This window comes from Lunatibacter salilacus (assembly GCF_009797935.1).
GTDB classification, from domain to species: Bacteria; Bacteroidota; Bacteroidia; order Cytophagales; family Cyclobacteriaceae; genus Lunatibacter; species Lunatibacter salilacus.
The window spans coordinates 57,672-115,342 of record NZ_VOLC01000014.1 but is presented as its reverse complement, the minus strand read 5'-3'; the positions used below and the strand labels follow the sequence as shown (position 1 = coordinate 115,342).

At 41.9% G+C, this 57,671-nt stretch carries 51 protein-coding genes and 1 riboswitch (2 of these 52 cut by a window edge); of the genes, 22 read left to right on the top strand and 29 right to left on the bottom strand.

Annotated features, from left to right (window positions below; translation table 11 throughout):
* The 5 genes from FQ608_RS18355 to metF form a co-directional block, all read left to right on the top strand.
* Positions 1–1,534: the final stretch of a PAS domain S-box protein gene (locus tag FQ608_RS18355; RefSeq protein WP_158859945.1), read on the top strand. It extends 1,832 nt beyond the left edge of the window; 1,534 of the gene's 3,366 nt are visible here — the last part of the coding sequence; its start codon lies off the left edge, out of view; it ends in the stop codon at positions 1,532–1,534.
* Between the two features lie 127 nt (positions 1,535–1,661).
* A complete protein-coding gene (locus FQ608_RS18350) occupies positions 1,662–2,969 on the top strand; it encodes a hypothetical protein (protein WP_199856407.1) in 1,308 nt (435 codons plus the stop codon).
* Between the two features lie 167 nt (positions 2,970–3,136).
* Positions 3,137–3,239: riboswitch (SAM riboswitch) on the top strand.
* A 67-nt stretch (positions 3,240–3,306) separates the two neighbouring features.
* Complete coding sequence (locus tag FQ608_RS18345) at positions 3,307–4,347, top strand: homocysteine S-methyltransferase family protein (RefSeq protein ID WP_158859944.1); 1,041 nt, start codon at positions 3,307–3,309, stop codon at positions 4,345–4,347.
* 2 nt (positions 4,348–4,349) lie between these two features.
* A complete protein-coding gene (gene metH / locus FQ608_RS18340) occupies positions 4,350–7,070 on the top strand; it encodes a methionine synthase (protein ID WP_158859943.1) in 2,721 nt (906 codons plus the stop codon).
* Between the two features lie 79 nt (positions 7,071–7,149).
* Positions 7,150–8,103 (top strand): methylenetetrahydrofolate reductase [NAD(P)H], encoded by a 954-nt coding sequence (gene metF, locus FQ608_RS18335; protein ID WP_158859942.1) that lies wholly within the window; start codon positions 7,150–7,152, stop codon positions 8,101–8,103.
* 96 nt (positions 8,104–8,199) lie between these two features.
* Here the strand turns inward: metF and dprA are convergent, their stop codons facing one another.
* From dprA to FQ608_RS18320, 3 genes are all read right to left on the bottom strand, one after another.
* Entirely contained in the window at positions 8,200–9,333 is a 1,134-nt protein-coding gene (gene dprA, locus FQ608_RS18330; protein WP_158859941.1) for a DNA-processing protein DprA, read from the bottom strand.
* Entirely contained in the window at positions 9,314–9,667 is a 354-nt protein-coding gene (locus FQ608_RS18325; protein ID WP_158859940.1) for a MerR family transcriptional regulator, read from the bottom strand. Before FQ608_RS18325 ends, dprA begins: the two co-directional genes overlap by 20 nt.
* 126 nt (positions 9,668–9,793) lie before the next feature.
* Complete coding sequence (locus FQ608_RS18320; protein WP_158859939.1) at positions 9,794–10,771, bottom strand: M23 family metallopeptidase; 978 nt, start codon at positions 10,769–10,771, stop codon at positions 9,794–9,796.
* A gap of 154 nt (positions 10,772–10,925) precedes the next feature.
* Between FQ608_RS18320 and alaS the strand changes: the two genes are divergently transcribed.
* From alaS to FQ608_RS18285, 7 genes are all read left to right on the top strand, one after another.
* Entirely contained in the window at positions 10,926–13,562 is a 2,637-nt protein-coding gene (gene alaS, locus FQ608_RS18315) for an alanine--tRNA ligase (protein ID WP_158859938.1), read from the top strand.
* Between the two features lie 72 nt (positions 13,563–13,634).
* Positions 13,635–15,119 (top strand): Asp-tRNA(Asn)/Glu-tRNA(Gln) amidotransferase subunit GatB, encoded by a 1,485-nt coding sequence (gene gatB, locus FQ608_RS18310; RefSeq protein WP_158859937.1) that lies wholly within the window; start codon positions 13,635–13,637, stop codon positions 15,117–15,119.
* 3 nt (positions 15,120–15,122) lie between these two features.
* Positions 15,123–16,241, top strand: a complete 1,119-nt coding sequence (locus tag FQ608_RS18305) for a TlpA disulfide reductase family protein (protein ID WP_158859936.1) — start codon at positions 15,123–15,125, stop codon at positions 16,239–16,241.
* 271 nt (positions 16,242–16,512) lie between these two features.
* Positions 16,513–16,983 carry a nucleoid-structuring protein H-NS gene (locus FQ608_RS18300; RefSeq protein ID WP_158859935.1) on the top strand — a complete coding sequence of 157 codons (471 nt, stop codon included), beginning with the start codon at positions 16,513–16,515 and terminating at the stop codon, positions 16,981–16,983.
* A gap of 30 nt (positions 16,984–17,013) precedes the next feature.
* Positions 17,014–17,589 carry a hypothetical protein gene (locus FQ608_RS18295; protein WP_158859934.1) on the top strand — a complete coding sequence of 192 codons (576 nt, stop codon included), beginning with the start codon at positions 17,014–17,016 and terminating at the stop codon, positions 17,587–17,589.
* Positions 17,586–18,425, top strand: a complete 840-nt coding sequence (locus FQ608_RS18290) for a hypothetical protein (RefSeq protein ID WP_158859933.1) — start codon at positions 17,586–17,588, stop codon at positions 18,423–18,425. Before FQ608_RS18295 ends, FQ608_RS18290 begins: the two co-directional genes overlap by 4 nt.
* Complete coding sequence (locus FQ608_RS18285) at positions 18,412–20,862, top strand: leucine-rich repeat domain-containing protein (protein ID WP_158859932.1); 2,451 nt, start codon at positions 18,412–18,414, stop codon at positions 20,860–20,862. Before FQ608_RS18290 ends, FQ608_RS18285 begins: the two co-directional genes overlap by 14 nt.
* A gap of 94 nt (positions 20,863–20,956) precedes the next feature.
* Here FQ608_RS18285 and FQ608_RS18280 read toward each other — a convergent pair whose 3' ends face one another.
* The 6 genes from FQ608_RS18280 to FQ608_RS18255 all read right to left on the bottom strand — a co-directional run bounded on the left by FQ608_RS18280 (position 20,957) and on the right by FQ608_RS18255 (position 24,756).
* Positions 20,957–21,445 carry a Dps family protein gene (locus FQ608_RS18280; RefSeq protein WP_158859931.1) on the bottom strand — a complete coding sequence of 163 codons (489 nt, stop codon included), beginning with the start codon at positions 21,443–21,445 and terminating at the stop codon, positions 20,957–20,959.
* A gap of 136 nt (positions 21,446–21,581) precedes the next feature.
* Positions 21,582–22,604, bottom strand: coding sequence for a hypothetical protein (locus FQ608_RS18275; protein ID WP_158859930.1), 1,023 nt, complete (start codon positions 22,602–22,604; stop codon positions 21,582–21,584).
* Between the two features lie 10 nt (positions 22,605–22,614).
* Positions 22,615–22,938 carry a DUF3817 domain-containing protein gene (locus FQ608_RS18270; RefSeq protein WP_158859929.1) on the bottom strand — a complete coding sequence of 108 codons (324 nt, stop codon included), beginning with the start codon at positions 22,936–22,938 and terminating at the stop codon, positions 22,615–22,617.
* Positions 22,939–22,940: 2 nt separating this feature from the next.
* Positions 22,941–23,492 carry a hypothetical protein gene (locus tag FQ608_RS18265; protein WP_158859928.1) on the bottom strand — a complete coding sequence of 184 codons (552 nt, stop codon included), beginning with the start codon at positions 23,490–23,492 and terminating at the stop codon, positions 22,941–22,943.
* Between the two features lie 30 nt (positions 23,493–23,522).
* On the bottom strand, positions 23,523–24,056 hold the full coding sequence (locus FQ608_RS18260; protein ID WP_234364268.1) for an acyl-CoA thioesterase: 534 nt from the start codon (positions 24,054–24,056) through the stop codon (positions 23,523–23,525).
* 31 nt (positions 24,057–24,087) lie between these two features.
* A complete protein-coding gene (locus FQ608_RS18255; RefSeq protein ID WP_158859927.1) occupies positions 24,088–24,756 on the bottom strand; it encodes a protein-L-isoaspartate(D-aspartate) O-methyltransferase in 669 nt (222 codons plus the stop codon).
* 124 nt (positions 24,757–24,880) lie between these two features.
* Here FQ608_RS18255 and FQ608_RS18250 point away from each other — a divergent pair, with 124 nt between their 5' ends.
* Positions 24,881–25,471, top strand: coding sequence for a riboflavin synthase (locus tag FQ608_RS18250; protein WP_158859926.1), 591 nt, complete (start codon positions 24,881–24,883; stop codon positions 25,469–25,471).
* Here FQ608_RS18250 and FQ608_RS18245 read toward each other — a convergent pair whose 3' ends face one another.
* From FQ608_RS18245 to tamL, 3 genes are read right to left on the bottom strand one after another with little or no spacing between them, the layout of a single operon-like run.
* Positions 25,472–26,059, bottom strand: coding sequence for a phosphatase PAP2 family protein (locus FQ608_RS18245; protein ID WP_158859925.1), 588 nt, complete (start codon positions 26,057–26,059; stop codon positions 25,472–25,474).
* The gene (gene hemF / locus FQ608_RS18240; protein WP_158859924.1) at positions 26,056–26,961 is read right to left on the bottom strand and encodes an oxygen-dependent coproporphyrinogen oxidase; all 906 of its coding nucleotides are present in this window, start codon (positions 26,959–26,961) and stop codon (positions 26,056–26,058) included. The genes FQ608_RS18245 and hemF overlap by 4 nt, the downstream gene beginning before the upstream one ends.
* Before the next feature lie 26 nt (positions 26,962–26,987).
* Positions 26,988–29,402, bottom strand: coding sequence for a translocation and assembly module lipoprotein TamL (gene tamL, locus FQ608_RS18235; RefSeq protein ID WP_158859923.1), 2,415 nt, complete (start codon positions 29,400–29,402; stop codon positions 26,988–26,990).
* A gap of 17 nt (positions 29,403–29,419) precedes the next feature.
* Here tamL and FQ608_RS18230 point away from each other — a divergent pair, with 17 nt between their 5' ends.
* Positions 29,420–30,169 (top strand): TrmH family RNA methyltransferase, encoded by a 750-nt coding sequence (locus FQ608_RS18230; protein ID WP_158859922.1) that lies wholly within the window; start codon positions 29,420–29,422, stop codon positions 30,167–30,169.
* Positions 30,170–30,238: 69 nt separating this feature from the next.
* Here the strand turns inward: FQ608_RS18230 and FQ608_RS18225 are convergent, their stop codons facing one another.
* The 9 genes from FQ608_RS18225 to FQ608_RS18185 all read right to left on the bottom strand — a co-directional run bounded on the left by FQ608_RS18225 (position 30,239) and on the right by FQ608_RS18185 (position 38,072).
* Positions 30,239–31,039: a queuosine precursor transporter gene (locus FQ608_RS18225; RefSeq protein ID WP_158859921.1), complete on the bottom strand. Its 801-nt coding sequence runs from the start codon at positions 31,037–31,039 to the stop codon at positions 30,239–30,241.
* Positions 31,039–31,956: a ribonuclease Z gene (locus tag FQ608_RS18220; RefSeq protein WP_158859920.1), complete on the bottom strand. Its 918-nt coding sequence runs from the start codon at positions 31,954–31,956 to the stop codon at positions 31,039–31,041. The genes FQ608_RS18225 and FQ608_RS18220 overlap by 1 nt, the downstream gene beginning before the upstream one ends.
* Position 31,957: 1 nt before the next feature.
* Positions 31,958–32,338, bottom strand: a complete 381-nt coding sequence (locus FQ608_RS18215; RefSeq protein ID WP_158859919.1) for an STAS domain-containing protein — start codon at positions 32,336–32,338, stop codon at positions 31,958–31,960.
* 47 nt (positions 32,339–32,385) lie between these two features.
* Positions 32,386–33,321 carry a phosphoribosylaminoimidazolesuccinocarboxamide synthase gene (locus FQ608_RS18210; RefSeq protein WP_158859918.1) on the bottom strand — a complete coding sequence of 312 codons (936 nt, stop codon included), beginning with the start codon at positions 33,319–33,321 and terminating at the stop codon, positions 32,386–32,388.
* Between the two features lie 42 nt (positions 33,322–33,363).
* Complete coding sequence (locus tag FQ608_RS18205; protein WP_158859917.1) at positions 33,364–34,515, bottom strand: toxin-antitoxin system YwqK family antitoxin; 1,152 nt, start codon at positions 34,513–34,515, stop codon at positions 33,364–33,366.
* A 75-nt stretch (positions 34,516–34,590) separates the two neighbouring features.
* The gene (locus tag FQ608_RS18200) at positions 34,591–35,772 is read right to left on the bottom strand and encodes an acetyl-CoA C-acyltransferase (protein ID WP_158859916.1); all 1,182 of its coding nucleotides are present in this window, start codon (positions 35,770–35,772) and stop codon (positions 34,591–34,593) included.
* A gap of 42 nt (positions 35,773–35,814) precedes the next feature.
* On the bottom strand, positions 35,815–36,426 hold the full coding sequence (locus tag FQ608_RS18195; RefSeq protein WP_234364267.1) for a hypothetical protein: 612 nt from the start codon (positions 36,424–36,426) through the stop codon (positions 35,815–35,817).
* Positions 36,416–37,081 (bottom strand): tetratricopeptide repeat protein, encoded by a 666-nt coding sequence (locus tag FQ608_RS18190; protein WP_158859914.1) that lies wholly within the window; start codon positions 37,079–37,081, stop codon positions 36,416–36,418. Before FQ608_RS18190 ends, FQ608_RS18195 begins: the two co-directional genes overlap by 11 nt.
* 25 nt (positions 37,082–37,106) lie before the next feature.
* Positions 37,107–38,072, bottom strand: a complete 966-nt coding sequence (locus FQ608_RS18185) for a vWA domain-containing protein (protein WP_158859913.1) — start codon at positions 38,070–38,072, stop codon at positions 37,107–37,109.
* 244 nt (positions 38,073–38,316) lie between these two features.
* Between FQ608_RS18185 and FQ608_RS18180 the strand changes: the two genes are divergently transcribed.
* The gene (locus tag FQ608_RS18180) at positions 38,317–40,728 is read left to right on the top strand and encodes a TonB-dependent receptor (RefSeq protein ID WP_158859912.1); all 2,412 of its coding nucleotides are present in this window, start codon (positions 38,317–38,319) and stop codon (positions 40,726–40,728) included.
* A gap of 1 nt (position 40,729) precedes the next feature.
* Entirely contained in the window at positions 40,730–41,569 is an 840-nt protein-coding gene (locus tag FQ608_RS18175; protein WP_158859911.1) for a DUF4249 family protein, read from the top strand.
* Positions 41,570–41,693: 124 nt separating this feature from the next.
* On the opposite strand, the gene FQ608_RS18170 is transcribed toward FQ608_RS18175, so the two are convergent.
* From FQ608_RS18170 to FQ608_RS18155, 4 genes are all read right to left on the bottom strand, one after another.
* Positions 41,694–44,870, bottom strand: coding sequence for an efflux RND transporter permease subunit (locus FQ608_RS18170; RefSeq protein WP_158859910.1), 3,177 nt, complete (start codon positions 44,868–44,870; stop codon positions 41,694–41,696).
* A gap of 2 nt (positions 44,871–44,872) precedes the next feature.
* Positions 44,873–45,967: an efflux RND transporter periplasmic adaptor subunit gene (locus FQ608_RS18165; RefSeq protein ID WP_158859909.1), complete on the bottom strand. Its 1,095-nt coding sequence runs from the start codon at positions 45,965–45,967 to the stop codon at positions 44,873–44,875.
* A gap of 2 nt (positions 45,968–45,969) precedes the next feature.
* Positions 45,970–47,310: a TolC family protein gene (locus FQ608_RS18160; RefSeq protein WP_158859908.1), complete on the bottom strand. Its 1,341-nt coding sequence runs from the start codon at positions 47,308–47,310 to the stop codon at positions 45,970–45,972.
* A 120-nt stretch (positions 47,311–47,430) separates the two neighbouring features.
* A complete protein-coding gene (locus FQ608_RS18155) occupies positions 47,431–48,264 on the bottom strand; it encodes an SDR family NAD(P)-dependent oxidoreductase (RefSeq protein ID WP_158859907.1) in 834 nt (277 codons plus the stop codon).
* Positions 48,265–48,493: 229 nt separating this feature from the next.
* Between FQ608_RS18155 and FQ608_RS18150 the strand changes: the two genes are divergently transcribed.
* The 6 genes from FQ608_RS18150 to FQ608_RS18125 all read left to right on the top strand — a co-directional run bounded on the left by FQ608_RS18150 (position 48,494) and on the right by FQ608_RS18125 (position 54,070).
* Complete coding sequence (locus tag FQ608_RS18150; protein ID WP_234364266.1) at positions 48,494–49,318, top strand: 1-acyl-sn-glycerol-3-phosphate acyltransferase; 825 nt, start codon at positions 48,494–48,496, stop codon at positions 49,316–49,318.
* A gap of 2 nt (positions 49,319–49,320) precedes the next feature.
* Positions 49,321–50,274 (top strand): GNAT family N-acetyltransferase, encoded by a 954-nt coding sequence (locus FQ608_RS18145; RefSeq protein WP_158859906.1) that lies wholly within the window; start codon positions 49,321–49,323, stop codon positions 50,272–50,274.
* A gap of 42 nt (positions 50,275–50,316) precedes the next feature.
* The gene (locus FQ608_RS18140; protein WP_158859905.1) at positions 50,317–51,354 is read left to right on the top strand and encodes an aldo/keto reductase; all 1,038 of its coding nucleotides are present in this window, start codon (positions 50,317–50,319) and stop codon (positions 51,352–51,354) included.
* 23 nt (positions 51,355–51,377) lie between these two features.
* Entirely contained in the window at positions 51,378–52,694 is a 1,317-nt protein-coding gene (gene fucP / locus FQ608_RS18135) for an L-fucose:H+ symporter permease (protein WP_158859904.1), read from the top strand.
* A 411-nt stretch (positions 52,695–53,105) separates the two neighbouring features.
* Positions 53,106–53,321: a hypothetical protein gene (locus FQ608_RS18130; protein ID WP_158859903.1), complete on the top strand. Its 216-nt coding sequence runs from the start codon at positions 53,106–53,108 to the stop codon at positions 53,319–53,321.
* A gap of 149 nt (positions 53,322–53,470) precedes the next feature.
* Positions 53,471–54,070, top strand: coding sequence for a hypothetical protein (locus tag FQ608_RS18125; protein ID WP_158859902.1), 600 nt, complete (start codon positions 53,471–53,473; stop codon positions 54,068–54,070).
* Between the two features lie 190 nt (positions 54,071–54,260).
* On the opposite strand, the gene FQ608_RS18120 is transcribed toward FQ608_RS18125, so the two are convergent.
* The 4 genes from FQ608_RS18120 to FQ608_RS18105 form a co-directional block, all read right to left on the bottom strand.
* The gene (locus FQ608_RS18120; protein ID WP_158859901.1) at positions 54,261–55,730 is read right to left on the bottom strand and encodes a Gfo/Idh/MocA family protein; all 1,470 of its coding nucleotides are present in this window, start codon (positions 55,728–55,730) and stop codon (positions 54,261–54,263) included.
* Positions 55,731–55,843: 113 nt separating this feature from the next.
* On the bottom strand, positions 55,844–56,164 hold the full coding sequence (locus FQ608_RS18115; RefSeq protein WP_158859900.1) for an antibiotic biosynthesis monooxygenase family protein: 321 nt from the start codon (positions 56,162–56,164) through the stop codon (positions 55,844–55,846).
* A gap of 413 nt (positions 56,165–56,577) precedes the next feature.
* Positions 56,578–57,120, bottom strand: coding sequence for an ATP-dependent protease subunit HslV (hslV, locus tag FQ608_RS18110; protein ID WP_158859899.1), 543 nt, complete (start codon positions 57,118–57,120; stop codon positions 56,578–56,580).
* Between the two features lie 94 nt (positions 57,121–57,214).
* A protein-coding gene (locus FQ608_RS18105) for a pyruvate dehydrogenase complex dihydrolipoamide acetyltransferase (RefSeq protein ID WP_158859898.1) crosses the window boundary here: on the bottom strand, positions 57,215–57,671 show its end. It continues 1,214 nt past the right edge of the window; only the last 457 of its 1,671 coding nucleotides appear in the window; its start codon lies beyond the right edge, outside the window; its stop codon occupies positions 57,215–57,217.

The following is a 57,671-nucleotide window of genomic DNA, read 5'->3' as shown; positions in this document are numbered from 1 at the left end:
TGAGAAAAGTGAGCTGAAATACAGGAATTTAGTGGAGGAATCTACGGAACTTATCTTTTCGATTAACTCCTCAATGGAATTGAGTTATGTCTCGCCGAATATCAAACAGTTTTTGGATTACGAAACATACGAATTTACCAGTGGGGCTTTTGTTGATTTTCTGCATCCGGATGATCGAAAATCCTTGGAGAGGTTTAAGGAAGACCCGATTATGTATTTTGAGCACAATCCCTCATTTGAATGTAGATTAAAGCATAGAGACGGCACTTTTAGAATCTTTAGTTCCAGCGGTAAACTGATAAAAGACGACCAGGGTAAGGTCCGTTACTATTTGGGAATTGCCCGGGATATTACCAAGTTAAAAGAAACTCAGAAGGAGTTGTTTCTGGCAAAAAATCGGGCCGAGGCAGCATTGACGGCCAAATCCCAGTTTCTGTCTGTCATGAGTCATGAGATAAGGACACCAATGAATGCGGTGATTGGTCTGTCCCATTTGCTGCTTGAAGACAACCCCAGGGAGGATCAACTCGAAAATCTGCGAACCTTACAGTTTTCCGCAGAAAACCTGCTAGGATTGATCAACGATATACTTGATTTTAACAAGATTGATTCGGGTAAAATTGAATTGGAAACCGTTGTATTTGAACCTGCGCATTTGTTAAACAGGATAGTTCATTCATATACCTACCAAATACGGGAAAAAGCGTTAGAAATTGTTTTGGATATTGCACCTAATCTTCCTCAGTATATTGTTGGGGACCCAGTGAGAATCTCCCAGATTTTGAACAACCTGATTTCCAATGCGGTAAAGTTTACAAAGGACGGGATGGTGAAGATTTCAATGAGGCCAACCAAACAGACAGACGCCACTGTGTCAATTCATTTTGAGGTGGAAGATACGGGTATTGGAATCCCCGAAAACAAACTTGACTCTATCTTTGAGGCATTTACCCAAGCAAGCTCTGATACTACCCGGAAATATGGGGGAACAGGTCTGGGTCTCGCTATAGTAAAAAAGCTTATTCAACTTTTTGGGTCAGACATTTATGTAAAATCAACACCATCCCAAGGGACAATTTTCTGGTTTGAACTCAGTTTTGATATTTCCAAACAGGCAAAATCCAGCAATCAATTGACTTCGGGGCCATTGAAGGACCTAAATAAAACCAGCCTTTTGGTTGCTGAAGACAATATTGTCAATCAGGTATTGCTTCGAAAATATCTAATTAGATGGGGGGTGGGGAATCTCGAATTTGCCAATAACGGAGAAAAGGCAGTAGCAATGTATATGGAGGGTGATTTTGACATCCTTTTACTTGACTTGCAGATGCCCGTCATGGACGGATTTGAGGTGTCCAATAGAATCCGGCAAATGGAGAAGGAAAACTCCTCCAAAAGAATCCCGATAATTGCATTGACAGCATCGTCTTATTCTGAAGTAAAGGAGGACATACAGGAGGCGGGCATGGATGATTATGTGTCAAAGCCATTTGTTCCGGCTAACCTTTATGCCAAAATCACAAAATACCTATAAGCCATCTCAGCATGAATGATGGAATTTTAAACCAAGGGCTAAAATACCCTACAAAGAGGGCAATATTTTGCTGAATAGTCTGGTTATTCCATCCAATAGCTTTAATTTCGGCTTCAATTTTCAAAAAATGCGTATACCCATCCTGCTGTTGATTTTCATTTTATGGGGCCAGAGTTTGATGGCTCAGACTGACCCTTCCCGCAGGTCTACTTTTTACCTTACCTATGGAAGTTCCGGAGCCAATCTCAGAGAATTTAACGAAATGCTCTCCGATAAAGGGCTATCTCCCCTTCGAAATGGATACACCACATTGGGAATAGGGTATCAAAGTAGGATTAACGACTTTATTTTTGGGGTGGAACTGTATCAAAATAACGGACCCAAGTCAGTATTTAGGGATTATGAATTGGATTATAGAACCTCACGGCTTTATTTTAATGTTGGCTATGCGTTGACGGAAGAGGGGCGAGTGCAGTTCATTCATTACATGTCTTTGGGTGTGGGTTATCTTAATTTTCAGATGTTAAAGGAAGGTCAGCCCGAACGCTTGGGAGATTTTTTAGCTTCGCCGGCTCAAGGTTTTATTTTGCGGAAAAATGACATTCAAAAGGGAAGCAACTATTTTGGAGGTTTTCTTACTGAGATTGGATTCCAGTTGGGATATGACATCAGGATCCCATCCATGGAAGAATCTATAGAACTTATCGGGAAATTTGGCTATTCTTTTAGTCCTTTTGAAAACGCATGGAATAAAAATGGGGTAGCTTTTGACAATACGCAAGCAGGAGCATTTTTACGTATGGGAGCAGGTATATCGCTGCCAGACAGGAATATTTTCTATGATGATGCTACTTTAGGCCTTCATTTTTTTTATGGCAAAAATTTTGTTTCCGTAGGGAGTTTCAATGAATCCTTGGATGCAAATGATTACAATAGGCTACCAGATATTCCGGGTAACATAGGGTTTAAGATTATCGGCGAGAATGGCAGAAAGATGTATGGAGCGGAAATTTTCAATTTAGCCAGTAAGGGTACCGCCAACGAATCCTATGACCAATCGCTGAACAGCATACGCTTTTATGGAAATCTGGGGTATCAACTTTTTAAAAGAAATAACCTAGAAATGGGAGTCTTAGGAGGACTAGGATTTGGGAGTGTACGTTATACCTTGGAAAACCTGAACAAACCTGAATTCCCGCTTCTTTTTGAGGAACCCGATTATGACGGCTACATTTTTGCCAGAGGGCTCATGGTAAAGCCGGAGTTGATGATTGCCTATGCGCTTCCTATAGCCAAAGTCAATGCTTTTAATGTTGTCTATTCCATACATGCAGGCTATGAAATGCCTCTTGGCAGGTATAGGTTTGGCGACACCAGTATGCAGTCCTTTATGAAAGGACCATACCTGCAATTTGGCCTAGGGGTAAGGCCCTAGTGTAATTTGTTGAAGTAGTTTTATTTAATAAACCTTTTTTGCCAACAAACGGATGATGACTTAATAAGTGATGACATCCCTAATGTATCAACAGAAAATTGCTCCGAATTTTGAAAGTTTTGAATCAATCGGGAATTTTTCCGATAAAAAGATGTTAATTTTGGAATTGCTTATCAAGAAAGACGGAGGGAAGGGCCCTATGATGTCTTAGCAACCTAAATTTAAAAAGGTGCTAATTCCCTATCCGGGTTTTCCGGATGAAGATGAGCCGTGAGATAGTATTCAAAATTCTATTTTTCTTTCGGTTCTTTCTTGATTCGCTTTAGATCCTGAAAACATGAACAGAACTGACTTACTATTACATCAATCCCAAAGAAAAATACTCATACTGGACGGTGCCATGGGGACTATGATTCAGCGGTATGGATTGGGTGAAGATGATTTTAGGACTCCTGATTTGGCAAATTTCAAAAAATCATTGAAGGGGAACAACGACTTATTGTCCCTATCAAGGCCTGATATCATTCGGGAGATTCATGCCGAATACTTCAAAGCAGGAGCTGATATTGTAGAAACAAACACATTCAGTAGCACCTCTATTGCGCAAGAAGATTACGGCCTTCAGCACTTGGCCTACATGCTCAATCTCCAGTCGGCCAGACTGGCGAAAGAAGTTGCTCTTGAATTCACAAAGTTGACTCCAGATCAGCCGCGCTTTGTTGCCGGTGCCTTGGGACCTACAAACAGAACTGCCTCCATTTCTCCAGATGTAAATGATCCGGGGTACAGGGCGATTACCTTTGATCAGCTTGCTGATGCATACAAGGACCAGATCAGGGGATTGCTGGACGGAGGGGTGGATATGCTGCTGGTGGAGACTGTATTTGACACCTTAAACGCCAAAGCGGCTCTTTATGCCATCCAGGAAGTTTATGAAGAGTTGGGTATTCCTCTTTCTCCACAAGAGGGTGGCATCCCCATTATGGTCTCCGGTACCATTACCGATGCCTCCGGGAGAACACTATCCGGACAGACAACCGAAGCTTTCCTAATTTCTATTTCCCATGTACCTCTCTTCAGCGTTGGCCTGAACTGTGCGTTGGGAGCAAAGGAATTACGACCTTATCTGAAGGTGATGGCTGAAGAGGCCCCTTTTCTTGTCAGTGTCTATCCAAATGCGGGTTTGCCCAATGAATTTGGAGCCTATGATCAGGGTCCTGATGAGATGAACAGCCAAGTGGAGGAATTCCTTAAAGAAGGCTGGGTAAATATCCTTGGCGGATGCTGCGGGACTACACCGGACCATATACAGATTATCGCCAAGACAGCAGCAAACTATTCCCCGCGAAAATTGAATCTTGAACCGGCAGAAAACTAACTATGCAACTGAAATCCAAATACAGCAACGTAATGAAACTTTCCGGTCTGGAACCACTGGTTTTCACACCGGAAATAAATTTCGTCAATATTGGAGAAAGAACCAATGTGACCGGGTCAAAGAGATTTGCCAAACTGATCTTGAATGGAGATTATGACCAGGCACTGGAGGTTGCCTTGGATCAGGTAAGGGGGGGAGCTCAAATCCTGGATGTTTGTATGGACGAAGGGATGTTGGATGGAGAAGCAGCAATGGTCAAATTTTTGAACCTAATCGCTTCGGAACCCGAAATTAGCCGGATTCCAATCATGATAGATAGCTCCAAGTTCCATATCATCGTCGCCGGACTCAAATGTGTCCAAGGAAAGGGAATTGTCAATTCGATCAGCTTGAAGAATGGTGAGGAAGAATTCATCCGGCAGGCGAAGACCGTCAAACGTTTTGGCGCGGCAGTGGTGGTAATGGCATTTGATGAGAAAGGACAGGCGGACACGTATGAACGCAGGGTGCAGATTTGTAGGAGAAGCTATGACATATTGACCAAAACCGTCCATTTCAACCCGCAAGACATTATTTTTGATCCTAATATTTTCCCTGTAGCAACCGGCATGGAAGAACACCGAACTAACGCCATCGATTTTTTCAGGGCAACTCAGTGGATCAAGCAAAATCTACCGGGAGCAAAAATCAGCGGGGGAGTGAGCAACGTAAGCTTTTCGTTTAGAGGCAACAACCCAGTGAGGGAAGCCATGCATGCGGTATTTTTATATCATGCGATCAAACACGGCATGGATATGGGGATAGTGAATCCAACCATGTTGGAAATCTATGACGATATTCCCAAAGATCTGCTGGAGCGAGTGGAGGATGTTATGTGGAACCGCCGGGAAGACGCTACGGAAAGGTTGTTGGATTTTGCCGAGACAGTTAAATCAAGTGGCAAAAAAGCCAAAGTGGACGATGAATGGCGAAGTGCCAGCATAGAAAAAAGAATTGAACATGCCCTGGTAAAGGGAATCATTGACTATGTTTTGGAAGATACTGAAGAAGCCCGGGTCCATTTTGGTGATCCGCTCAAGGTAATCGAAGGTCCTTTGATGGATGGAATGAACGTAGTAGGTGATCTGTTCGGAGAAGGCAAGATGTTTTTGCCCCAGGTTGTCAAAAGTGCCAGGGTTATGAAAAAAGCAGTGGCTTACTTGGAGCCGTTCATGCCCAAAGCAGGCGACTTGAATTTCGATAGCAATACGTCAAAAATTAAAAAAATCCTACTTGCTACAGTTAAGGGGGATGTGCATGATATTGGCAAAAACATCGTCGGGGTCGTGCTAGCTTGTAACAGCTATCATATTATTGACCTGGGAGTGATGGTTGAGGCGGAGCGCATTATCGATGAAGCAATTGCCCAGAAGGTAGATATTATAGGGCTTAGCGGGCTCATTACTCCATCCTTGGATGAAATGGTAGACGTAGCGGCCGAGATGGAAAGAAGGGGGCTACAGATACCGCTTCTCATAGGGGGTGCCACCACATCACGGATTCATACAGCGGTAAAAATTGACCCGGTTTATAGCGGCATAGTCGTCCATGTAACCGATGCCTCCAAATCAGTGCCGATCGCTGGAGAGGCCATTAATGAGGCGATTAAAGAGGACTATAAGCTCAAAATCAAGGCAACCTATCAAGAACTGCGAGTGGCCCATGAAGCAAAACAACAAATCAAGCAAATGGCAACCTTTGAGGAAGCTGCTAAAAACCCTACGGTAATAGATTGGGAAAACTATAGGCCCCATATACCGAAAAAGTTGGGCATCACAACGTTGGAAAATTTGGATTTGAAGGTGCTGAGGGAATATATTGATTGGACCCCTTTCTTCAGTACTTGGATGCTTTCGGGCAAATACCCCAAAATTCTCGAACATCCGCTGATAGGAGAGGAGGCTAAAAAGCTTTTCACCGAGGCCAATGCCATGTTGGATCAACTAATAGCGGAAAGGTGGCTTTCTGCAAAAGCTGTCGTAGGATTGTTCCCCGTTCAGCGTATTGGAGAGGATTTGGTGATTGATGCTGCGTATACGGGCGGTAATGACCAAGCATTTCATTTTCTGCGGCAGCAGGGCAAAAAAGGGAGGGGTGTTCCAAACCGAAGTCTGGTAGATTATATACATCCGACCGATAAAGACTATTTTGGTTGCTTTGCAGTGACTGCCGGTCTAGGAATAGAAGCGAAATTGGATGAATACAAAAAAGATGATGACGATTACCACGATATCATGCTGAAAGCACTCGCCGATAGGTTGGCAGAGGCTGGAGCGGAGTATCTTCATGCGTTGGTAAGGAAGGAACTCTGGGCTTACTCACCTGACGAAAATCTGGCGAATGAAGACCTTATCCAAGAAAATTATGCAGGTATCCGACCGGCACCGGGCTATCCGGCTTGTCCGGAACACTCCGAAAAAAGGATGCTTTTTGACTTACTTGAGGTTGAGCAAAGGATTGGGATTACCCTAACAGATAGCTTTGCCATGTATCCAACATCCTCAGTCAGTGGATTTTATTTCGCTCATCCGGATAGTAAATATTTTGGACTGGGAAAAATCGGAGAGGACCAGGTAGTTGACTATGCAAATAGAAAAGGAGTTAGCAAAGAGCAGGCAGAGCGATGGCTTTCTCCCAACTTGGCATATACGCCAAAATTGATTCTTATGGATAAAGTCCAGTGAAAATTGAAGACGACTAATTTCTATCCAATATTGATATTAAACACAAATCCACCCACAGGTGTAATTCTTTTCGCAGAACATGAAAATTACAGAACACATCCAACAAGCCAATAAAACACTCTTCTCGTTCGAAATACTACCCCCTCTCAAAGGACAAAGTCTTCAGGACATGCTCGCTGGAATTGAACCTTTGATGGAGTTTAATCCACCATTTGTAGATGTCACCTACCACCGGGAAGAATACATCTATAAGCAGCATCCCGGAGGACTTGTTCAGAAGGTGAGCACAAAGAAAAGACCCGGCACTATTGGTATTTGTGCGGCATTAATTAACAAATTTCATGTAGAACCAGTCCCGCATCTACTATGCGGAGGATTTTCAGAAGAAGAAACAGAAAATGCGCTGATTGATCTGGAGTTTATTGGAGTTCAGAATGTCTTGGCACTACGGGGAGATGCCGATAAATCTGAAGGTAAATTTATAGCTGAGAAGGATGGACATTGCTATGCGTGGCAACTGGTAAAACAGATCACAGATATGAATAAGGGTATTTACCTGCACGATGAAACTGAAACAGGATTTCACACGAATTTCTGTGTCGGGGTAGCGGGATATCCGGAAAAACACTTCGAGGCCCCAAGTTTGACCTATGACCTGAAATATCTTCAGGCAAAAATAGATGCGGGTGCCAGCTATGTGGTTACGCAGATGTTTTTTGATAACCAGAAATATTTCGATTATGTAAAGCGGGTACGGGAGGCTGGAATTGATATCCCGATTATCCCCGGACTGAAACCGATAACAACTCTTTCGCAAATAGTGAATCTTCCCAGAACATTCTTTTTGGATCTTCCTGATGCGTTAATGGTGGAGTTAGACAAATGCAAATCCAATGCTGACGTAAAAGAAGTGGGTATAACTTGGGCAATCCAACAAAGTAAGGAACTTGTAAAAGCGGCTGTACCTTCTTTACATTATTATACCATGAGTAAAGCTGAAGCTACTTATAAAATTGCCAAAGAAGTATTCTAATTTCGTAGGTGTTAACGCTTATTGGGATAGGAATTTTGATGCCCAAATAATTGGAATAGATGAAAAAAGAAGGTGTCACCCCGGTACCTCCTTCTTTCATTTTTTCGAGGAACCGATCAGTTGGAATTTCTTACCTGGAAGTGCCTTAAGAAAACCTTGAAACTCCAAATTCAGCAGCTTTGAGGCCAGTGTAGAAAGTGGGATATTGGTTTTCCAGCTAAGCTGATCGATCTCTAATTCCCGTTCCTGAACCAACATTTGCAGAATACTTTTTTCTACCTCATCAAATTGATCCCAGTCCATATGAACGGCCTTTTTGGTAATTTCGGAACCTTCCTTTTCCCAGGATAAGGCTTCCTCTATTTCTTTGGATCCCATATATATCCCCGCTTTCATTGTACGAATGAGGTTGTTACAGCCCTCGCTATATAAAGACTGAAGATTGCCTGGTACAGCAAATACTTCCTTGTTGTAGCTATAGGCTATTTCGGCAGTAATAAGGGCACCTCCTTTTTTAGCTGCTTCCACTACAATCAGGGCATCCGATAATCCTGCGATTATTCTGTTCCGTTGCGGGAAATTGTTGGGGTTGAGGGCACTGCCTATCCGGTACTCAGATACTAGCCCCCCGGATTTCATCATGGTTTGGGCAATCTGAAAATGATGAGCAGGATAGACTTTGTTAATGGGGGTACCTAATATCCCCAACGTAGGAAGGTTACTTTGCAAGGCGGCACGGTGGGCCTCTATATCTATCCCGTATGCCAGACCGCTGATAATGGTTGGCTTGTATTCGGCAAGATCTTCGACGATTTTTGCGGTAACAGCTTTCCCATATGCGGTCGCATTGCGCGTGCCTACGATGCCTATGGTCCTTGCAGGGTTCAAATCGGCTTCACCTCTGGTGAATAAAAGTACAGGAGAATCGCTAAAAGATTTTAGACGTTGGGGGAATTCCTTATCCAGGTAGGATATTACCTTGACTCCATTGCGGTGGGCTTCTTCGAGTATTTGAGATGCTTCCTTTAGATAAGTATCCTTGGAATGTAATACTTCGGATAATTTAGCCCCCACGCCCGGGATTTTTTGAATTTTTCCTTTGGATAGGGCAAAAAATTGTTTTGCTGAACCACTATAGCTAATAATGTTTTTATATATTCCGGGGCCAATTTTTGGAATTAGGCTAAGGGCTACCGTATAGAGTAAGGAGTCATGGGTTGTTTTTTCCATTGAGATTATTCCTGATTTCTATCAAAAAACTTTTTATCCCCAGCAGTCTATCTACCATAGCCGCCTTATTGGCGACCTGATGGAGGTCTTTTTTTATGATTTCTTGTGCACCTTGCAAGGTGTACCCTTTCTCTTTCACCAAGTGGAAGATAAGTCTAATCTTTTCTATGTCATCGGTAGTAAACCTGCGATTCCCTTTTTTGTCCTTTTTTGGTTTGATGATGTCAAATTCACCCTCCCAATATCTTATTAGGGAAGTGGCTACTTTGAACATATCGGCGACTTCTCCGATGGAGTAGTATTTCTTCTCTATTTCTTTTTCTCGGTAGGGCAAGTTGATATTGTTTTATTTCAAAAATAACGAATAAAAAGCAAAAAACCTTTCAACTTCTTTGGGATAAAACCAAATAAAGCTGAAAGGTTTTTTCCAAGGTACAACCCCTGGGGACTAAATAAACTGTTAGGAAAGAGATTGATTCTCTCTAGAAGCCAATTCAAGAATTTTATCGAATTCAGATGGCTCTAGATCTTTGAAGAAATAATTGACCGGATTGACATACTTCCCGTCTTTAATGACTTCATAATGAACGTGGGGAGCAGTGGAAGATCCGGTATTACCTACTGTACCGATTTGATCGCCCCGTTTGATCTTTTGCCCTACCTTTACATTAAAATCATTCATATGGGCATACCTGGTGGAAAATCCGAATCCGTGATCGACAACAATATGCTTGCCATAGCCTCCAAATTCTGTCCTTACCAAAGAGACTACCCCGTCGCCAGTACTGTAGATAGGCGTGCCTTTAGGTGCTGAGAAATCTACACCCGTATGCATTTTTCTTACTTTTAGAATAGGGTGTATCCGAATACCATAACCAGAGGCAAGGCGGTTTAGCTCTTCATTATGTATGGGCTGAATAGCAGGAATGGACGCCCAGTATTCTTCTTTATTCAACGCCGTCTCGGACAATTCATCATAGGATCTCGTTTGGATAAACATTTGCTTTTTGAGACTTTCAAGTTTTTCCATCACCGTCAAAATCAGTTTCTCTTGGTTCAGCCCCTTCTCTTTAATTTCTTTGAATCTATCAGATCCGCCATATCCAGCTTTTCTCACGGAAGATGGAATAGGCTCTGATTCAAATATTACTCTGTATAAATTGTCGTCTCTCTCCTGAAGGTCTGCCATCATGGTATTGAGTCGGGTTACTTCCTGATTCATCAGGTCGTAATACAACTTAAGTTCCTGATTCTCCCTTTTTAAGAGCAATTCTTTTGGGGAGTCAAAATAGTGGCTGAAAACAAGCAGAATACCTACTGCAAAGATGGATGACAGTGATAAAAACCCCAGCAAATTCAGTGTAATGTCCCACTTGCTTCGAACATATCGTTCATATTTACAGGTCTTGGGATCGTAATAATATTTTATTCTACTCATCTAACAAATTGAACGGTAAAACTTCTAATTTTGTATTCCTTTTCGAAAAACAAGGGATTAAGCATGGTTAGCCCGCAAAAAGCGAGATATAGAATGCAAATGTAACTAAAATTGTATTCGAACTTCGAAATATAATCAATAAAGCATACAAAACATGAACGCAAAGCAAATAAGAAGCACATTTATAGATTTTTTTAAATCCAAAGGACATCAATTTGTGCCATCTGCTCCCATAGTGGTCAAAAATGACCCTACGCTCATGTTTACCAATGCCGGGATGAATCAGTTTAAAGATTTTTTCCTGGGAAATGACACTCCCCAATACTCCCGGGTAGCTAACAGCCAAAAGTGTCTTAGAGTTTCTGGAAAGCATAATGATTTGGAAGAAGTCGGGGTAGACACCTATCACCATACCATGTTTGAAATGCTGGGTAACTGGTCATTTGGAGATTATTTCAAGGAGGAAGCGATTGCATGGGCGTGGGAGTTGCTTACTGAAGTTTATGATTTACCTGTGGATCGCATGTATGTTACCGTCTTTGGAGGAGACCAGGCAGATGGGCTGGACAAGGATTTGGAGGCACTTGAGTTATGGGGTAAATGGATTGCCAAAGAGCGTATTTTATTTGGATCCAAAAAGGATAATTTTTGGGAAATGGGTGAATCCGGCCCCTGCGGCCCCTGCTCTGAAATACATGTGGATCTAAGAACTGATGCTGAGCGGCAACTAGTCGACGGCAAAGATCTCGTCAATCAAGATCATCCACAAGTTATTGAGATTTGGAATTTAGTTTTCATCCAATATAACCGGACGATGGACGGTGCACTGAAGGAATTGCCGGCCAAGCATGTGGACACGGGCATGGGCTTGGAGCGCCTGGTGAGGGTGATTCAATGGAAGCAATCCAATTATGACACGGATCTATTCCAACCTTTTATCCATCAACTTGAGGCTTTGTCCGGTATTTCTTATGGATCGGATGAAAAGACCGACATAGCATTTAGAGTTATTGTAGACCATATTCGGGCTATATCATTCACCATAGCGGATGGGCAGTTGCCATCAAACAACAAGGCGGGCTATGTGATTCGAAGGATTCTCCGGAGAGCCGTCCGATATGGCTATACGTTTTTGAATTTTAAGGAGCCATTCTTGCATCTTTTGCTACCGACGCTGTCGGACCTTTTCGGGGAAGTATTTCCAGAGGTTACCTTGCAGCAAGGATTTATTTCTAGGGTAATACAAGAGGAGGAAATTTCATTTTTGAGAACCTTGGATAAGGGACTGAAAATTTTGGATCAAATAAAATCTGAATCGTCCATCGTCTCTTCCAAGACAATTCCCGGGAACCAGGTTTTTGAATTGTATGATACCTACGGTTTCCCGCTTGATCTTACATCTCTTATAGCCAGAGAGCATGGTTTGTCTGTTGACGAAACCGGTTTTAATACAGCCATGGAAGTCCAAAAGACAAGATCACGCGCTGCGGCAGAACAGGAGACGGGGGATTGGATCACAGTGACAAGTGAGGAAAGTGTGGAGTTTGTGGGATATGACCAATTGCATTCACTTTGTCGGGTGCTTAAATACAGGGTGATATCCGAAAAGAAAGGGAAAAAGTACCAGTTAGTACTTAACAGAACTCCGTTTTATGCTGAAAGTGGCGGCCAGGTAGGGGATCAAGGAACCTTACTGGGAGAAAGCGAAACTATCCAAGTTTTAGATACGAAGAAGGAAAACGATTTGATAGTCCATGAGGTTGACAAGCTTCCGGTGGATACAAGTCAGTCATTTAACGCTCAGGTAAATGAAGAGCGAAGATTACGTGTCATGAACAATCATACGGCTACTCATTTGCTTCAGTCGGCTTTGAGACAGGTGTTGGGAAATCATATTCAACAAAAGGGGTCTTTAGTTAATGAGGAATTGTTACGGTTTGATTTCTCCCATTATGCCAAGCTTACTGATGGGGAATTGACTGCTGTTGAAGCCATTGTCAACGAGCGTATCCGGGCAAATATTCACCTTGATGAAAAAAGGAATCTGCCCAATGCGGAAGCGAAGGCTTTGGGGGCAACGGCATTATTTGGTGAGAAGTACGGTGAATTCGTTCGGGTGATTACGTTTGGGAGAGATTTTTCAGTGGAGCTTTGTGGAGGAACCCATGTTCAGGCTACCGGTAATATCGGTTTTTTCAAAATTATTTCTGAGGGGTCAATTTCGGCGGGCGTAAGGAGAATTGAAGCTATGACTTCTGTTCAGGCCGAAGCTTATGTCAGAGAGCAACTACAAACCCTAAAGGATATCCAAGAACTGCTTAAAGCTCCCCGTGATCTAAAAAAATCTGTGGCAGGTTTATTGCAGGAAAAAAATGAGTTAAGAAAGGAAGTAGAGGGTTTGCATCTGAAACAGGCCGCACAGATAAAAGATCAACTGCTAGGCAAAATACATCGTGCCGGGAATTTAGATCTTTTGGTCGCATCGGTCACCCTACCCTCTGCAGATGCACTTAAAAAACTGTCCTTCGAATTAAAAAATGAAAGTGATAGGTTTGTCGGAATTTTGATAGCTAATATTGGAGGAAAGCCTCAAATCGCTGTTGTAATTGATGAGCGGGTAGTGGCGGAAAATCAATATGATGCTGGGAAAATTGTAAGGGAGCTGGCTAAAAACATTCAGGGAGGCGGAGGAGGACAGCCGTTTTTTGCCACGGCAGGAGGAAAGGATTTGGAAGGAATACCTCTTGCAGTTAAACACGCCAAAGAAATTCTCTCCTATCCGTCCATATAATTTACCTTCCATAACATTTGCTTTTGGAATAAAACTCTGCCATTTTTGGTGTAAAACGCAAGTGTTTTGAATATGATTGAAGAAACAAAAGTGAAAACGTTAGACATAAAAGTAAAGAATAAGTACGAGTTAGTCATTGGGTTAGAAGTACACGCCCAGCTTTTGACTAACAGTAAAATGTATACAGCTGATTCTACGACCTTTGGGAATTTACCCAATACGAACATATCTGTTATAACTTTGGGTCACCCAGGTACCTTGCCCAAAGTAAATAAACGTGCGGTAGAGTTTGCCATTAAGATGGGCCTAGCGTGTGATTCTGAGATAACTCGAAAAAATATCTTTGCCCGAAAAAATTATTTTTATCCTGATCTCCCAAAAGGATACCAGCTTACCCAAGATAAAAACCCGATTTGCGTTGGCGGGCAAGTTCCCATCGTTCTTTCGTCGGGAGAAAAAAAATCCATTGCACTTACCCGAATACACATGGAGGAAGATGCGGGTAAATCCATTCACCTCGCAGGAGAGGTTGACACTTTGGTGGATTTTAACCGAGCCGGAGTTCCTCTGATTGAGATCGTGTCGGAGCCTGACATGCGATCTTCCGAGGAAGCTTACCAGTTTTTGACTGAAATAAAAAAACTGGTCAAGTATCTGGATGTATGTGATGGAAATATGGAAGAAGGATCACTTCGTTGCGATGCCAATGTGTCCATTCGACTTCGCGGCGAAGACGAACTCGGGAAAAAAGTGGAAGTGAAGAATATGAATTCTTTCCGAAATGTAGCCAGAGCGATTGAGCATGAGTTTGAAAGACAGGTGCTGCTTTCTGAAAGCAACACGGAAATTATATCTGAAACACGTACGTTTGATGCGACGTCCGGGACTACGGCAAGTATGAGGACCAAAGAGGATCTGAATGACTATCGTTATTTTCCAGAGCCTGATCTCAGTCCGGTTATAGTGTCGGAAGAATGGTTGAAGACAATCCAAGATAATCTGCCGCCCCTTCCAAGGGAGTTATTTGAGAAATTTGTATTAGAATATGGTTTACCTGAATATGATGCAGGTGTATTGTCAGACAACAAAGAAATCGCTCTTTTTTTTGAAGCACTTTGCCACTTGACTACAAATTATAAAGCAGCCTCGAACTGGGTGATGGGACCTGTGAAGTCCTATTTGAACGAACTGACGTTGCATATTGACGATTTCCCCATCAGCATCACTTCTCTCGCATCCTTGATCCAACTGATAGACGCGGGGAAGGTAAGTTATTCGGCAGCAGCGCAGAAAATATATCCGGCCATGTTGTTAGATCCCAAAAAAGATGCTCTGGAGATCGCTACGGAATTGAATTTAATCCAAGAGAGTAGCGAGGATTCGCTTAAACCAATTGTGGAAAGTGTTCTGAAGGAAAACTCCCAAAAAGTGTTGGAGTATAAATCCGGTAAAAAGGGCCTCATGGGGATGTTTATGGGCCAGGTAATGAAAAAATCCAACGGTAAGGCAGACCCCAAGGTAGCCACTAAAATATTAACTGAAATACTTGATAATTAATCCATGTTGCAATTAAAAGGAATCCTATCTCTCTTACTTATTTCAACATTAATAACCCTATTAAGTTGTAGTCCCAAAGAAAGAGAATTTACTGGCAAGGTCAATCTCGCAGGCAAATTGACAAATTACCCAGATGGGCATGTAATTTTATCGGCGTATAACAATGAAGGCACAACCACGCTAGACACTATTCAGCTTAAAAACAACGGTAAGTTTGAGTATGAACTGGTGCTGGACGGACCTAATTTCTATGAACTGAATTTGTTCGACACAAAAGTTATTCGGTTGGCACTATTTCGTGAAGATGCCTACATAGAGCATGATTTCGAATCGGAAACTACAGTCATTGAAGGTTCGATAGATTCTCAACTGCTTCAAAAGATCGATGATATCACGCTGGTTTACCAGGAAGAGATTAATACCTTGAATGACGAATATTATGAGGTAATGGCAGACAGGGATCAGGTTGCAATCCGGGCCATTCAGGATAAAGCGATGCAATTGGAAGCCAACCACTCTACACGCGTCAAGGAGACCATTGGCGAAATGGAAGGCAGCTTTGCTGCATTGGCCGGATTGGGAATGCTAAATCCAAGAAACGATTTCCATTTTTTAGACAGTGTTGTTCAAGTGCTATACGAAAGGTATCCCGACATGAAAATGATAAGTTCTTGGAAACAGGAACTTGACGAGTTGAGGGCACTTTCTATAGGGCAACCTGCTCCGGAAATTTCTCTTCCCAATCCAAATGGTCAGACAGTGAATCTATCAGACTTTCGTGGAAAATATGTCCTTGTTGATTTTTGGGCTGGATGGTGCAAGCCATGCCGCGATGAAAACCCCAACGTGGTACGCCTTTACGAAAAATATAAAGATAAGGGATTTGAGGTATTTGGAGTTTCTTTAGACCGAACCCGGGAGATGTGGTTAAAGGCAATAGAGGAAGATAAACTGGAGTGGACGCAAGTGTCTGATTTGAAATATTTCAATTCGGAAGCCGCCTCCATTTACCAAATAAATGCTATTCCTGCAACCTATATGATAGGTCCGGATGGAAATATATTGGCCAAGGATCTTCGGGGGATTTCATTGGAAAATAAGTTAGCTGAATTGTTCGATTAAAACATTATTTTACCATTTGAAAAATCTTTTAAAAAAATACAAAGAATAGCATATCTTCGCACCATGGTAAGAAATGTTTATATCATTAAATAAAGTAAATATAATTATCGGAAAATTTATCAATAAGCAAAATTTAAAAAAGCAATCAACCGTTTAAACAATCAATTTCAATCCTCTTCGGCAAATAATTAATTCCACCCTAGGTTTAACCTTAAAGAACACATATCTTTTGCCGAAAAAAATCAATTCACACATTATTTCTTAATCAAACATGAAAAAAAGAAGTTTTAATTTCCCAATGAATCGGTTATTAACCGTTATGCTAATTGGTCTATTAGCGTTTGGAGCCTGTAAAAGTAAAAAGAAGGTGGTAGAAGCTGCCCCTGCTCCTGTACCTGTAGAAGAACCTGCTCCAGCACCGAAACCAGCAACTCCCCAACCAAGTGCGGAGGAAGTTGCTGTAGGTAAATTGGAGGGTTATTTTAATTCCATTGCAACTGCTTCGAATTTACAAGGAGCCAATAATACTATCAGGGAAGCTTTAGGTATGTTCTCCAACCAGAATACACCGGTATTAATCGTCATTCATGAGGAATCCGGAATTAAGGATTACGATGAACCTACCACCATCGATAAGTACCTCAATTACCTGAAGGATACAAAAAAGAATCTGAATTTCATCAGTGATATCAGAATGGATGGAAGCGGTAAAGTGACAGAATTAGAATTACGCAGAAGATAATTTTAAAAAAACATTAAGATATTGAAAATCATGAAAAAATATATTCTATCCCTTTTGATTTTATTTTCAGCTACTTCTATGGTAGCCTTGGCTCAGGACAATATAAGTCCGGCAAGAAAGCAGGCAATTGATTCCTTGGCCTTGGAAAAAGTTAAGGATTTAAGCAAGTACATAAGCATCATCGGAAGTAAGGAAACACAATTTTCTGAAGCAACACGAGTTATGGATAGAGCTGAGGAGCTATTCGCTCCAGATGCAGAAATGGGCGTGTCATCCATCAACAATTCTGAAATCGCCTATTATAAAATAAGAAGGTATTTTGAGCGTCTAATGGCTTTGAATTACGACCGGGTAAACATCAGCTGGTATGATATCCACTATATAAGCGATCTTGAAAGACAGCCTGATGGCAGGTATGTAGGCGTTATCACGGTTTACCAGAGATTCGAAGGAACCTCACAAGAAGCAGGATTGAACTACAGAGACACCACCAAGAAAGATATCACAATTTACGTAGAGAAAAAACAAACTCAAATTGCCGGTAGGACGATCGAATTCTGGGACGTTATGCTAGGTGATGTCAGAGTGACTGAAACATCCGCATGAGAATAAAAATCATTATCATTTTATTATTTATTACATCCATTCATAGTGTGTCGGGGCAGGTTTTATCCAGCTCCGGCAGACTCATGGATGACGGAAGATTTGCAGCATCAACCAAGCAAGTCAATCAATTTTTCAGAAGATTTAATGCAGAGGAAAGCAAGGAGGGAGATGTCAGATATTATTCTGACAATGAAAATTATCGAAATAGGGAGCTGCGAAAATCATTTATCAATATCCTTTTTGATAACGAAACCTCTGATATTCCCGTAGAACTTAAAAGAGAGTTTCTAAATACAGTAATTTCCGAAAGTTATCCCCAGTTCCTCAACTTTCATGGCGGGGAATGGTTTGCTGAAGCTAACACCGTATTCTCGTATGGAGGTAAATCGCAGGAAGTAACTTTATTTTTGAAACTTCAACCAGAGGGCCTAGGGTATGAATGGGTAATCGAAAATGTTAATTTTGAACCATTTCGAATTGCTTTCGACAAGCCTGAAGGCGATCAAAAGAAGTTTCTTCATCCCTTGAGTCATGAGTTGGGTTTCATGAATTTACGGAAGGCTATTCAGGATGATCCTAAACCAGAATCTTATACCCCAAAGGATTTTGATCCGGACTATCTGACACTTTTCATTTTCGAAATTAAGAAAGGGAATTTGAAATTTGAAACAGTGAAAGAAGTAAAGTATCATTTCTTTCAAATCGACAAATGGTACTTCGAATTGTCACAATTTAACAGACCAGGCTTCAATACAGGTTGGCTGATTTCCAATTTGGTTAAACTTGGAGACGGAGATCGAGACGTCATTATGAATTTTATATATGGTCGTAAGTAGAATACTAGGTTTATTATCGCTGTTTTCCCTGATGATTTTTACTCAAGGAATGGGACAGGATATCGGTGAGTATAACAAACAAGAGATAAAGGACCTCACTCAGCAAGTGGAGGACCAAATTAGATTTTTGGAATATTTCCTGAACACAGTTGGAAGTCAGGAGACATCCGCAAGAGACAAGGACGTTATTATTAGAGAAAGTTACAAGAAGATATTCAGGGATAACCTGGTGCAGGTTGAGGATGATCTTTTACTGGATAGAAAAGTAATTACTAATAAGAACATAACAGCTTATCTAAAAGACGTGGAATTTTTCTTCAAGGACGCTAAATTCCAGTTTAAAGTCAAGGAAATCAAACCAAAGCTGACAGAGAATAAAGATTTGTATTTTGAAATTTCTCTGGATAGGACACTTACCGCTGTAGGAATAAATGGCGAAGCCATAAGCAATACCAAGCAGCGTTTTATTGAGGTAAATCTGGATAGGAATTCTAAAGAACTCAAAATTGCCAGCATGTATACCACCAAGCTGAGCAGAGATGAGGAGTTATTGGAATGGTGGGCATCACTTTCATACGAATGGTCGAATATATTTAGGGAATTATATGAAATAGAGGATGACAGTGTCACTGTAGATGATTTGTATCGTATCAGTAGTATGGATACGTTAGACCTGTCCGGGAACCAACTAATAATTGATCTCAATCCGATCCAAGCACTAACGGACCTGAAATATGTGGATATCAGCAATACCAACATCGAGGAATTGAATCCAATCAGTAATGTGACTTTCCTGAGTTACTTGGATATTTCAAATACACCCACAAAAGACGTTCAGTTTATTAAGTATTCAGAAAGGCTTGTTCACCTTAATCTCTCCAATACTGGGGTACATGATATAGATGACCTCCTTAATCTCAAAAATCTCAAACACCTACAGCTTGCCAAGACTCCTCTTAGAGGTTTTGGTGTTTTAAATAGTTTCAAGGAACTAGAAACGTTGGATCTGGAAGAAAGTGGATTTAATAATATCGAAAATATTCGTGAACTCACTAATCTCAAACTTTTAAACCTAAAAAGTAATTTTCTGATAAATTTCGGATTTTTATCTGAGTTGGTAGGTCTTGAGGAGATTAACCTGGAAGGGACCAATATATTGGATTTAGCCCCCCTTGCTGAACTCAAAAAATTGTGGCGCATAAACATAAACAGCACCGAAGTAAGTCAGCTTACACCCTTGAATGGATCTTCTAATCTGCGTAGAATATATGCAGACAGAACCAGTATTACCGAGGAGATGGCGGATAGTTTTTCCAGGACTAACCGAAGAATTTTGCTTATCCATAATGTGGAAAATCTGCAGACTTGGTGGGAAACCCTCCCGGAAGGTTGGAATGCTGTGCTATCCGAAATTTATCCCAAGGTAGACTTCAAGAAACCATCCGTAGAGGAGCTTTCAGAATTAGTAGGAATAGATTCCCTAAATCTTTCTGGAAGTGAAGTGATTACACTGAGACCTGCTCTTAAGTTCAAAAAGGCCATATATCTCGCCATAGAAAACACCGCAGTTCAGGATTTATCTCCATTGGCTGAAATGAAAACGTTGTTGACCATAAAAGCTAGTAATACGCAAGTAAGTAATCTTGAAGCGCTAGCAGATTTAACAGGACTGGAATATTTATATTTAAATAGCTCTAAAATAAGCTCAATCGATCCCATTAAATCTCTAGTAAAGTTAAAGCACCTGGATGTCGATGAAACAGATGTTGCTGCTTGGGACATTATGGAGTTGACAAGAATACTGCCCCAAACTACAGTCATTTTCCGAACTCAAGAGCTTGACTCTTGGTGGAATGGTCTGGATGATGTTTGGCAAGGTTTGCTACATTCTCAATTTGAATTGTCCGAAGAACCTTCCACAGACGAACTTCATAGGATGACCTCGGATAAAAAAGTTACCGTGGAAAATGTTAACATCCTAAACCTAGAGCCGCTGTTGATTTTTTTTAACATTCAGCAGTTGTTGGTAGATAATGTACCCTTACAGGATATTTCGGCTATTTCCAGAATGGAAAGCCTAAGTCTACTAAAATTATCCCAAGCGCCGATACGAGATCTTACGCCTTTGTCCAATCTTACTTACCTTGAATCTTTGGACCTTTCCAATACTGGTGTGGAAGAGCTTCGGCCTTTGGCTGAATTGAATAGACTTAAAACTCTAAATTTATCGGGTACTAACGTGGTTCGGTTAAGAGGTTTGGAAACCTTGTTTGATTTGAGGGAACTGGATATTGCCAGTACCAATGTCAGAAATATAAAACAAATCATGCATTTGGTAAATTTGGAAAAGTTAATTTGTTTCAATACCAGAATAGGTAAGAGATCCATTGATAATTTTAAGAAGGCAAATCCATCCTGCGATGTTAGATATTATTGATAGGTGGCCTCCGGGTCTTTCCATATCCTGTTAGAAATAATAAAGTCCTTCAATGTGAGAATTGAAGGACTTTATTTATGAAAGGTTTTAGGAATTATTTCAAAAATGAGGTTAACATCCAATGATGTAACTCAAGGTTTTTTATAAAGGAAATCAACATATCTTCAGTCGCCTGATCTCCCAATCCAGCTACCTTCTCCGCACATTCGTTCATGTTGTCCACCAAGATCTGAAAATCCTTCAGAATTTCTTCTACCATTTCTCTTGATTTGAGATCAGTGCTTACTTCCTTGATGCTTGAATGCTCCAAGTAATCTTTCATCAAACTTAAAGGTTTCATACCGAAAACCCGGATTCTCTCCGCAATCAAATCAATGTTGCCAAAAGCCTCCGTGTAAAGCTCTTCAAACTTGTTGTGAAGTTCAAAGAAGTCTCCACCTGTTACATTCCAATGAAAATTTCTTAATTTTTGGTAATGAACATGGTAATTTGCCAAAAGTTGATTAAGTGAGGAAACAATTTTCTCTGACTCGTCTTTATTGTATCCCAATTTTTTATATACTCTTTTTTCAGAAACGCTCATATTATAAGGATATAGGTTAAAATTATAAATAAAATAATTGTTCTTAAACTATCATTACAACCAAAATTTCATCAGATTGGTTTCTATAATGTAGCGTAATTACGTTCGATAAAATCGCAGAAATGATGCCAAATTCTTACTTATGCAAAACTAAATATAGGCTTAGCCGGAGTATCTGACCCATATTTTTGCAGCGATAAAATTCGCTGGATTTGTAGTGTTTGGCCAAGTCGTTTTTCAGGGATTCTATGTTTTCAGGTGTGGAGATGGTGTCAGATTCCATACTGACTAAAATATCCTCAATTTCCTTGGGCGAGGATTTGAGTCTTGTGGCTATAAGTGCTCTTTCCTCCCGCTGATACTGAGCCATGGATTCCGGTGTGATGTGTCTAATACCCAACTGGATTAGTACATTATTTTGCTTGAAATATTGGGGAAGATAAATCGACTTCTTTCCTTCATAGGATTGCTGATCAAAGTCTATTGCCCTGATCCGATAGTGTGTTTCCTCAAAATCAGGAGTAACATCTATCACGAAATTCGAAGAATGCATATCTCCCAATAAGCGGACAAAACAGCGTTCATTGAACTTCACAAATTCTTTTGATAGGCGAATAGGGTTTAGTAAGCCGTCATGAATGTGTTGTTTCATAAATTGCTCAGCGGGAATTCCTGCAATATGTTCCTCAATAAGGGAATCTTTATATACTAGGTAGCTTATTCTATTGGGTGACAATAAGTGCTCGAGTTCCAGTCCGTATACCCGGGACGCATCGGCATTTTTGATATAGAAATAATCAAAATTATCATTAATTCGATTTACAATTCTTACGCGAAACGGCTGGGTATTTCCATAAATACACAGGTCAATTCGGTCGACATACAAATGTTGCATGACCGACATATCGCCGTCAGCTTTTAGCAAGGCGTAGATTTTTTTTACCTTCTGGTGGATATCGTTGCGGTCTGACTCATCATAAAAAACCGTTTCCCAGAGCGTATCATTACCTTTGGAGTCATATAGTGCAATAGAACCGCTATATCGCAGGAGGTCCTTATAGTGGATAGGGATATCTACCTCCCGCCCATATTTTATCAGGTAGTTCCTTAGATTTGAACTAATCGGATATACGATTTTCTTTTTGCTAATGACAGCCATATTAGGTTCATTATCCTACTTCCTGTATCAATTTCATTTCTTTTTTTAGCTTTCTGTCAAAAAGGAACGGTCCAAATGGTAATATTGCTGCTCCCAAGGCAAATACAGCCTTCACAAAAGGCCACCGCAGTTTTCTTGATGTAGGGAAGAGGATAAAAATATAGGCAATAAATAATGCCCCATGAATCCACCCTACATAGGTAACCATGACAGGCAGCTCAAAAATCCACTTTAAGGGCATGGCTATAAACACCAATACTAGCATGGAAATGCCCTCTGTAATACTTACGATTCGGAATCGATTGAGGATTTGTAATTTTTCTTCTTTGGTCATGGTTAGGATTTTATATCAAATAGGAGCTGTAAGGCGGTCCATAATCTTTTTTTAAGGGACCTATTCGCTTCGATTTCTATCAAGTCATCAGAAAACAGACAAGTATAATCATCTTGGATGATGACATAATCTTCCTTTTTCTTTTTCATGATTGAATGGTTCAATTTTCCAAAGATAAGGATGTTCTGCGGGTTTAATTGGATTATACTGTCCGGATGTCCATTTAAAAGATCCGTTTCCGAGACTAAAGCGATATCTTTTAAGGAATGGTTGACAGCCTTTAGTATATTCATTAAAAATGTCTGAGATGCTTCGGATAGTTCGCCACCCTGATAGAGAATTAACAGGCCTTTCTGAAAGCTTCCTTCGTAGGATGCTATCTCCAATTCCTGAATTTCACTCTCTTCTCTGTCATGATCGGCAGGATCCTCTCCTGCTGCCAAGCTTTGGGAGATAGCTTTATCCGCGACATCGGTAGGTGCCTGCTTAGAAACTTCTTCCGGAATAAGGACGATGGGTTCGGTAAGGAACAAACTGATTTCTTGTAGGTTCATTTCGTCTGAAATAGAGGTGAGTTTTATCTGTTATTTTTTTGGTGATGGTTCCAGACTAAAAAGAGATTTAAGTTCCGTAGCTTCATCGGGCTTCATACGACTGGCAAGAACTAGGCGAAGTTGACGTCTGCGAAGTGCTCCTTCAAACAACTCCAGTTCTTCCGGAGAATCGGCGGAAAGTGCCGGGACTGGGACCGGCTTTCCCGCCTTGTCAACCGCTACAAATGTGAAAAATGCCCTATGGGTGAGGAGCCGTTTGCCGGCAGGAATATCCTCCGCATAGACTTCAATGAAAACTTCCATAGACGTGTTAAACGCCCGTGTAACCTGAGCATTTAACGTGACGACATTTCCCAAAGGTATTGGATTTTTGAAGGAAATGTTATCCACCGATGCAGTTACTACGATGCTATTGGAATGCCGCTGTGCGGAGATAGCGGCTACGACATCCATCCAATGCATGAGTTTCCCCCCCATCAAGTTGTGTAGCGTGTTGGTATCGTTAGGGAGGACCATCTCAGTCATCGTTGCCCTGGATTGGTGTACGTATTTTTTGACTTCCATTGAATTGAATTTTTTTAATGGTCTATACGTCTTAAAGGTCTGCCTTGTTCCATCCTTCCTCACCCAGTAAGGGTACAAATGAAAAGTTATCAAAAGATTCCTGTAGGATGTTTTTCGGAGATTTTTTCGTGAGGCGCATCATTTTCTGGGTTGTTCGATCTCCAACAGGAATGACTAATTTCCCGTTTACGGCCAGTTGGTGTAGCAGGGCTTTTGGTACGACAGGTGCTCCGGCGGTTACGATGATTTTGTCAAATGGGGCTTTATCCGGAAGTCCAAGACTCCCGTCTCCACAATAATGTTTAATTCGTATTCCGAGTTTGGACAAGAACTTTTTGGTTGTTTCGTAAAGTTTCTGGTTGTATTCTATGCTGTGTACCTGCGCACCCATCAAATACAAAATGCCGGCCTGATAGCCAGACCCTGTCCCAATCTCTAATACTTTTTCGCCGGGAGATATATCTAACAGTGAGGTCTGAAAGGCCACCGTATATGGTTGGGAGATGGTTTGACCTTCTCCGATGGGGAAAGCCTTATCTTCATAGGCATGACTAGCCAAGGCACTGTCGAAAAAAAAATGCCTCGGTAAGGTATTCATTGCGTCCAGCACAGCTGGATCCGTAATACCTTTTCTTTTGAGTAAGTCTATCAGTGACTTTCGTTGTCCTTTATGGATATAGGAGTCTTCCAGTTTCAACATCAATCTTTAAAATATACCAGCTTGAATCTACTTTTTCACTAAGTTAGGGCTAATTTTGGGCTAAATACCAATTAAATCAACAATATTAGCCAGTCTTGAGTTGCTAGTAGATACCAAGAAAATTATGTTTACAGGAATCATTGAATCACTGGGAATTATCAAATCCATTCAGCCCGAAGGAACTAACATCCATTTTGATATTAGTTCGCCCCTATCACACGAGCTCCGGATAGACCAGTCTGTTAGTCATAACGGAGTTTGTTTGACTGTTGTGGAAGCGTCATCCGATCAGTACAGAGTAACGGCCATAGAAGAGACACTTCAAAAAACCAGCCTTAAAGACTGGAAGATCGGAGATAAAGTGAACTTAGAACGATGCATGCCCGCCAATGGAAGATTTGATGGACATATCGTGCAGGGGCATGTGGACCAAACAGGGGAATTAGTTCAAATAGAAGAGAAGGATGGAAGTTGGCTTTTAGATTTTACGTATGACGACCGACTTGGAAATGTGACTGTTGAGAAAGGCTCCATCACAGTAAACGGCACCAGCCTTACCTGTTTTAACTCCAGAAAAGGTGGCTTTACTGTTGCTATTATCCCCTATACCTACACGCATACCGTATTTCACCAATTGAAAGTAGGTGATATAGTCAACTTGGAATTTGACATAGTGGGCAAATACATCCAACGGATGATTAAAGGATATGCATAGTTAAAGGGAGGCGTTTGTGGTTTTCTTTTTTTCAACCACCATTCTGAGCCATTCGACCAAGGAGAAAGTGATCAGTCCCGAGGCAATTCCAACCAATGCGCCAACTAGGATATCCGAGGGGTAGTGAACCCCCAGGTAAATCCGGGTGTATGAAATCAATCCTGCCCATAGGAATAGCCATCCCATTGCCTGGATTTTCCCCCTAAAAATCAAAAACATGTAAGTAGCCACCGAAAAGGTGGTGGATGCGTGTGAGGAAGCAAATCCAAATTTACCCCCACATCCGGCATAGGTATTAATCATTCCTTCCCATCGGGGGTCATGGCAGGGTCGAAGTCTTTCAAAAAAGGGTTTCATAAAGCCGGAAGTGAACTTGTCGGCCAGCAAGATGAGAAGTACGATAAATCCGACATACCAAAAACCCGTCATGCCATAGGATTTAAAAATCAAATAAATCAAAAAGGCATATAGGGGAATCCAAATATAGGTGCCCGTCAGCGTTTTCATCACCGGATCCAACCAGTCCAGACGTTGGGCATTTAAAAAATGAAACAAAGCTTCATCCCACTGTTTTATTTCTGTCATCATGCTTCAAAGGTTAACCAGTTCAGGTCTTTTTTTAAATGATTCTGGGTAAAGGCTTCTTTGGATTTTTCCGCAGGCACATGGTTGTATTCCCATTGGGCTTGTGGAGGCATACTCATCAAAATACTTTCAGTGCGGCCATTGGTGTCAAGACCGAATTTGGTGCCTGCATCCCATACTAGATTGAATTCTACATACCTGCCCCTCCGGATTGCCTGCCAGACTTTCTCTTGCGTACCGTAAGGTAGGGCAGCATTTTTGTTCATCAAATAGGTGTATATCTTTGGAAATAGATACCCTACTTCTTTTACAAATTCAAATAATTTATCGAAAGGCATGTCGCTGTCGGCTTTCAATCGGTCAAAGAAGATACCTCCAATCCCCCTAGTTTCCTGCCTATGTCGAATAAAGAAATAATCATCAGCCCACTGCTTAAATTTGGTATAGTAGGAGGGGTGGAACCGGTCACAAAGATCTTTTAAAGCTTGATGAAAATATTTAGCGTCTTGGGGATCGATATAATGGGGGGTCAAATCTATACCGCCTCCAAACCAATACTCTCCGTTGCTCATCTCGAAGTATCGAATGTTCATATGGATAATCGGCATCATGGGGCTGTCTGGATGGATAACAATCGATACTCCGGTAGCAAAGAAATCTGCTTTATCCAGTTGGAGTTTTTGAAGGATTTTGTCCGGAGTAGGGCCATGAACGGCCGAAAATGCCACCCCTCCCTTTGCGATAATATTGCCGTCCATAAGGATATTGGTCATTCCACCGCCACCTTCTTCCCGCTTCCAACTATCTTTTACAAATTTCCCCTTACCGTCTGCCTGCTCCAATGCGTCACAAATATGCCTTTGAATAGCCTGAAAATCTTCCGCAATTTTATCTTTACCTATCATAATTACTTTCGAATGTCCCTATAGAATTAAAAGGGGTATCCTATACCTATATTAAATACCTGTTGTCCCTTCTCACCTAGGGGTCTATTGAGGGTCAAATTATCTAGGATAAACCGTTCCCCTTCAGGCCGTGCAGGATCGTATGCTTTGATTCCCATGTCGAGTCTCAATACCAAAAACTCAAAGTCCATCCGTAATCCCAGCCCTGTACCGACTGCAATTTCCTTGTAAAACCGATCTACTCTAAACTCCGTTCCGGCACGGCTTGGATCCACCTCAAAATTCCACGTATTTCCGGCATCAACAAATATTGCCCCATCGAAATACCCAAAGAGCTTTCTTCTGTATTCAAACATTGCCTCAAGGAGGATCTCACCAGGCTGTTCAAAACGATAGTCAAACGTCTGATCTTCTCTTAAATCGGGAGTAAATGAGCCCGGTCCTAGCCGCCGGGGTTGCCAAGCACGGATACTGGTACTACCGCCTGCAAAGAAATATTTTTCATAAGGGAGTACACCTCCACTGATACCATAAGGTTTTGCCAGACCAATATTAATGCGGTAGGCAAAAGTACTTTGGTTATTTATTGGTAAATACCGTCGAAAATCAGATTGAAACTTAAGAAATTGAAAATATTTTAAACTTCGATCTTCTGTAAAGGAAGGATTGAGAAAATTGAGCGTCGTACCGCCACTTTCTACAAAAATCCGCCAAAGTGAAGCCTGATTTTTCTGATACAGACCGTATTGGTTGAAGTTAATGATGACCTGACCCGAAACGCTGCTCACAAAGGATGGTAAAAATGAATTAATCAAATTGTTTCCCTGATTTTGTAGGTCTTCAAGTCTAGCTTGAAATAACGTATCCAATGATGATCGTATTAAGTTGGCATCCAAAAGGCTAAATGAAAATTGTTGCCTCATATTTCTGGTTGCCCAGTTATATGCTAAAATGGTATTCAAGGCATCTCTTACATATTCCGGACGATTGACATAACTATACCCCAACAGCGTTCTTGTCCTTGGATTGTATCTACCGAACTTTTCCAGCGTGCCAAAATTGAAGGGGATTAAAAACTGGGGGAAAATAACTGAACCAGATGCGCTTAACTCCCTACTTCGGTATACCCCGCCTTCTGCTGTAGCAGCTGCTACTCCTTCTAGGCCAGCCCGAAAGTTGAACTCGAAAATCTCCAATCCGCGAAATAAGTTTCTGTTTCTCAGGGAGTGACTGAAGAAAGGTCCCGGAAGCTGTTCGGTCACACTAGCCCCTAACTGGTTGGTGATTTGAAATTTTTGATTGGGACGGGTAAATATTCTGGTAGTCAGTGCTGTCCCGAGGGTATCAAAAGAGATATTAACTATTCTGAAAATATCCAAATTGGCCAGCTGCCGCTGGGTTTCAATAACATCATTACGATTATAGAGGTCGTCTTTATACAAAAAAATCCTGGAATTGATTATTCTTTCAGCATATCTGTCACGATACATTTGATATTGAATACCCTTGAATTCCCTACTTATATTTTCATCTTGGATCGCATCTGTGGGACTTGAGATGGTGACTAAAATGGAATCAATGGTATAAATGGGATGGAAGGTGCCTTTTGCGGGAAGGCGGATGGACTGCTCCAATGTGACGGTTTTCGCAATCGAATCCTTGTAGACGTTGAATTCTACATAGGATTTTGAAAAGGTATAATAACCGTTGTCTTTAAGGATATCTTCGACCCGTTGTCTTTCCCTAGAAAGATCGTTTTGCGCATAGCGGTTTCCTTTTGTGATCAAGGACCTTTGATTTTTGGATGACAATAACTCAGAGATGGCACTGTCCGCCGTTTGGATATAAATACTGTCTATCAAATAGGGGCTATTCTCTTCAATGGTATAAGTAATCCTTGCCTTTTTCCTCTTTTTTTGAACGGATGCCTCTGTAGTGGCATCGAAAAAACCATTGTTTTTCAAGTAGAATTCAATTTGACGGACAGATTCGCTGGTTTTAATACTGTCATATATCATGCGTGGATTTCCTGTACGCATAAACCAGTTTCCATAGGTGATTTTTTTATCCAAGGTGGCCAGATTTGATACGACCTTATTATACCGACGGGCTAATTTTCGGTTAGGGCTCTGTTCAATGCTCGACTGCAATTCCTTTCTCTCTTGATCCCATTCTTCTTTTTTGGCAGTTAGTTTTTCTTTATCATAGGTAAGCTCGCCAAATTGATAAAGAAATACGCCAGGTGAAAAATTAAAAATAGGGATGCGGGTATTTGGTTTTTGTTGGATGAGGTTTTTAACGGCATCTGAATCACTGGTTTTTAAGCCGTCCACTTCCACATCATAGACGATGTATTGGTCATCGGGAAGGTTTCGGGTAAGTGAGCATCCCGATATTAAAAGGATAGAAAGTATAAAATTTATATATTTGAATTTATTCACTTCAACATTTCCGGCTAATGCTAAGCAAAAATACGCTTAAGTTTATAAAATCCTTGCACCAAAAAAAATTCCGTAAGCAGGAGCAGTCTTTTTTTGTAGAAGGATCTAAAAATGTAACGGAATTACTTCAATCAGATTTTGAAATAACCCATTTACTTTTTACGCCTAAATTTGGCGCTGCCCATATGGATTTGATTATGAAGTACTCAGGTGATCTGATAGAGGTAAGTGAGCAAGTCCTGGAAAGCCTGGGCGCATTCAAATCTAATTCAAGCGCTCTGGCTGTGGCCAAGGTAAAGCAGGAAATCCCTTTTTCGGTTCTACCAGGCGAATTAATTCTAGCATTGGATGATGTCCGGGACCCGGGAAATTTGGGAACTATAATTCGAATAGCAGACTGGTACGGAATATCAAAAATGGTTCTATCTCCACAGACTGCGGACGTATACAATCCCAAAGTATTACAGGCAAGCATGGGTTCATTTACCAGGGTCCATTTTTTCTACCAAGAGCTTTCAGACTTCCTGGCCAACTCACCCAATATACCAGTATATGGGGCATTTTTGGACGGTGAAAACATTCATCATGCCCAGCTCACTTCCGATGGCATTATTGTCATGGGAAATGAATCGCAGGGAATTTCCGCAGAGGTGTCAAAGCATATAGGACACAAGATAACCATTCCTGCTTTCGGGAAAGCGGAATCGCTGAATGTTGCTGTTGCCACTGCCATTATTTGTGACAATTTCAGGAGAACCCAGCCTTGATTTTGTCGCGTATACATATCCGAAGGAATGTTTTTAGAAACAATATTTGATTTAAGAGCTAACCCGCTATTATAAAAAAGAAGTGTCCTTAGCTGCCTCTTTGGTAAGCTGAAGGGTAAGTTCTTCACCCAAATATCGGTTTATCAATCCGTGCCCGACGTAAAGCAGGGGTGTCAAAAGGATTGCGACTGAGAATTTATAGATATAATTGACGATGCCTACCGAAATTATCTGCTCTATGGACCAGTTTCCGAATATATAAAAGGCGATGCCTAATACTACGAATGAATCTACAAATTGGGAAACAAGCGTTGATCCGGTAGCCCGTAGCCAAATCATTTTGGCTCCTGTAATTTTTCGCAGCTTTTGGAACACATAGACATCTAATAGTTGTCCGATCAAAAAGGCCACCAAAGAGCCTATAATAATTCCCAAGCCTTGTCGAAATATGGTATTAAATGCGAAATCTATATTAAATGGGTTTCCATCATTATCTGAAGAATTCACCTGCAACCAAAATTCGGCAGGTGGCAGTTTCGTAACCAGAAGGATGACAATAAACACATACCCAATAAACCCGGCAGTAATAAAACTTATTTTTCTTACCCCTTTTTTGCCATAGTATTCATTGATGATATCTGTAGTGATGAATACAACAGGCCAAATTACAGCTCCAGCGGTAAGGTTAAAATCCAACACATAATCGCCGAAAAATACCCAGTTGACAGGAGAAACTCCAACTGTCAATTCACCTGAAAAAATTTTCACACCGATGATTTCGGCTAGAATAGCATTTGTAAGAAAAATTCCCGATAAAATAATAAAAAGATTAGTCTTCTTTGATTGGTAAACTTTTGCGGCTGTGTCCATTATTGAATGGTATAGGTTTCTCCTTCCTCACTTAATTTAGTGTTTTCGAATACATCCCTAGCCTCCAACAGTAAGGGTTGCAGATCAATGTATCGGCCAGAATAGTGGCCGAGAAGTAATTCCTTTATCCCAGCCTCGCGGGCGATACTGCCTGCTTGCCGTGCCGTACTGTGCATGGTCGAAATTGCCCGATGTGCTTCCGTTTCCATGAAGGTGGCTTCATGGTACAGTAAGTCTGCTCCGGAAATATAGGGGATTAGGTCCAAATCAAAAATAGTGTCCGAGCAGAATGCATACTTTCTCGGAGCAATGGGTGAATGACAAAACTCCTCTTGGGAATAACGTACATTTCCAGAGTCATCGTAAACGTCTTTTCCTTGCAGGAGTTGGTGTATGGAAGTAATATTCAGCTTTGCCTCCACAATTTTTTCTTTGATCAGTTTTCGAGTACGCATCTTTTCTTCAAATGAAAAACCCGTACAAGCTATCCGATGTTTAAGAGGAAAGCTAAAGATCCGTACATTTTCCAGTTCCAGCAGTAAATTTTTCCCATCCTGTGAGGTTTCTTTGAAATAGAGGGGGAATTTTAAAAAAGTATGGGAGCACTTTAATTGAATTGTTATAATTTCATCAAGACCCTTTGGACCATAAATGTGCAATGGACGGGATCGGTTGTTGAGGTGAAAAGTGGAAATAAGCCCCATTAATCCAAGATAATGGTCTCCGTGTAAATGTGAGATAAAGATGTGGTCTATTCTCGAAGACTTCACTTTATACCTTCTAAGCTGGTGCTGGGTTCCTTCTCCACAATCAACCAAAAAAGAAATCCTCCCAAAAGCGACGTATTGGGAGGTTTGATTTCTTCCGTGGGCTGGGATTGCGGAATTAACGCCTAAAATAGTAATTTGAAAATCCAATTTACTCCAAGTCTTCTTCCTCTTCCCCGTTATCGATTTCGTGGATAAAAATAGCCTCAGCTGCTTCTTCCAGACCATCAACAATCTTCAACACTTTATCCAGCATGGAGATTTTTATCAATTTCATGACATGTTCCTGCAAAGAGGAGATCACGAAGATTCCGCCTTCCTCCCCAAACTTACGATTTCCAACCAAAAGGGCACTTAACCCGCTGGAATCGGAGTATTTTACCTGGCTCATATCCAAAATGAGATTTGTATACCCTTCCGCATGCACAGTCAACAGTTCGGACTTGAGCTGCGGGGAAATTCCCGTATCCAATTTTTCCTCCAGTAAAGTGAAGATTACGTACTGTTCTTTTTTATCTACTGTATATTTCATATCTACTTAATAATTTAATTAACGAGCGCCTACAAATGTACGAAAATTTACATACTGCCTTCAATGGATTTTTTAATCCTTTCCTCCATCGACTGCGTGGACTGCCTCTCAAAGGATTTTCCGGTAATCTGTTCGTACAGTTCGATGTATCTCTCCGAAATCCCGGCAATAATTTCCGCCGACATTTCTGGAATTTGTTGGCCTTCCTTTCCCTGAAAGCCATTTTCAATTAGCCATTGCCTGACAAATTCCTTGGAAAGCTGTTTTTGAGATTCATTGTTCCGCTGTCGGTCTTCATACCCTTTTGCATAAAAATATCGGGAAGAGTCGGGGGTGTGAATTTCATCAATAAGCAATATCTTCCCACCATAGGTGCCGAATTCATATTTGGTGTCGACTAGTATAAGTCCTTTTTGACGAGCCATCTCGGTTCCAGCCTGGAATAATGCCCGGGTATATTTTTCAAGCTGCTCGTATTCATTTTCCCCGACGATTCCTTGGGCTAAGATTTCTTCTCTGGAAATATCCTCATCGTGTCCCTCATCCGCTTTGGTGGTAGGTGTGATGATAGGCTCGGGTAATCTGTCGTTTTCTTTTAATCCCTCAGGGAGTGTAACGCCACAAAGGATTCTTTTCCCCTCTCGATAGGTTCTCCAGGCATGCCCTGCCAGATATCCCCGGATGACCATTTCGACTTTGAAAGGTTCACATTTCCATCCTATAGTGACATTGGGATCGGGAGAATCGATGACCCAGTTGGGGACAACTTCTTTGGTGGCATTCAAAAAATGAAATGCAATTTGATTTAAAACTTGTCCTTTGTAGGGGATAGGGTGTGGTAGAACGACATCGAATGCGGAAATCCTATCCGTAGCTACTACGGCCAGTTTTTTGTCAAAAATATAAACATCCCTTACCTTGCCTTTGTAAAAACCTATCTGATCCGGAAATTGAAAATTTGTTTCGGGTAGTCCTGAATTCATAGCTATCATATTGAAAGGTGCAAAAGTAAACACAATGAAAGTTTATTCCGTCTTAGGTTCAGTTTTATTATGGATTTTTTCCCGCATTATCCTTCCACGTAGATAGGTTCTCTCCGTGTGGATTTCTCCTAACTCGGAATAGCCGATATAGGTGCCGTCAAGTTCGCCATACTTATAAGGAATTTTCTCCTTCAACTTACCGGAAGAATAGTACGTTTTTATTTCCCCGTGAAGCAGACCTCCCTGATAGGAAGATTGTTGGAGTAGGTTTCCCGCATCATCAAAAATCTCTGAAAAGCTCGATTGTCCTTTGTTATTGTAAACAATCCTCCTTTTCAATTTTCCGTTTTCATGATACGTCTTGGTATCTCCAATAGGCTTCCCATTTTTGAAGAGAGACTCTTCTTCCATGCTACCATCTTCCCAATAGGTGGTGAATTTTCCGTCAGGAGACCCTTTTTTATATTGTCCCTTTTTCTCCACACTTCCATCTTCAAAATAGGTAATGGAAGGACCATGTTTTACGCCACGGGAATATGACATCTGGGATAAAACTTCACCGCTAGGGTAATAGGAGAACTCAAAACCCTCCAAAACTCCTTTAGCATAGGTGGATTTTTGAATCAAATTCCCGTCAGAATCATATCTTAAGCGTTCACCACTATATGCGCCGTTTTCATAGGTAGCGGTTTCTGCCAAAATTCCAGAAGGGAAAAAGTCTTTAAATGTGCCGTGGGGGACGTTGTTCTCAAAATGCGTTATATTTCGTACTACCCCATCAGAATAGTATGCGGTTACCTCACCCCTTAGCTGATCGTTTTTATAGGTGGCCCTTTGAGCTAACTCACCGGAAAGGTGCCATGAAAAAGCTTCTCCCTCCCTTTGGTTATTTTGGTAATTGAGAAGTCGCAATGTATCTTTTGTGCCGGGGTTGTAGTGCACAAATTTACCTTCCTTCTTGCCATTTACCAGATTACCCAATTGGATCAATTCTCCGTACTCATCAAAAAACTCATAGATGCCGTGAGGCACGCCATTTTCAACGAAGTAAGCCTCCTTAACCTTTAGTTCCTCTTCATCATAATACGTATATGCCCGCTCTTGGCCAAGAAGAGGGAAGAGTAGTCCCATAAATAAAAAGAGAAAGGACAGAAACCAACGGTTGCAGCAACTAATTGTAGTTAGAAAACTCATGAATGAAATCTAGTTATGCAAATCATCCCTCATTTACGATAATATGGAGGATAAAGTTATTATGTGGGAAAGGTTTCAAGACAGCCGCTCAATGACGAGGGCAGACGCTCCGCCTCCCCCGTTGCAGATTCCCGCAACTCCAATGGTGCCGTTTTTTGCCTGAAGAACCGAGTACAGAGTTCCAGTAATTCGAGCGCCGGAGCAGCCTAGGGGATGCCCTAAAGCTACAGCTCCTCCAAAGACATTCAATCGCTCCATATCCAGTCCCAGTAGGCGTTGGTTAGCAATAGCGACTGCGGCAAAGGCTTCGTTGATTTCATAAAAGTCTACAGATTCCGGCCCTACGCCTGCCAGAGCAAGAGCCTTGGGTATGGCCAATGCTGGTGCTGTGGTAAACCACATGGGATCTTGTGCAGCATCAGCAAACCCCAAGATTTGGGCGATAGGGGTGATGCCCATGGATTTGGCTTTGGATTTACTCATAAGCACCAAGGCGGCCGCTCCGTCATTCATCGTCGAGGCATTGGCGGCGGTCACGGTACCTTCCTTTGCAAATACAGGTTTAAGCCGACCCATTTTATCGAAATCTACATTGGTATATTCTTCATCTTCTGAAACGGTGGTTATATCCCCTTTTCTTCCAATTATTTCTACAGGTATCACTTCATGTTCAAAAAACCCCGATTCCCAAGCATTTGCCGCTCGTTTGTAGGAATTCACCGCGTAGGCGTCTTGTTCTTCTCGGCTGATCTTCATGGATTTGGCGGTATTATCCGCACAGTTCCCCATAGGGAAATGATTGTAGACCTCCGTCAGGCCATCGTAAGCCAGCCCATCCACTAGGGTCGCATTGCCAAACTTGTATCCAAATCTGGCTTTGGGTACATAGAAAGGGACATTACTCATGCTTTCCATACCACCTGCCACTATGATATCCTGCTGTCCGGTCATAATGGCCTGTGCTGCCAACATGATGGCCTTCATTCCGGAAGCACATACTTTATTTATTGTCGTACATGGTACTTCGTATCCCAATCCTGCACCAATTGCCGCTTGTCTCGCTGGAGCTTGTCCCAAATTTGCCGACAACACGTTCCCCATGTATACCTCTTGAATTTGATTTGGGGAAAGGTTGGATTTGTCAATAGCAGCACTGATCGCCTTGGCTCCTAATTCGGTAGCTGACAGGGAAGATAGCTTACCACCAAAACTTCCAAGAGGGGTTCGGGCAATCGATACAATGCAAACGTCGTTCATGTCTGATTAGGTTGGGATTAAAACCATTTCAACAAAAATTTATTACCAATCAGGTAGTCCTCTTTGGGGCCGTTGAGTGGCTTTTTTCCGGTTTTGTTGGATATATTGCAGTTCGTTGCTATTCATAGCATCGAGGATTTGAGCTGCCTGTTCCGGGGTAAGATTCATTTCTTGCAAACGCTGCTTGAGTTCTTCCATGGATTGCTCCCGTTCACTCAAGTCACTTTCCTGACTGCTAGGTTCTTCAGTTGGTTCCTCCTGTTGGGACTTTTCACCCCGCTGCTCATCCGTTGCTTCGGATTCATCGGCTCCATCTTCGTCTGTCTGCTCTTCCCCTTCACCGCTTTCCTGTTCTTCACTCTGCTGATCTTGGTTTTCCTGTTGCTCGGATTCGTCCTGATTTTGTTGTTGTTCCTGATCTTTCTTCTGTTGGTCCTCCTGATCTTTTTGCAATTTTTCCAACAATGAGTTTAGTTTGGGGTCGTTCGGGTATTTCTGCAACCCCTCGGCCAGGATTTGACCCGTTCCCGGTAAATCCTCATTTACATACTGTCGGGCCGCCCTGTTAAAATATTCACCCTCCGATTGAGCCAACGAAATACTCGCCAATAACAAAGTCAATGGCAACGCACACGCAAGGAGTTTATTTATCATTGATTTCTTTAACATCACTTAAATATTGAATAAAATTCTGGTAGTATGCTACCGTTTCATCGATTTCCAACGCCCGCTGCATGGTTTCCAGGGCCTCATCAAATCTGTATTGGTCAACAAACTCATCGGCTTTGGCTTTCATCCTTTTGGCGTAATTGGAGGGTTCTATCTTGTCTTGATCCTCTTGGTCCTTTTCTTCCTTATCCTTTTCTTCCTCATTTTCTTCCAGCCATCTGCTTAGCAGTTCGTAATTGTAACGTGCCATTTCATTATCGGGATTTTGAATAAGTGCGGACTTAAAGTAGGCCAATGCATCCTTATGGTTGTTCTCCCTTCCCTCCAAAACGCCTACCTGATTGGCGGAAAATGAAGCTAGTGTCTTATTTTCTGAACGGATAACCTCCTCGTAAGTTTTCTTCGCCTCTTCCTCCTGTCCGTTATTTTGGTAGCTCAACGCCAGATTGAATTTAACTTCGGGAGTTCGTAGCTCGTGGTCAGCTATGAGACCGAGATGCTGCCTTACCGATTGCTCAAAATCCGTAGCTATATACGCCTGTTCCGCCTCATAAATGGCACTATTTTTCGCCCCAATTTTTTTCCAAGAAGTCGGGATTAGAAGGAATACAACCACTAACGTTCTAGCAAACAACATCATAACGGAGAAACTTTTGAATAGTTAATCAAATGGATAAGGTTTTTAAGGGTAACATTACATCGATCATTGCTAAGAGCAATGCGGCAGAAAGGAAGAAAAAATATTTGTTGGCCGAAGCTTCAACCATCCGACTGGCCATGACCGTTCCTTCCATACGGTCAATAGCATTGATCAATTGAGGGATTTCCTGATTGACATCACTAAGTTCGAAATAGGCACCATCAGTATTATTGGATATTGTTTTTAGGTTAGTGTCATCAAGTCGAGTGATGGCTGGCCTGTTGGTCTGTGGATCCATTACGACACTGTTACCTCTTGGTATGCTGGTACCGTCTTCCGAACCCACTCCCAAGCTAAATACCCGAATTCCCTGTTCTGAGAGTTTTTCTAAAATAGGAGGAAGATTGTCGCCAAAATCCTCCCCGTCGCTGATAAGTATGATTGCTTTTGAGGTTTCCTCTTGGTCATTTTCATTTTGAAATTTCTGATAGGCCATATTAAGAGGAGAAGCAATGTCTGTTCCGAAGTTTGGGACCAGGCCGGTATTTAGTCCATCCAAGTGCAGTTGAATGACGTTCTGGTCAAAGGTAAGCGGACATTGAATGAATGCTTCTGAGGAGAAAATAATTATCCCAACACGGTCAGAACTGAAGTTTTTGACCAAGTTTTTCATTTCAAACTTTACCCGTTGAAGACGGCTGGGATTGATGTCCTGCGCATTCATGGATTGTGAAAGATCAATAGCGATAAAGATGTCCTTGCCCTCCTGCTTGATCTCTTTCATTGAACTGCCAATTGACGGGCCTGTCAGTGCTATTAAAAACAGGACAAAATAGGCCGTTCTCAACAGGCATTTCCATATAAGCCTTCTTTTTTTTACCTGAAGCTTTTTATTGATCCTCCAAAACCGGATCAAATATAGCGCATACAGTAGGGTAAATAAAATTACCAAGGTGATTATCAAACTATTATTAGGATATGCCCAAATCATGACTTGAAATTAGTGAATTAAAAGCAAAACGAAATATATCCCGGTTAATTATTATTAAAACGGTTTGAGTTGCGGGTCTACGGGAAATAGTGAAAAACCTAAGCAATTAAAACCTACTTTTACTGAACTAGATTCAACGAAAATTCGTATCAGTAAAAAGTTAATTCCTTATTTTTAGGGAAGAAAAACCCAAATAGCTGAAATTCAAAAGAGAAATTCTTCTCGAAAAAGAATGTTACACGGAATGAATAAGCAATTGTATAAAGCTATTTTCAGTTTTTTTTATTTGATAGGTCTTAGTATCTTCTTTCAAAATTCCTCTTTCAGCCAGTCATTGCCGGATCGAATTTCCGGCAGTGTTAAGGATATGACGACCGGGGAGGTCTTGCCCGGAGCGAATGTCTATTGGTCTAATGCGCTAGATAAAGGAGTGACTACCGATACTGACGGGATATTCTCCATACGCCCTATAGATCTCCCGGCAGAATTGACGATATCTTATATAGGATATACCTCTACCTTGCGAGTTATCACTGAGAAGGAATTGGGTAAAGACATTAAGTTTTTTTTAAATCCGGAAGCGCAATCGCTAGAGGAGTTCGTTGTCAATGAAGCTAGGGAAAACAGCAATGTGATGAGTTTGGACATTGGAAAAACTAATTTGCCTGTAGAGGTGCTCAAAAACATTCCAGCCTTATTCGGAGAGGTAGACCTTTTAAGGGGCATTCAGCTACTACCCGGTGTAACCACAGCTGGTGAAGGCACCACTGGATTATTTGTACGTGGTGGATCTGCTGACCAGAATTTGATTCAAATAGACGGGGCACCTATATTCAATCCCTCCCACTTTTTTGGGTTTTTCTCCGTGTTCAATCCGGATGCGCTCAGTAATGTGGAGTTGTATAAGGGGCATATCCCTGCCCGATATGGAGGGAGACTCTCCTCCCTTATTGATATCTCATTAAAAGAGGGTAATACCAAACGTATCCATGGGGAGGGTGGAATCGGCAGTATAAGTTCCCGGCTAACGGTAGACGGTCCCCTGCTTTCAGACCAATCTTCTTTTATTGTTTCTGGCAGAAGGACTTACGCCGACATTTTCCTGGCGTTATCTCCTGATGAAAATATCCGTAATAACCAGCTTTATTTTTATGATTTAAGTGGTAAACTGATGTTTCGTATAAAAGATCGGGATAAAATTACCATCTCCTCTTATTACGGTTCGGATTACCTAGGGACCAGTGGACAGTTTGGCTTAGGGTGGAACAACTGGATATCTTCCCTTAACTGGACGAGATCAATTCGAGACGATCTTTTTTTGGATGTAAAAGGTTATCACAGTTACTACAAATACCTCATAGCATTTACAGACGAAAGTATTGGGTTTGAATGGAGCAACAATTTTTCAGAATCAGGTATTCGGGGCGAAATCAATTGGGTACCGAGCGAGAATTTAAGTCTATACGCAGGAGCCCACAGTCAGTTATATCATTTTGCACCGATCAATTTAAATCTGGCACCGGAGAGTAATTTGGAATCTATAAATACAAATCCCAAGATTGGTTTTTTGAACAACCTCTTTATCGATGGGAATTATGACGTCAGCCCCGTTTTTTCAGTAGAAGGTGGTCTGAGATGGAACCACTATCAGCAAATCGGGGAGGGAGTAAATTACCTGTATGAAAATAATGATCCCGCCAATGGGGCAGTGGCCGATACGGTTAGGTTTGGCTTTGGAGAGAACATGAAAACTTACCTGGGGCTTGAACCCAGACTGGCGGCTAGGTATCTTCTAAGTGAAAGTCTATCCCTAAAAGGAGCCTACAACAGAAACTTTCAGTACATTCAGATCGCTACAAATAATTCGGCAGGTTTACCAATAGACCGCTGGATGCCCGCGGGGAGATATGTGAGTCCAATACGGAGCGATCAGGTATCCTTAGGGATTTTTAAAAACCTGTCAGATAATCAGTTTGAGCTCTCCATGGAAGGATATTACAAAGATTTTGACCGGATTATTGACCTAAAGCAGGGAGCTGAAATTTTGTTTACCGACAATCTTGAAACCGAGATTCTATCTGGAGTGGGCTGGGCATATGGAGCAGAGTTCATGCTCAGAAAGAACATTGGAAAAACAACAGGCTGGTTGAGTTATACCTGGTCGAGGGTATTCCGACAGATAGATGGGATTAATGAGGACCAACCTTTTAATCCAAGATTTGATCGTCCCCATGATGTTAGTTTGGTGTTAAATCACAAGTTCAATAAGCGGTTGGAATTTTCCGGAACCTTCGTTTATACCAGTGGAGTAGCGGTGACTTTTCCAGTAGGCTCCTATGAAGTGGATAACCAGCGTGTTCCCCTATACGGGCCTCGTAGAAATGAAGACAGGTTTCCAGCCTACCACCGCATGGACCTTTCAGTCAATTTGAAAAACCGGGACAGAGGAAGATGGTGGAAAGGTAGTTGGAACTTCAGTGTGTATAATGTTTATAACCGAAAAAACCCTTTTTCCTATCAGTTCACCGATATATATAACAACGATTTCAGGGTAGACCCAAGTCCCGAAGATGTAATTACCTCCTCTCGACCGGGAGTCATCATGACTTATTTGTTTGGTATTTTGCCTTCTGTTACCTACAACTTTGAATTTTGATATGAAAAAGTATTTATACTTGAACTTATTTATTCTACTTGCCCTCTTTTCCTGCCAAGAAGAAGTGCATTTGGAATTAAAAAACATGGAGAAGATCCCTGTAATAGAAGCCATTTGGACTAATCGGTCAAGCGTCAATAAAGTATCGGTAACATATAGTCGGGATTTTTATGATACGCTTTCCAATGAAATCCTATCTGAGGCGGACGTGTCCATTACCAACCTTCAATCTGGAAACCGGATAGAATTTATGTATGTTGATGATTTAGGGCATTTTCTTCCCTTGAACAATCAGGTAGCTGAAATTGGAAGTAAATATCGGCTGGAAGTAAAATATGACGGTCAGGTATATTTTTCCGAAGGGGAAATGTTAGCGCCTCCCGTATTGGACAGCGTTACCTATGCGTTCTCCGAAGAACAGTTTTTCAGGGATGAGGGATACTATGTGACTGTCTATGGTAAAATTCCGTTTGATAGGGACAATTATTACAGGGTCAAAATTATTCGAAATGACACCCTACTTAACAGACGGTCGGATTACCTTCTATTTGATGATTCGTTTGGCACCTCAATTTTGGACAATGGATTTGAACTGGGCGGATTTGCTTTCGAAAAGAACGACAAGGTCAAGTTAGAACTTTATAGGCTAAACCAAGCTCCCTACAATTACCTGAATCAGCTGGTTAATTTGCTGTTTAACGATGGTGGTCTCTTCAGTCCACCTCCCCAAAATCCAACAACAAATATTTACGTTGAAAATGGAAACGGAAGGGTGGGAGGTTATTTCGTTACCTCTCCGGTTTTGAGCGAAACCATTAAAATTAGTGATGAAGAAAAGTAACACCTCAAATCCGCTGTATTTAGCTGTAACAGATGAAAAAAAACCTTCCAGATTTCACCTATTTGATTTGAACAACTAGCTTTTTATCAAAAAAACCTGGAAGGTTTCGGATCTAGGGTAATAATTAATCAGTTTCCGCGGAGCTGTTTTCCATTTTGATCCGTTTTAATTCTGCCTTACTGTAGGCAATTTTGGTAATTAGTACAAATAATACAGGAACGATAAAAATGGTAATAAATGTAGCGGTGACCATTCCGCCCAACACTGTCCACCCAATAGTTTGCCGGGCGACTGAACCTGCGCCGGATGCAAAGGCAAGAGGCATTACACCAAGAATGAAGGCCATGGAGGTCATTAGAATAGGCCTCAGCCTTAATTTAGCAGCCAATTTCGCCGCCTTTTTTATAGGTATTCCCCGATCTACCCGCTCTTTGGCATACTCTACGATCAGGATGGAGTTTTTTGCCGCTAACCCCACCAAGGTAAGAAATCCAATCTGAGCGTAAACATTGTTCGTCAGGGAGGGGAACAATAACAAGGTGGTAATAGCACCAAAAATACCAGTGGGAACAGCCAATAGTACAGAAAAGGGTACTGACCAACTTTCATAAAGTGCCGTCAGACAGAGAAAGACAAATGTAATGGACAATAAAAATATAAGTGCTGTACTGCCACCTGACCTTATCTCTTCCCGAGTGATGCCTGAGAATTCATATCCAAATCCCGCGGGCAAACTTTCAGCAGCTTGGGCAATCACCCGCTCTATTGCTTGACCTGAGCTGTACCCTGCTGCGGCATCCCCGTTGATGGTGGCCGATCGGAACAAATTGTAATGATTGATTAGCGGCGCATTCTCTATGATTTCGGTGGTTACCAAGTTGCTGATAGGAAGCATGTCGCCCCGGTTGTTTTTGACAAAGAATTGGTTCAAGGATGACAAGTCCTCCCGGTACATGGTGTCTGCCTGGGCTACTACCCGGAAGTTTCTACCGTAAAGTATAAAATCATTTACATAAAAGCTGCCGAGATAAACTTGTAGGGTATTGAAGGCATCACCTATGTTTACACCAAGTCTGGCGGTTTTTTCTCTGTCCAGGTTGATCTTGTAGGAGGGTGTGGAAGCACTGAATAGACTGAAGGAGTTGGATATTTCCTCACTCTCGTTGAGCTCACCGACGAAGTCTTTTATTTGCTGATCAAACTCCTGTATGGTGGAGGTTCCTTGCAAATCCTGCAGTACCACATTAAACCCGGATGTGGTTCCGAGGCCGGGGATGGCAGCAGGCGCTACAATGATAATGGATGCTTCCGGCAGTTCATCCCTCAATTCCCGCAGAAGACGATTGCGTATTGCAAATGAATTTTGGTCCGTACCCTTCCTTTCACTCCAAGGTTTTAGTTGACAAAATACGGTCCCTGTGTTTGATTTGCTCGAGAAGTTGACTGCATTCAAGCCCGTCACCGCAGTGAAATGGAAAATATCTTCTTCCTCTGCCAATAACCCCATTAATTTCTCTATGGTCTCCAAGCTCCTTGCAGTGGAAGCACCTTCTGGCAATTCATAGGTGACAAAAAGCCGCCCTTCGTCCTCATTGGGGATAAATCCGGTAGGTTTTTGGTTAAATAGAAGTAATGTGACGCCTCCCAATACCACCAAACCCAGAAATATATACTTTCCTTTCGAAAAACTTTTTGCGATAACGGCTTCATAGCGGTCATTGAAATAGGAAAACTTCTGGTTGAATCCATAGAAAAACCGGTCAAGAAGATTTTTGGAGGAGGAGTTCCTATCCTTTTTTGGTTTAAGAATCAGGGAGCACAAAGCCGGTGTAAGTGACAGCGCCACAAATCCCGAAATAATACCAGATGCGGCAATCGCCATGGCAAATTGCTGATATAATCTTCCCACGATGCCAGGGATAAACCCAACCGGTATAAAAACTGCCGCAACAATTAAGGACATCGCTATCACCGGTCCTGAAATATCTTTCATCGCTTTGGTGACGGCCTCCTTAGCTTTAATGCCTTCTTTTTCCATATAGGCAATCGTAGCTTCCACCACGACAATGGCATCATCCACGACAATACCTATAGCCAACACAAACCCGAACAAGGTTAGGTTATTAATAGAAAATCCCAACGGCAAAAACAGGGCAAACGTGCCGATGATAGACACTGGAATAATTAGAATAGGGATAAGCGTACTCCTCCAATCTTGTAGGAAAATGTAGACCACGATGGAAACGAGTAGGAGGGCAATAAACAAGGTTTCTACCACCTCACCAATGGAAACTCTCACTACCGATGCGGATTCGAATGGAATGACATATTCCAGATCTGATGGAAAGTTTTCCTGAATTCTTTCCATAGCCGCTTTGATCCCCACTTCAGTATCCAGGATATTGCTGTCCGGAGTCTGAAAGATGATCAGATAGGCGGCGGGTTTTCCGTCGGTAAAATTGCTTGTAGAATAATCAAACCGCCCCAATTCTACTCGGGCTACGTCTTTGAGATAGACGATCCGCTGATCGTCCTCTGATACTTTTAGAATGACGTTCTCAAATTCCTCCGGGGAATTGAGCCGCCCGTTTGTGAATAGCGTGTACTCAAAAGCCTGATAGTCACGCTGAGGAGGGGTGCCAATAGCACCTGCCGCTACCTGAATGTTCTGTTCACGGAGTGCTGATACAATTTCGCTGGAAGTAAGGCCTAACTGGAAAAGTTTTTCGGGCTGTAACCAAATCCTCATACTAAAATCTTCCGACCTGCTGAAAATATCTCCTACTCCCGGTACTCTTAGCAACTCGTCCTTGATATAGATATTGGAATAATTGTTCAGGAAGTCGATATTGTGGGAACCCTCAGGAGAAAAAATTGACACAATTAAAAGAAGGCTGGGGTTTCTCTTTCTGATGGTGATTCCCAGTCTGCGTACTTCCTCAGGAAGCAGGGGTTCCGCTACATTTATTCGGTTCTGAACCTCGACTGCGGCAGTGTTTATGTCTGTTCCTACCTCGAAGGTAATGTTCATCGACATCAAGCCTTCGTTGCTACTGGTGCTTTCAATGTACGCCATACCCGGAGTTCCGTTAATTTGAGTTTCTAAGGGGGTGGCTACGGTTTGTTCTATGGTTTCGGCATCTGCCCCGGTGTAGGTGGCGGTGACCTGAATGACAGGAGGGGTTATATTTGGGTATTGGGCTACTGGCAAATTAATAATTGCAAGAGTCCCAAGCAACAGAAGGACGAGGGATAAAACAATTGCTGCATTAGGTCTCTTGATGAAAATGGATGAAATCATGCTCAGTTTTCGTTTTTGATTTGGATTTTATCCCCATCGGCGATTTTTTGCACTCCGCTTACAACTATTTGTTGGCCTGCCTGCAATCCTTCCTGAATTACCACCCGATCTTTACTTTTGTTTCCAGTCTTTACCGTGACTTGTCTTGCTTCTCCATTATCAGCAACATAGACATATACCTCTCCCAAACGCTCTACCAAAGCCTTCTGAAGTACCGTGATCTGGGATTCGGGTGATGTCCTTGTATATAGCAAAGTAGCGTTAAGCCCGGGTTTAAGCGAATAGTCGGTGTTGGGAAATCTTAACCGAATCTGTATAGTGCCCGTACCCCGGTCGATCGCCCTATCAATGGTTTCGATAGACCCGGGAAAAGGGTAAAGTTGCTGATTGGGAAGCAAAAGCCTAAAAACTGAGTCAGCTGACACTTTTTCCGGCTGCGCCAAAAGTTGGGTAAAATCATTCAATGATTTTTCATCCGCATAAAAATCCAAGCCCATGGGATCGTCAGCACTGATTACATTTAGCAGGGTTTGTCCCGGAGTGACCAAGGCACCCAGGCGCACGGACGAAAAACCAACAGTACCCGCAAAGGGCGCTCGTATCGTTGCATAGCCGAGATCTGTATTTGCATTGTCAACAGCAGCTTGGGCACGTAGGAGCTCCTGCTGACTGCTCACCAAATCTGTCAGCGCATCGTCATAAATCTTTCCGGCAATTGCGTTTCCCTCCCTAAGTTTCTCATACCGGGTTATGTCCCGTTCTGATCGGGCCTGATTGGCTCTGGCAATTTCAAGTTGGGATTGGGCCTGATCTAGCTGGGCTTGATACCTGCTTCTGTCAATTTGGTAAAGAATCTGACCCTGACGCACCCGCTCCCCGTCCGCTACTTGAATTTGAGTAATATATCCAACCACATCGGCACGGAGCTCTACTTCCTTTAAGGCGACAACTGACGCAGGATATCTTTGTTCCAAACTCACCATTTCGGAAATTGCCTCATCGACTGTTACAATGGTGGGTTGATTTTCAGTCACTTTGTCTTCGGCACAGCCTAGGAAAATGAGCAAACTGATGCCAAGGGTTGTTTTTTTCATCATCGTCAATAGTCTATTATTACCTCTCCACGAGCCCGCTGTACCGCTAGCTTACTCGTCAATACGGCAAATAGGGATCTGGTATAATTGATTCTACTCGTACGTAGGTCAGTTTCTGCTACAATTACTTCTAGAAAATTTTTAATGCCTTCTTCATATTGCAAAGAAACAACCTCGTAAATTTCCTCCGCCAGTTTTTTGTTTCGTTCTTGAATGTTAAATAGATACAACTGGTTTTTATACCTGCTTATCGCTTCCTGGTGTGCAGCCTGTACTTGGTTGCTGAAATCATTCTGCTCCAATTCCAGATTGTCAAGCTGAAGAGCGGCCTCCCGAGCCTCAAAGATCCTGCGGCCTCCCTGGAAAAGAGGGTAATTAAGCCGCACGCCTATCAGTGAAAAAGGATATCCCTGATCAAATAACTCATTTCCGATAGGACTTAGATACAGTATGTTGTAATTGTAAAAAGCTGATAATGTTGGAATGAATTTTCGTTTTTGGTAGCGGATTTCAGCTTCCTGCAAGCCTCTTCGGGTCTCGAGAAGTTGATATTCTATTCGGTTGCCTACTATGGGTTGGTCGAGCGTATCCAGATATATTTCATCCAGTAGCTCTTCCAAAGAGGCGGTCAACTCAAGGGATCTTTCTTTAGGATAACCCATTAGTGAATTGAGCTGTGCAGATTTTATTTTAGTTTCTTCCCGGTATTCATAGAGCGCGCTTTGGCTATTTTGGATATTTATTAGTGCCCGCTTGTAATCTATTTGATCAGTTAATCCGGTTTCGTACATCAGCTTGGCATCTTGGAGTTGTTTTTCTTGTCTTCTGATGTCTTCACTGGTAAGTTGCACCTGCTCCTGAGCCAAGAGTGCTTCGTAGAAAGTAACTGTTAGTTGATTGACAAGTTCTATTTTAAAATCCTCCAAGGACTGAGCAGCTTGTTTCCTAAGTGGACTTGCCTGATGTTGGGAGCGGATGAGCTCGTTGTTAATAAGTGGTTGATTGACCGAAAAATTAAGACTGGAATTAAACGGAATACCGGTTCGTACCTCTTGGAATTGTCCGGATTCAGGATTATTGAAATCAGGAAAAATTGCTGTCGGCTGCGAAAAATACCGGACGTAATCGCCGTCGACCACTACTTCGGGAAGCCACCCAGAGAGATTGGCTTTAACCTGATACCCCACGATTGATTCCTGATTTTTATATTGCAGCAATACCGGGTTTTGTTCCAGTCCGATAGCCAAAACCTCTTCCAATGTAAGTTCATTCTCTGGTAAAGATTGACTGTTAGCATCTAGAAAAAACGCCATCCAGCAGGCAAGGAAAAATACGGTTCTGTTCATATCATCAAAACAAATCGAGGAATAGGGTATCCGGGATAAATTTAGGCTACATGTTCTTGTAAGTATCCCCCTAGTTGGGAGGCATTTGAATAGACGAATTTCCCAATAATTCCATTCCCATCAAAGGTATTCTTTCACCAAATCCTGACTCAAGATCCAGAGCTTTTCCCGAAGCGTGGCTGATGCGGCAGTTTTAGAGGGGTTTGCCGGTTTGGATTTCTTGAAATAGGCTCCGGATTCTAGGGAAGCGGTAGCTGTGGATGCAAGAAAAACAGTGGTTTTTGCTCCTTGAGCTGCATTAATCATGAAAGGTTGGGCAAGTTTTATCAGGATCTTAAAAACTCCTGAAAAATCCCCCCCAAAATTCGTTTTTACAACCCCGGGATGCAGTGAGTAGGAATAGATTCCTTTATCTGCGTATTTTTCAGAAAGAGATTTACTAAATAGTATATTGAATAATTTGGCATTGGCATAGGCGGGGAACGAACTATACTTAGATATGTCGTTGATCTCCTTCAGTTTAGGTTTTGCGGCTTTGTGAGCTTCAGAGCTCACGTTAATTACTTTTGCCTCTCCCGCATTTTCCAATAAAGGCCTCAATTTGATGGTTAAAAGAAAATGCCCCAAGTGATTGATTTGGAAGGTTTGTTCCAGCTTGTCCACTGTAAGTTTGCCTTCCGGAAAAATTCCCCCGGCATTGTTTATCAACACATGGAGGGAATCTACCTGGTCTTTGATCAAGTCTGCAGCTTTTGATACAGATGTCAAATCTCCCAAGTCGCAGGGAATGATAACAAACTTTCCTTTATCGTAAGACGAAAAATATTCAGCTATAAGAGAAACTGCTTTTTCTTCGCTTCTTACAAGTAAAAATATCCTGTTGAATTTTGATGCGAGAGCTTTTACAGTTTCTACACCTATCCCTGAGGTTGGGCCCGTAATGGCTAGATTCATTTAGTGATTATTTAGGTGGCTTACAAATTACAACCGTTATCTGCTGCAAATTGTTCATTGGTTTTGTGACAATAGCGTTTCTATAAATTGTTTTCTCCTTCAAGCACCCGTTTTTGCGGGGTTTTATAGTCTGAATTGTAGGGGAAGCTTTCCGGTCATAATTCCCAAAGATGAATTTTGTCCCCTGCTAAATTAATTTTTTATATTTTTGTGAGGTAAAAAAATAAGCGTGGAGAAAAAGGAAAAGTTTATAGACATCAAAAAGGTGATTTCGGGAAAAAACCCCGGACTTGTCAAATGGATGCCGAGGTTTGTTTTATCGTACATCAAAAGGATTGTACACGAAGATGAAGTCAACCGAGTGATGGCTAAACATGGGCACCTTTATGGGTTGGAATATGTAGATGCCCTCATCGGTGAATTTGGTGTAGAGGTTTCCTATATGGGAGAAGAAAACATTCCCTTGGATAGGTCTGTTATTTTCGCATCCAACCATCCGCTCGGAGCACTAGATGGAGTGGTATTGATGCATGTGTTGGGTAAGTTCAGGAATGACCTGAAGTTTCTGGTAAACGATATACTTTTAAATATTCCCAATTTTGGAGATTTGTTCGTCCCCGTCAATAAACATGGAAGTAGTGGCAAGCGTGGTGTGGAGATGATAGAGGAGACGTATTCTGGTAAAGATGCCGTTATTGTTTTTCCAGCAGGATTAGTTTCCCGCAAACAGGAATTCGGTATAAAGGACTTGGAATGGAAAAAAAGTTTCATCAATAAAGCGAAAAAGTATAAAAAGGATGTAGTCCCCATTTATGTGGAGGGGAAAAACTCCGAATTTTTTTATAATCTTGCGAGAATTAGAAAGAAAGTAGGCATAAAGGCAAACATTGAGATGTTCTATCTGGCAGATGAAATGTTTGGCCAGAAAAATAAAAAAATAGTTGTCCATATAGGAAAACCCATTTCTTACAAGTACTTTGATGCTTCAAAGAGTGACCTATACTGGGCGGAAGCAGTCAAAAACATGGTTTACGAGTTAGCCCAAGATAAATAAATATGCAAGAAATAATAGCTCCAATAGACCGAGCGACGTTAAAGAATGAGCTTAACCAAGAGAGATTTTTACGTTACGTCAATAATGGAGAAAATGAAATTTACCTGGTAAATCACCATAACGCTCCACATGTCATGCAGGAGATTGGACGATTGCGGGAAGTTTCCTTTCGTGCAGCAGGAGGTGGTACAGGGTTACCTTTAGATATTGACAAAAATGATACCTGCAAGAAATGCTACGAGCAATTAATAGCCTGGAATCCAGTGGATGAAGAAATTATAGCGGGATATCGCTTAATTAAATGTTCCGAAGCAGGAGTCGATGGCCACGGCAACCTGAACTTGTCCACCGCCCATCTGTTTAAATTTTCCGATAAATTCATCAGCGACTATCTTCCGTACACCATTGAGCTGGGCAGGTCCTGGGTTCAACCGCGGTATCAGCCAAGTATGGACAATCGAAAAGGCCTCTTTTCCTTGGACAACCTGTGGGATGGTCTCGGAGCAGTGGTCATGATTAATCCGGAAATCAAGTTTTTATTCGGCAAGGTAACGATGTATCCCCACTACAACCAAGAAGCGAGAGATATCCTGTTGTATTTTATGAACCATTATTTTCCCGACAAAGATAAGCTTGTTGAACCTATGGAAAGATTGGATTACAAAGGCGATGTGGCCACAGTCCAGGGAATGTTTGACGGTCTTTCCTATAAAGAAGGGTATAAGCTGTTAAATTCTAAAGTTAGGGGATTGGGAGAAAACATTCCCCCTCTCATCAACACGTATATGAACCTATCTTCAACGATGAAAACTTTCGGAACCGCTATGAATTATGAATTTGGTGCTGTGGAAGAGACCGGAATACTACTGACTATAGCCGATATATACGACACAAAGAAACACCGCCATTTGGATACTTTTGAACGAGACAGGTATTACGACAAAAAAAAGGTATAGTGATTCAATCAAGTGGATTTATTCCCCAATCTTCGGTATAAAATGGTGGAAACGGCAGCTTTTGGAAAAACCGGGTTGATGATTCCCTCCATAGTCTTTGGAAGTAGTGATTTAGGAAATCTCTACAGGGCCATGCCACTGGAGGAAAAGTGTGGAATTATAAAAAAGTGTCTAGACCTGACAGCCCCAAATACCGTTTTTGATTCTGCCGGAAAATATGGTGCGGGGCTTGCTTTGGAGGTTTTGGGAGAATGCTTGCATCAACTGGAGATTCCTGCCGATAAAATAGTCATCAGCAACAAATTGGGATGGGTTAGAAGCCCCTTGATAGGACCTGAGCCTACTTTTGAGCCCGGTGTGTGGAAAGATATCAGCCACGATGCCGTTCAACGGATAAGTTATGACGGTATTTTGGAATGTTTTGAGGAAGGGAATCAACTGCTCAAACACTATGTCCCCCAATTGGTATCCGTCCACGATCCAGACGAATACCTGGCAGCGGCGAAGGATACAGCGGAGGAGGAGAGGCGATTTGAAGATATTTTGGAAGCATATAGAGCTCTTCATGATTTAAAAAAGCAGGGCTTGATCGCCGGGATAGGAGTTGGAGCCAAAGACTGGCGGGTAATACCCCGTATTTATGACCAGGTAGACTTGGATTGGGTAATGATTGCCAATAGCCTTACGGTTTACCACCATCCCCAGCCCTTGCTTGACTTTATAGAACAACTTCGAGTTCAGCAAGTAGGGATTATCAATGCCGCTGTTTTTCAGGGCGGATTTTTGGTGGGCGGGGACCACTTTAATTACCTCCCAATACGTCCGGATACCCCAGAAAATATAGCCTTGTTAAACTGGCGTAAGTCATTTTTTGATGTATGCCAATCATTTGGAATCGTACCTTCCCATGCCTGTATACAGTTTGGTCTTTCGGTACCGGGAGTGTCTAGTGTGGCACTGAGCACTGCGGACCAAGATAAAGTTGCCGAAAATTTCAGGGCAACGAGGGAACCTATTTCTCCTGAATTTTGGGAAGAAATGAAGAATCGCAAGTTAATTTCCAACATAAGCTTTCTGTAAACCATTTACCTCCAAATAAACCCATGTCCCAATCCAGCACAACAGCCAAATCCAGCCTTATTTCGAAGAAAGATTTCTGGCCCTTTCTTTTATTGACCTCGCTATTTGCCCTATGGGGTGTTGCGCACAACATGACTGATACCCTGTTGGCGGCGTTCAAACGCATTATGAGTATGACAGATTTCCAGACTTCCTGGATACAACTGGCATTTTACGGTTCCTATTTTTGCCTTGCCTTGCCTGCCGCACTTTTTATCCGAAAATACACTTACAAATCCGGGATTTTATTAGGTCTTGGACTTTTTGCGGTCGGCTCTTTATTGTTTTATCCCGCCGGTGTCACCATGTCGTACGGTTTTTTCCTCCTTGCACTGTACGTGTTGGCAGGAGGTCTTTCGATATTAGAAACTGCTGCCAATCCTTATATCCTTGTAATCGGACCCCAAGAAACTGCCACTCAACGCCTTAATTTGGCACAGTCCTTTAACCCAATAGGTTCGGTAGTTGGCGTTTATCTGAGTAAGGTGTTTATTCTTTCCAATTTGAACACTGCCGAAGCTACGGATCGGTCGAGCATGAGTCCGGAAGCGCTCAAGGCAATACAATCTGAGGAATTAATCGGGGTTATGGGTACTTACGTGGGAGTTGCTTTATTTTTAGTTGTCGTTTGGTTTGTCATAAAAGCAGTCCGCATGCCAGTGGCATCGGAGACGGTCGAGACGGACGGTGTCATTGCCGGATTTAAGCGCTTGCTTAAAAATAAGAATTACAAACTTGGGGTAATGGCTCAGTTTTTCTATGTGGGCGCCCAGATTGGAGTTTGGTCATTTACTATCCGGTATGTCATGGTAGAACTCAACATGAATGAAAGTGAAGCTTCCGATTACTATCTGTTATCTTTAATTTTGTTTGCGTTGAGCCGCTTTTTGTTTACCGGCCTAATGAAATTTTTCAAACCTTCAATCCTTTTGGCTATCTCCTCGTTTGCTGCTTTAATCTGCTGTCTGCTGGTGATTTACTCCAACGGAATGGTAGGCGTCATCGCTTTGGTCATGGTATCTGTATGTATGTCGCTTATGTTCCCAACTATTTATGGATTGTCCGCAGTTGGATTGGGGAATGACACAAAACTTGGGGGTTCGGGACTGATTATGGCTATACTGGGTGGTGCAGTGATCACTGCTGCACAAGGTCAAGTATCGGATATAACGGGAAATATAGGGCTATCCTATTATGTGCCGGTAGTGTGCTTTGCCGTGGTGATGTATTTTGGATTAAACAATTATTTCTCTAAAAACAAACCCATGGCCCCCCCTGTAAAAATGGTAACACCTAACTGAGAATGTTAAAATAGACCGATTTAAAATAGGGGGGCATTGGTAACAATATCGAGCCGGATTTGTCTACTATTGTCTCCCGTATAGGTATTTTCATAAGTGTTTTGACCTTATCTATGAGTCTACTACTGCTCTAGGGATGAACTCTCTGTCAGAACCCTTAAAATCACGTCGTCTGATAAGGCCTAAAATCATGATGATAGGTAGACAGATTGAGATTTGGTATGCTGAATAAGAAAAATCATTGATTTTATATTTTTGTTTGAGTCTATTTCTTTTTTTTCAGCCATATTGAAATTATATTGGGACGTTGGTTCACCCCGATCAAAAATACATAGAGGCACTTATCACCAACGACCAAGCTTTATTTGAAGACTAAATAGTGAGGCTGAAAAAAATCTAGGTTTAGCCCACTTGGCACAGGATGAATTTGATCAAGCATTGATATACTTTGAAAAGCTGGCTTCCAGAGACCTTCATTCCAATGAGGGTAAATTTCTGCAGGCCATGGCTCTATTGAAAACGGGGGATTCTGAAGATTTTTATTTAGCTGAAATATTGTTGAGCGAAGTCGTGAATTTGCAGTTGGCACGCAATAAAGAAGCAAAAAGGTGGCTTGAAGCACTTTAAGTATTTTTTTTCTTAAAAAGTTTTCTCAATAAAAACAAGATCCCAATTTATTTTATATAAATTTGCTAATAAATCGTTGTAGATATTATGAAGATGATCCAATTTATCGTTCTCATTTTTGATGCTGTTTTAACCAATAAATTATTAGTATGACTGTTTTATATACGGGAAGAGAGCCATTCAATCAGGCTTTTCCGAAGGAGGGATTGACGTGGGAAGAATTTAAAGTATGGAACGGTTTTAGCCAGATGAAAGAACTTTTGTCTTTAGACCAATTCCTTAACCCCGAACTGAACATATTAAAAATGGGAAATAACGATGCCTTTAGCTATCATGAGCAAGGTAAACGCACAGGTTTATTTACCTCTCTGGAATATGTCAAGGGTATTATAGGCGACGGGGAAAACTGCAATTTGTTGGCGGTTATCAAGGAGCCAGGCGAGTCTTGTAATGAACTGATATTGGAGGGGTTTGAATTTGCGGGATACGACCTTCTTGACACCGGATATGGATATAGTGCGCTATCTAATTTAGGGAGTATTTTAGGCCCGGTAACAGCCGAGGATCTTAATGAATATGGACTAATTCAAAATTTTTCTGATGTCAAAGCTTTACAGGCTAAAATTTGCAATGGTTACCGTGGGTTGCAACAAGCTGAAACCTATATTATGGCCGTCTGGAGACATAAGAAAATAGGTAGGGGATCTAGTGAGTTGATAAAGAAAGAATTAGAAGAAATGGCATGCTAATTATTACTAGAACCAAATGAGATACATATCGACTCTGAGATCGGTTGGTTTCGGATTACAGTCTATGAAAATAGGTTCAACAAATTGACATATTTCTGGATCTAACTGTGATGTAATAGATTGCCAAAGGTTGATTTACATAAGAGACTGAAAAATAAAAAAGGAAAGCCTTGGCTTTCCTTTTTTTGTTTTACATTTTAGGCAGTTCAAAACCCGCCGGATATTCCCGTTTTACAAATTCATTGGCCGGGTCGAAATTAGTAACCTTCATGTTCGTTCCATCCCACAGCAATTTAATATCCCTACCAGGGTAGTTGTATCCTTTTCCATCTGCTTTTTCAGTACGATAATCGTAGCTTCGGATCGCCAAGTTACCCATCAGTACAGTCTCAGTCAATGGACCGGCAATGGAAAAAGGAGAGCTTAATTCCTTAAATTCCTGACTGCCATGACCTGCGATGCAAGCATTGACCCATTGGGCATAGTGCCCTCCAATAGCGTCAGGAACCCGAGGGAGGGTAGCCGGCACACTAATGCTTTCGTTCAGACTGATAGGTAACAACCTTGGATTAATGCCGTATGTGTCACACATCATTTTACCGCGAGTTCCTTCGATGATTACTCCATTTCCACCATCACCCATTTGTTCATTTGCTCCGAGTTCGTCAGGTCTTGACGGCTTGATGCCACCGTCCATCCAATGAAAATCCAAGTTTCTTCCACTAGGTCTTTTGAATTTTAAGGTAATGTGTGAAGAAGGGGGGCAACTCTCCGGGAAATATCCGCGAGTAAACTCCCCGGTAAAAACTGATCCAACACTACATTCGGCTTCCGTAGGATAGCCCAAATCCAGGACCCTGTATGCGGGTTCCATAATGTGGCAGGCCATGTCTCCCAATGCGCCCGTTCCGTAATCCCACCAGCCTCTCCAGTTGAAGGGGTGTATATTTTCAGTAAATGGCTTTTTCGGAGCTGTCCCCAACCATAAATTCCAGTCCAAGGTTTTTGGGGCTTTTTTCGCCGAGCTCGCAGGCCAAGGAACGCCCTGAGGCCAAACTGGCCGATCCGTCCAGCACCATACACTGGTTGCCTCTCCAATTAGACCCGCAGCGTACCATTCCCGCATTATACGGACACCGTCACCCGATGATCCCTGATTCCCCATCTGGGTGACAACTTTGTATTTTTCTGCCGCCTGAGTAAGGATACGGGCTTCGTAGATGTCGTGTGTAAGAGGTTTTTGGACATAAACGTGTTTACCCAACTGCATGGCCGCTAAAGCCTGTACAGCATGATTGTGATCAGCGGTGGATACAGAAACGGCATCAAATGAAGCATGATCTTTTTCCAACATCTCCCGATAGTCCCTAAAGTACTTTGCTTTAGGGTAATCAGCGACACTTCTAGCTGCTCTTTCATCATCCACATCACATAAGGCCACGATCTCCGCATTTCCACTTTGGAAAAAACTTCTGATATCACTGTATCCCTTACCACCTACACCGATTCCTGCAATGTTCAATTTGTCACTCGGGGCTTTGAAGCCAGGCCCTCCCAATACATGTCTTGGGACAATATAAAATCCCGCTATTGCGGTAGCCGAAGTTTTCAAAAAGGACCTGCGGGCATTGTCCTTTTCGGGTGAATTGTTTGCTTTCATTCGTATTTGTTAAGTTGTATAATTTATCGGTATCAATTTTCTAAACTATTAAAATAATAAGTAATAAATCAAAAATAGTTGATTTATGGTATTTAGCAGGGATTAGGATGTCATCAGGTGTTTGGGAAACCATATTCCCTTTCTACCAAGCACACACGTATCCGGTAAGAGGCATACCACTGTTCTTTTCCCTTTTCCTGGGCAATGCGGTGTGCAAGTTGATTTTTCCATCCTTCAATGGCTTCCAGACTTTCCCAATAGCTGACCGTTATCCCCAATTCCGACCGGGCAGATTCATGTCCCAAATAGCCCGGTTGATTTATTACCAGCTTTTCCATGTAATGGGCCATTTCCGCATAACCTGAATCTTTATCGGTTTTTACACTAGTGAAAATTACCGCATAGTAAGGAGGGGAGGGAGTAAACGCAATCATCTTGGTAAGGTAAATAAATCAACACAGGCAATCAAGGACTCCTGCCGTTTTTTTGGGAAGAATATTAAGTGGGTGAAATTGTCCGAATTTCATTTAGTGTATGTCCATAAATGAACACACCTTACAAGCTGCACCTATATTTAACTGCTCCATGGAGGCCAATTACGTGTTTTCTAAAAAAAAATGATTTGGCATATTCTTGGGTATACAGTGCTATATATCTACTCAAAAAAAAATCTCTACAATTAAGGCTAACTATGAAAACGGAAGCAAATCAAAAATCAAAAACATGGATTTTTTCCATACCTAATCTTCAGGAAGGAGAGGTGAATTCTGGAAAAATTGAGATAACCAATTAAAAACCGACTATATATATTCCAAAGACAGGGGAAAGTTTCCCCTGTTTTTTTTTGTTACATGGCCACTTTCTCTATAATGATATTATGGTTGGTATAAATGCAAATATCCGCGGCGATATTCAGGCTTTCTCTGACCATCTCTTCCGCAGTAAGATGAGGGGCATATTTTTTCAACGCCCGTGCGGCTGCCTGCGCATACATACTTCCGGAGCCGATCGATGCTATAGCCAAATCCGGCTCGATTACATCGCCTGTGCCCGATATAATCAGAATGTCCTCAGCATCAGCAACCACCATCATAGCCTCCAATTTGCTGAGCATGCGGTCCGTCCGCCATTCCTTCGCCAATTCTACAGCGGCACGCTTCATGTTATTACCGTAGGCATCCAGTTTCTCCTCAAATTTTTCCAACAGCGTAAATGCATCCGCCGTAGATCCGGCGAAACCGGTAACAATTTTCCCCCCCTGAAGTTTTCGAATTTTATTGACACTGCTTTTGGCTATTGTGTTGCCAAGGGTGGCTTGCCCGTCGGCGCCTATAACTACCTGGCCACCGTGCTTGACGGCTACCACGGTAGTGGATTTTAATTTTTCCATGAAAATATCTTTGATTCGTTCATTTCAAATACTGTACTTAAAGCAAAAAGTCCTAAAAAATAGGACTTTTTGACATGATTAACAATTGGAGACCTTAGATCAGTAACCTTACGGGATCTTCCAATAGATTCTTAAGACTGAGAAGGAAAGCAGAGCCCACAGCTCCATCTACGACTCGGTGGTCACAGGAGAGTGTCACTTTCATGATATTTCCCACTTTCATTTCGCCATTCTTCACGACTACCGTTTCTTTTATACCTCCTACGGCCAGGATGCAGGCATCTGGCGGATTTATAATCGCTGTAAACTCATCGATGCCAAACATTCCCAAGTTGGAAATGGTAAAGGTATTGCCTTCCCAATCCTTGGGCTGGAGTTCTTTTTTCTTTGCTTTTCCAGCAAGGGATTTGGCTTCGTTGGAGATTTGTGAAAGGGATTTGGCATCTGCAAATCTTATGACGGGTACCAGCAGGCCTTCATCAACGGCGACGGCCATCCCGATGTGTACGTGATCATTAAACCTTATTTTGTCTCCAAGCCAGGAAGAGTTT

Excerpts from the sequence above, each read along its gene's own strand:
- FQ608_RS18350 (WP_199856407.1), top strand. The coding sequence starts at position 1,662 with ATGCGTATACCCATCCTGCTGTTGATTTTCATTTTATGGGGCCAGAGT.
- FQ608_RS18345 (WP_158859944.1), top strand. The coding sequence starts at position 3,307 with ATGAACAGAACTGACTTACTATTACATCAATCCCAAAGAAAAATACTC.
- metH (WP_158859943.1), top strand. The coding sequence starts at position 4,350 with ATGCAACTGAAATCCAAATACAGCAACGTAATGAAACTTTCCGGTCTG.
- metF (WP_158859942.1), top strand. The coding sequence starts at position 7,150 with ATGAAAATTACAGAACACATCCAACAAGCCAATAAAACACTCTTCTCG.
- dprA (WP_158859941.1), bottom strand. The coding sequence starts at position 9,333 with ATGGAAAAAACAACCCATGACTCCTTACTCTATACGGTAGCCCTTAGC.
- FQ608_RS18320 (WP_158859939.1), bottom strand. The coding sequence starts at position 10,771 with ATGAGTAGAATAAAATATTATTACGATCCCAAGACCTGTAAATATGAA.
- alaS (WP_158859938.1), top strand. The coding sequence starts at position 10,926 with ATGAACGCAAAGCAAATAAGAAGCACATTTATAGATTTTTTTAAATCC.
- gatB (WP_158859937.1), top strand. The coding sequence starts at position 13,635 with ATGATTGAAGAAACAAAAGTGAAAACGTTAGACATAAAAGTAAAGAAT.
- FQ608_RS18305 (WP_158859936.1), top strand. The coding sequence starts at position 15,123 with ATGTTGCAATTAAAAGGAATCCTATCTCTCTTACTTATTTCAACATTA.
- FQ608_RS18300 (WP_158859935.1), top strand. The coding sequence starts at position 16,513 with ATGAAAAAAAGAAGTTTTAATTTCCCAATGAATCGGTTATTAACCGTT.
- FQ608_RS18295 (WP_158859934.1), top strand. The coding sequence starts at position 17,014 with ATGAAAAAATATATTCTATCCCTTTTGATTTTATTTTCAGCTACTTCT.
- FQ608_RS18290 (WP_158859933.1), top strand. The coding sequence starts at position 17,586 with ATGAGAATAAAAATCATTATCATTTTATTATTTATTACATCCATTCAT.
- FQ608_RS18285 (WP_158859932.1), top strand. The coding sequence starts at position 18,412 with ATGGTCGTAAGTAGAATACTAGGTTTATTATCGCTGTTTTCCCTGATG.
- FQ608_RS18280 (WP_158859931.1), bottom strand. The coding sequence starts at position 21,445 with ATGAGCGTTTCTGAAAAAAGAGTATATAAAAAATTGGGATACAATAAA.
- FQ608_RS18275 (WP_158859930.1), bottom strand. The coding sequence starts at position 22,604 with ATGGCTGTCATTAGCAAAAAGAAAATCGTATATCCGATTAGTTCAAAT.
- FQ608_RS18270 (WP_158859929.1), bottom strand. The coding sequence starts at position 22,938 with ATGACCAAAGAAGAAAAATTACAAATCCTCAATCGATTCCGAATCGTA.
- FQ608_RS18265 (WP_158859928.1), bottom strand. The coding sequence starts at position 23,492 with ATGAACCTACAAGAAATCAGTTTGTTCCTTACCGAACCCATCGTCCTT.
- FQ608_RS18260 (WP_234364268.1), bottom strand. The coding sequence starts at position 24,056 with ATGGAAGTCAAAAAATACGTACACCAATCCAGGGCAACGATGACTGAG.
- FQ608_RS18255 (WP_158859927.1), bottom strand. The coding sequence starts at position 24,756 with ATGTTGAAACTGGAAGACTCCTATATCCATAAAGGACAACGAAAGTCA.
- FQ608_RS18250 (WP_158859926.1), top strand. The coding sequence starts at position 24,881 with ATGTTTACAGGAATCATTGAATCACTGGGAATTATCAAATCCATTCAG.
- FQ608_RS18245 (WP_158859925.1), bottom strand. The coding sequence starts at position 26,059 with ATGATGACAGAAATAAAACAGTGGGATGAAGCTTTGTTTCATTTTTTA.
- hemF (WP_158859924.1), bottom strand. The coding sequence starts at position 26,961 with ATGATAGGTAAAGATAAAATTGCGGAAGATTTTCAGGCTATTCAAAGG.
- FQ608_RS18230 (WP_158859922.1), top strand. The coding sequence starts at position 29,420 with ATGCTAAGCAAAAATACGCTTAAGTTTATAAAATCCTTGCACCAAAAA.
- FQ608_RS18225 (WP_158859921.1), bottom strand. The coding sequence starts at position 31,039 with ATGGACACAGCCGCAAAAGTTTACCAATCAAAGAAGACTAATCTTTTT.
- FQ608_RS18215 (WP_158859919.1), bottom strand. The coding sequence starts at position 32,338 with ATGAAATATACAGTAGATAAAAAAGAACAGTACGTAATCTTCACTTTA.
- FQ608_RS18210 (WP_158859918.1), bottom strand. The coding sequence starts at position 33,321 with ATGAATTCAGGACTACCCGAAACAAATTTTCAATTTCCGGATCAGATA.
- FQ608_RS18205 (WP_158859917.1), bottom strand. The coding sequence starts at position 34,515 with ATGAGTTTTCTAACTACAATTAGTTGCTGCAACCGTTGGTTTCTGTCC.
- FQ608_RS18200 (WP_158859916.1), bottom strand. The coding sequence starts at position 35,772 with ATGAACGACGTTTGCATTGTATCGATTGCCCGAACCCCTCTTGGAAGT.
- FQ608_RS18195 (WP_234364267.1), bottom strand. The coding sequence starts at position 36,426 with ATGATAAATAAACTCCTTGCGTGTGCGTTGCCATTGACTTTGTTATTG.
- FQ608_RS18190 (WP_158859914.1), bottom strand. The coding sequence starts at position 37,081 with ATGATGTTGTTTGCTAGAACGTTAGTGGTTGTATTCCTTCTAATCCCG.
- FQ608_RS18185 (WP_158859913.1), bottom strand. The coding sequence starts at position 38,072 with ATGATTTGGGCATATCCTAATAATAGTTTGATAATCACCTTGGTAATT.
- FQ608_RS18180 (WP_158859912.1), top strand. The coding sequence starts at position 38,317 with ATGAATAAGCAATTGTATAAAGCTATTTTCAGTTTTTTTTATTTGATA.
- FQ608_RS18175 (WP_158859911.1), top strand. The coding sequence starts at position 40,730 with ATGAAAAAGTATTTATACTTGAACTTATTTATTCTACTTGCCCTCTTT.
- FQ608_RS18170 (WP_158859910.1), bottom strand. The coding sequence starts at position 44,870 with ATGATTTCATCCATTTTCATCAAGAGACCTAATGCAGCAATTGTTTTA.
- FQ608_RS18165 (WP_158859909.1), bottom strand. The coding sequence starts at position 45,967 with ATGATGAAAAAAACAACCCTTGGCATCAGTTTGCTCATTTTCCTAGGC.
- FQ608_RS18160 (WP_158859908.1), bottom strand. The coding sequence starts at position 47,310 with ATGAACAGAACCGTATTTTTCCTTGCCTGCTGGATGGCGTTTTTTCTA.
- FQ608_RS18155 (WP_158859907.1), bottom strand. The coding sequence starts at position 48,264 with ATGAATCTAGCCATTACGGGCCCAACCTCAGGGATAGGTGTAGAAACT.
- FQ608_RS18145 (WP_158859906.1), top strand. The coding sequence starts at position 49,321 with ATGCAAGAAATAATAGCTCCAATAGACCGAGCGACGTTAAAGAATGAG.
- FQ608_RS18140 (WP_158859905.1), top strand. The coding sequence starts at position 50,317 with ATGGTGGAAACGGCAGCTTTTGGAAAAACCGGGTTGATGATTCCCTCC.
- fucP (WP_158859904.1), top strand. The coding sequence starts at position 51,378 with ATGTCCCAATCCAGCACAACAGCCAAATCCAGCCTTATTTCGAAGAAA.
- FQ608_RS18125 (WP_158859902.1), top strand. The coding sequence starts at position 53,471 with ATGACTGTTTTATATACGGGAAGAGAGCCATTCAATCAGGCTTTTCCG.
- FQ608_RS18120 (WP_158859901.1), bottom strand. The coding sequence starts at position 55,730 with ATGAAAGCAAACAATTCACCCGAAAAGGACAATGCCCGCAGGTCCTTT.
- FQ608_RS18115 (WP_158859900.1), bottom strand. The coding sequence starts at position 56,164 with ATGATTGCGTTTACTCCCTCCCCTCCTTACTATGCGGTAATTTTCACT.
- hslV (WP_158859899.1), bottom strand. The coding sequence starts at position 57,120 with ATGGAAAAATTAAAATCCACTACCGTGGTAGCCGTCAAGCACGGTGGC.